Below are 57671 nucleotides of genomic sequence, written 5' to 3' on the forward strand. Positions count from 1 at the left end.
GACTGCACGCCGAACTCCGATACCTCATGGACCATCCAAGCCGGCGGAGGACGCCGCAATCGTGGCGGAGCGCCTCACTACATTGCGTTCGGCCCCGGCGTGCTGCCCGCAGTCAAGGTCAGCGGAGACACGATCTCCATGCAGGGGACGCTGCCCGCCGGATACAAGCCCGGCGATCAGATCTTCCTCTCTGCCGCGGTGCAATCTCCCGGAATGCCTCCGGTCATCGCCGACCGCGTGTCGCCGCATCCGATCAAGCTCGCCGGTATCGCCAGCCCGGAGGTAGATCTTTCTACGTTGAAGAAGAAGGACGGCCCGTTCGCCGTCGCCTTCGAATCGTTCCACTACATGAAGCCGCCGCGCGCAGTCGATCTCACCTGCTCCATCATCAAGGCGCTGGGCGATAACTTCGACATGCTCGCGTACTACTCGGACTTCCGCATAGACAATCCCGAGGCGGGCACTTCCAGCAATGGGCCGCTCGGCGGTGGTCCCAACGGCGGCGCCGTCACAGGTATCGGCGCCGAGCAGCGCAATCTTGCCGCTTACTGCACGCAGGGACGTTTTCAGTGGCAGTTTATTCAGCCGGTCTACGTCGGCGCGAACCAGATGCAGGAGTATCCGCCCGACGGTCTCAACGAGACGAGCATCCACAACGTCGCGGCGTACACGCATCAACTCGCCGAGCGCACGGCGAACGGCAAGATCCCGCCTTACGACTACGCGATGTCGCAGATCGGGCATGAGATGGGACACCGCTGGGCTGCCTTCGTTTCTGCGAAGGTTGGCGGCGAGACCATCGACCTCGGCCCCACGCACTGGGCCCGCGGTCTGCAGGCTCCTGTTGCCTTTCCCTACCAGCGTCCCACTGAAGCCTCCGCCATGGGCGGCGGTGTGTGGCAGGATAACTTCGACGGCACCTTCACCCAGCTCGATGACGACTACTACGTGCCCGCCACCGGCTGGTCGTACCTCGACCTCTACCTCATGGGCATGATCTCACCCGCCGAAGTGCCGGACTTCTTCATCCTGCGCAACATGGTGCCTGCAGGGCACGATGCCAACGGTCACGCGATCTTCAAGGCCGATCGCACCAAGGTCACCATTCAGGACGTCATCACCGCGGAGGGTCCTCGCCTGCCCGCAGTCGATCAGGCGCAGAAGAAGTTCAACACGGGCATGGTGATGGTCGTCGAACACGGCAAGCAGCCCAGCCCGAAGCTCATCGAAAGCGTCACAGGAATACGCGAACGGTGGATGGACTACTGGACTACGACCACCGGCCATCGCTCTACCATGACGGCGGACCCGAAGTAATCATTCAGGAGCAAACAAAGCCCCTGGAGCACAGCCTGCTCCAGGGGCTTGATGCGTGGCGGCGAGATAGTCGATCTCTTGCAGCTCCTCGTACCATAGGGCGTGCTATCAAACTGCTCCTCGAGCACCTTCTACAGGGTGGGCCTGAACCCTCTTCATCTCTGTGCTGAAGTACCGGCGTCTCATCCAGAACGCGACGTTCACCAATCCAATAAGCGCGGGGACCTCTATGAGTGGACCCACCACTCCAACAAAGGCCTCGCCCGAGTTCAGGCCGAAGACAGCTACTGCGACCGCAATCGCCAGCTCAAAGTTGTTCCCGGCAGCGGTAAAGGACAGCGTTGCGGACTGCGCGTAGTCCGCCCCCAGCTTCCTGCCCATCCAGAAGCTCACCAGGAACATGATGACGAAGTAGATGACGAGTGGGATAGCGATCTTGACCACATCGAACGGCAGCCGCACGATCAGGTCGCCTTTGAGTGAGAACATGACAAGGATCGTGAACAGCAACGCCACAAGCGTGAGAGGGCTGATGCGAGGAATAAAACGCGTTCGATACCACACCTCACCCTTCGCTTGAATCAGGACGTAGCGAGTAAGGAAACCAGCAACGAATGGAACACCAAGGTAAAGACCGACGCTCTTTGCAATCTGACCGATACCGATAGGAACGATACTTCCCTCCAAGCCAAACCACTTCGGAAGAACAGCCAGAAACACCCAGGCATAGAGGCTGTAAAAGAGCACCTGAAACACGCTGTTGATCGCTACGAGGCCAGCAACATAATCCGTATCTCCTTCGGCAAGTTCATTCCAGACCAGGACCATGGCAATGCAACGGGCGATGCCGATCAGGATCAGACCACGCATATAGGCAGGCTCGCCTTTGAGAAAGACAATGGCCAGAAGGAACATCAGTATCGGCCCAACGATCCAGTTCTGCACAAGAGACAGGCCAAGAATGCGCTTATTGCGGAAGACCTCGCCCAACTTTTCATAACGGACTTTCGCCAGCGGCGGAAACATCATAACGATGAGGCCGATGGCGATAGGAATATTCGTCGTGCCGGACTGGAAGCGGTTGACGAACCCCGCGGAGGACGGGATCAAGTGGCCGAGGGCAACTCCCATCGCCATCGCCAGGAAGATCCAGAGCGTGAGAAACCGATCCAAAAACGAGAGCTTCTTGCGAGCAGCCGGAGCACAGACACGGCCTTGAGTGATCGAAGCTGACACTAGCAGACCTCACAGGATGGAGCTTCGAGCCTGGTGGGAAGCGGAGCGCCTTCCAGCAGGACATATTTCGATGGGGAGCAGCAGGCTTTTGTAAGCCGCGCCCTGTCCGCCTGCATTGGCTTTTCTTCTTTCAGCCAACCGAGCGTCTGCTTCAGGATCTGCGCGGCTCCCACGTGCTGCGGCATGACGATGCGATAGTGCATCCACTTACTTTCCCGCCGCGCTGAGACGATCCCGGCGCTACGCAGGTAGGCCAGATGCCGCGAGATCTTCGATTGAGGCCCGCCGAGGATTTCTACAAAGTAGCAAACGCAAATCTCCTGGTCGCCCATGAGGTTCAGCAGCCGGAGCCGCGTGTTATCGCCGAGAGCCTGAAAGAACCGTTCCACGTTATACGTCTGTTTCGCAGCCATAGACTTATATATATGCATTGGCGTATATGAATGCAAGTCATATAGTCGCCTAAGCAGATATTTACCGGTCAAGCCTACGACGGCCAGGAACGCTCACGTATCAGGAGACATCATGCAGACCGTCATCTTTGCCTGCGTTCACAATGCCGGTCGCTCCCAGATGGCGGCGGCCTTCTTCAATCTGCTTGCCGCTCCCTCCAAGGCACGAGCAGTCTCAGCAGGAACCTCGCCCGCGTTGCGTGTTCATCCCGAGGTCCTTGAGGTCATGAAGGAAGTCGGGATCGATCTAAGCGAAGCCAAGCCCCAGAAGCTCACCGATGAACTGGCGCGGCAAGGCCAGTTGCTCATCACCATGGGCTGTGGGGATCAATGCCCCTACGTTCCCGGACTTCGCCGGGATGACTGGCCTTTGCCCGATCCTAAAGGCCGGCCGATGGAAGAGGTGCGCAACGTGCGGGATGAAATTCGTACCCGCGTGTATGACTTGCTAAAAGCTGAAGGACTATCACTAGCCGAATAGCTGCATTACGAGTCGGGCCTCCACCAGATCATTCAGGGTCTTGATGCGTGGCGGAGAATGTAATTGCCTAAAATCGGACTTTCGAGAAACTACTGGGTCCCTCGTGAGCCGACATGTAATATCGGAATCGAACCTGAGCACAGACATGCTACTCCACGTCCGGAGAATGAAAGCGCCATGACTATCCTTGCTCGCCTGGAGCTCTGGAAGGAGCAAGGGGCAATATCGAGTGAGCAGCAGGCTCATTTAGCGAGCCTCTCTCGACAAGAACCCTTTTCGCTCTCGCTCGAGCTTAACCTTCTCCTCTATGCAGGTGTGTTGGCGTTCATCGCCGGACTTGGCTGGACTGTCTCGACCTGGTCGCAGCAACTCGGTGATGTACTCGTCCTGACCGTTCTCTCCATCCTCCTCACCGCCTCCTTTTGGTATTGCTTTTCCCGCGCGCCGGCCTGGTTGGCTGCGGAGACGGCTGCACCGACTCCGATCTTCGACTATGTCCTCTACCTCGGCAGCCTCGTCTGGTGCGTAGAACTCGGTTACCTGGAGAACCGTTTCCACGTCCTTTCCGGGCAATGGGACCTCTATCTCCTGGCCACGGCCCTCCTCTTCTTCTTCCTTGCCTATCGTTTCGACAATCGCTTCGTGCTGTCTCTCGCTTTGTCCTCACTCGCAGGATGGTTCGGGCTCACGATCTCGCATTGGCCGTCCCATCAGGACGCGGCCTACCGGCAATACGCGTTGCTCTACAGCCTGCTGGTCGGTATAGCGGGCGCGATTCTCCAGCGCCTCAAAGTGAAGCCGCATTTCTTTGGCACGTATCTGAACATCGCCACCAATGTTCTCTTCTGGGCAATCCTCTCCGGGGTCTTCGAACGGGAAGGCAATGGACTGTGGCTTGTCTTTCTGCTGATCGCTTGTGGTTCGTCTCTTGCCTGGGGCTTGAAGCGCCGCGAGTTTGCCTTCGTTGCCTATGCCGCCGTCTACGGCTACGTGGGAGTCAGCTCGCTGCTCATCCGCGACGCCTCGGACTTCACCTTTATCCTGGCCTACTTCACGATCACCGCAATCGCAATGATCGTGATGCTTGTCCAGATCGCGCGTCACTTTGGGAGGGCGGAGTGAGAATCTACACGGACGCGAACGAAGAGTCTCTGCGCGCTCAAAAACTCCTGACGCAGTGGGCCGGCGACGGTTCCCTGAGCAAGGAGCAGTACCAGCGTCTTGAACAAGACACGGTCTCCGACCTGCGCACCACGAATATCTTTTTGAGGCTGGTACTTTTCTTCTTCACCATCCTCGGCGTAGCCGCCGCAGTCGCGCTCTTCTTCGTGATCTTTCTTTCGCGGCCATCGGAACAGACCACAGGCTTATGGTTATTGATCTTCGCTGCTGTCTCCTACACGGCCGCCGAGGTCGCCGTAGCCCAGGCCCGTCTGTATCGCTACGGAATCGAGGAAGCACTCGCCGTCTGTTCGGTTGCTTTTCTGTGTGCAGGACTAGCTCTCTTTTCTTTCAGTGGCGCTCCTAATTCCTCGCGCGAAATTCAGCTTGTGGTTTCCGCCGCTGGGGCCATGGCTTCGCTTTGGATCTGGTATCGCTTCAATCTGTGGTACACCTTTCCCGCCGCGATGATCTTCGCCATCTTCCTGCCCGCCTCCTGGACCGCCTCTCCCTCGGCGCAGCATATCTTCATCTCAGCGTTGTACGCAGCCGGACTAGTCTTTATAGTCCCCATCCGCTCCCGCCACCGCTTCGATTACCTTGAAGATGCGTATTCGATCTCTGAGGCGTTTCTGTGGCTCGGTATATACCTGATCCTGAACCTCAAGATTTCAGCTTTGGGCTTGCCCTCACAGTGGTGGAGCGACATGTGGCTCACCTCGGAATCCGCTGGCCCGTTCTACTGGGCGACGTGGGTGCTCACATGGTGCCTGCCGCCCCTCATACTCACACGCGGCATTCGCCAGAAGGATCGCTTCATCATCGCGGTGGGCGCACTTACTGCCGTCCTCACCCTTGCCACCAACAAACCATACCTCGGCTGGCAGCGGCATACCTGGGACCCGATGCTTCTCGGGATAGCACTGACTGGCGTTGCCTTGTTCCTTCGACGCTGGCTCGCTCAGGGGCCGAGCGGAGTTCGCCACGGCTTTACGGCTGCACGTCTGTCGGGGAAGGACAAACACGCGATGAGCGTCGGCTCTGCCGTACTCGGACTGATAACCCCTCAATCCATAACGCCAACCCCGCAAACGCCAACCCCGCAACCAACCGGTCCGGACTCTCGGTTTGGAGGAGGATCGGGAGGCGGAGGCGCCAGCGGCGATTTTTAAAGCGCTTGCCAACCGATACAATCGGTTATTCCACTTCCCACCAGATCACTCAGAAGTAGGAGAGGTGGGGTTAGGCTGCGCGAGTGCCATAGCGCGCGGCCGTATCAGTAGCATCCCGACGACAAACCCGGTGACTAAACCACCGAAGTGGGCGGAAAGGTCTGTCGTTCTGGTGATGGAACCGTAGACGACGTTGTAGAGAACGAAGATTCCTGCTGACTTGGCGATGCTCTTCGTTACCGCTGGGTCGAGCGACCGTCGATTTCTGAGGAGAAAACCGAACACTGCTCCGTACAGGCCAAAGATGGCTCCGGAGGCGCCTGCGCCGACCACCATCGGATGCACCCAAACACTTACAAGACTGCCGCCGAGGCCTGCGAAGAAGTAAATCAGCAGATAGCGTATGCGCCCGAAGGCCATTTCAATAAACGGCCCTATCTGGAAGAGCACATACATATTGAAGCCAATATGGATGATGCCGAAGTGAAGAAAGCAGGAGGTGAGCAGACGCCACCATTGATGTGCGCCTACGGTGAGCGGGCCGAAGTCCCCACCCCAGTTCGCGACGTCGAGGGCTGTGGGCTCGGTGAAGGAGACGCCACTTGCCACCATGGCGGCAAAGACCAGGACATTGATCGCGATCAGAGCGTAGGTAATGGTGTAGGGACTGGGGGCGCGGGAGGCCGAGGATTGTCGGGGGAGGGTTTTGGCGGTGTGATCCATGTGTCTACAGTTCACTCCCTTTGAGTTTGCATAATCATAGCGCGGACGATACCGAGGCGTACCGGTGCCATGTAATGCAGACCTCGTCAGGGATGCTTCTGGATTGTTGCCAAATCGCCGAGTCAATCATTGAGCCTCTGTTGGCAGTAGAAGTCGGCTCGCCACGCTCCCGCTGAAAAAGTCGATGCCCATCTTTGGAAGGATGACCTTAAGTATTTTGTGCAAGTTGTTTCGTCATCCCAGCACAAAGGCCCGGGCCAAAGCCCGGGCCCTCTCAATCCTGCAAGCAGGATCTAAGCCCCCAGCATGCCATGAGGATCAAGCACGAACTTCTTTGCTGCACCCTTGTCAAAGTCCGCATAGCCCTGAGCAGCTTCACTCAGAGGAATAACGGTTGCGTTTACAATCTTGCCGATAGGCAGCCGGTCATGAAGAATGGCCTGCATCAACTGGCGGTTGTACTTCAGTACAGGAGTCTGCCCCGTATAGAACCGGTGCGACTTCGCCCAGCCCAGGCCGAACCGCATCTTCAGATTTCCGGTCTTGCTCGCTTCATCATGCGCACCCGGATCCTCGGTGACATACAGTCCGGGGATGCCAATTGACCCAGCAGCCCTCGTGATCGTCATCAGCGAGTTCAGCACAGTTGCCGGAGCCTCTTCACCATCCTTACCCTGCGCCTTTGCTTCAAAGCCAACCGCATCAATCGAAGCATCAACCTCCCGCTGTCCGATCGCCTTCTCAATCAAGTCGGTCAGGTTATCGCTCGTCGTCAGATCAAGCGGTACATAGCCCATACTCTCGGCATGTGCCAACCGCTCCTTGTTCATGTCTCCAATCATCACGACTGCCGCGCCCAGCACATGTGCGGAAGCCGCCGTCGCCAAACCTACGGGGCCAGCTCCGGCCACATACACGATCGATCCGACACCGACACCTGCATTCACCGCACCGTGAAAGCCGGTCGGCAGAATGTCCGAAAGCATCGTCAGGTCCTTGATCTTCGACATCGCTTGTTCTTTGTCGGGGAAAGGGATCAGGTTGAAGTCGGCGTAGGGCACCATCACATACTCCGCCTGCCCACCAACCCAGCCGCCCATATCGACATACCCAAACGCGCCGCCTGCGCGGCCGGGATTGACGTTCAGACACACGCCTGTCTCCTGCATTCTGCAAGTCCGGCAACGTCCGCAAGCAACGTTGAACGGTACCGTCACCAGGTCACCCTTCTTGATGTACTCGACGTCCGATCCAAGCTCGATCACCTCTCCGGTAATCTCATGGCCAAGCACCATCCCAGTCGGAGCAGTCGTACGCCCTCGCACCATATGCTGGTCAGATCCGCAGATGTTGGTCGAAACCACCTTCAGGATCACGGCATGCTCAATCTTCTTGCCTGCTGGATTCTGCATCTTTGGGAAGTCAATCGACTGCACTTCCACCTTGTTCTGTCCTAGATAAACAACGCCGCGATTTTCAGCCATTGCACTTTCCTTATCTTGTTCAAATACGTTAGGGGATCTAACTCCAGATTAAGAGTTGGCACGGTCACCCAAACACTCTCAAGACCCATTCAGTGAGATGCCGTTCCACACACATAAGCACCCCCCAATCATTTTGCAATCCTTGGTTTCCTGCGCTGACCTATCCAGGGTGAAACAACGGCAGGCGTTGCGAATGTGGTATTCCGGACGAGTCCAATGTGGTCGTATTCTCTCAGTTCTGCTAAATCGCCGAGTCATTCATTGTGCCATTATTGGCGAGCAGAAGTCGGCCCTCCACCGGATCATTCAGGAGCAAACAGAGACCCTGGAGCATAGCGTGCTCCGGGGTCTTGATGCATGGCGGAAATGCGGTCTATCTCCTCCAACTCCTCGAGCGTCCACTCGACCTGCATAGCCGCAACATTCTCTTCGAGATGTCTCTGCCGGCGAGTTCCCGGAATCGCGAAGATACTGTTGCCCTTCGCGAGGATCCATGACAATGCAAGCTGTGACAGTGTGATCTGTTTCCGAGAGGCCAGTTCCGCGAGGCTCTGAAGAAACTTTTCGTTTCGCGCAAGGCTCTCTGCCTGGAATCTAGGCAACGAGCGGCGAAAGTCCTGTTGAGCCAGTTCGTTCGTTGCGAGTGCACCGGAGAAGAACCCACGGCCCAAAGGCGCGAAGGCGACAAAAGACACTCCAAGCTCACGGCAGGCTGGCAGAATCTCCCGCTCGGGCTCACGGCACCAGAGAGAGTATTCGGACTGCACCGCAGCGATGGGATGAAGCGCGTGGGCACGACGGAGTTGTTCGACAGAGACCTCCGAGAGGCCAACGCCGCGGATCTTTCCCTCAGCTACCAGTTCCGCCATGGCTCCAACCGTGTCCTCGATGGGAACCTGAGGGTCGACCCGATGCAGCGTATAGAGATCGATCCTCTCGATGCCCAGGCGCTTCAGGCTACCTTCGACGGCCTCGCGCACGTACGCCGGAGACGCGTCGCGGCGAACCACCTTCCCGGTGGCATCACAGACAAAGCCGAACTTGGTGGCGGCCACCGCCTCCGCGCGGCGTCCGCGAAGAGCTTGGCCGACCAGTATCTCATTCTGGCCCGCGCCGTAGATGTCCGCCGTATCGAGCAAGCTGCAGCCAAGATCGAGCGCTCGATGCAGCGTCGCGACGGCCTCCGCCGGGTCGGCGGGACCATAGGCGTTCGACAGTCCGAAGCAGCCGAAACCCAGGCCTGCCGCTTCAAGACCGGTCGAACCGAGTTTGCGTTGAGTGGAAATAGCAGGCAGTCGCATAAAGTTAGCTTATTCGATGCATTTAATGTATACGATTATGGATTCTCTATGTACATTAAACAGCATGCGATCGTATAGCGTTTCACGGTTTTGCCTCGCCCTTTTGCTGATATTTTCCACAGGCTGTGTCACCGCCCAGGTCACTCCCGCCGTGAGCGCGACCGCTCCGCCTGCACTTTCGGGCGGCGACACGCTGCTCGGGAGCTACGGTCCCTACCGCGCAAACAACGACCTGCTGTACTACCACCTGGATGTGCGCGTAGATCCGGTCAAGCAGTACTTGAGCGGATCGAATGCGATCCGGTTTCGCATGCTGGAAGATGGAACGCGCATCCAGCTAGACCTGGTGCCAACGTTTCAGATCGACGGCATCTCGCTCGAGAATCCGAAGGGCAAGCCCACACCGCTGGTGTACAAGCGCATCGAGGGCCGCTCGATCTACATCGACTTCCCCCACACCCTGCGCAAGGGCCAGGTGTACACCGTCGACTTCCGCTACTCAGGACATCCCGCGGAGATGGGACGCTTCGGCGGTTTCGTATTTCGCAAAGACCCCATGGGCAGGCCGCTCGTCAACACCGCGTGCGAAGAAGAGGGAGCGAGCGTATGGTGGCCGAACAAAGACCAGTGGCGCGATGAAGTCGAGTCCATGGACATCAGCGTGGAAGCTCCCAATGAGTTCACTGAAGTGTCGGGCGGACGCTTTCAGGGCAAGACCGATCTGCACGATGGCTATACGCGCTGGGATTGGAAGGTGCAATATCCGATCAACAACTATGACGTCTCGCTCAACATCGGAACCTACACGCACTTCAGCGACACCTATAACAACCTGAGTCTCGACTACTACGTCTTTCCCGAAGACCTCGATAAGGCGAAGCGCCAGTTCGTGCAGGTGAAGAACATGCTGAAGGCCTACGAGCATTACTTCGGCGAATATCCCTTTCCGAAAGATGGCTACAAGCTCGTGGAAGCCTTGTATTCAGGCGTTGAGAACCAGACGGCGATCACCTACGGCAACCACTTTGAAAACGGCTACCTTGGCCGTCCTAAGACGGGCATCGGCACATGGTTCGACTTCATCATCATTCACGAGAGCGCGCATGAGTGGTTCGGCAACAGCATCACGGCGCGCGATCGTTCGGATATGTGGATTCACGAGGGCTGGGCAAACTACTGCGAAAGCCTCTTTGTGGAATACATGTGGGGAAAGAAGAACGGATTGATCTATCTCAACACCGGAAAAGACGGCGTGAAGAATGCGATGCCCGTGATCGCGGCAGAAAATATCTACGCGACGCCTCCTGTGGATCAGTACAAGAAGGGTGCGCTGTTTCTCAATACTCTGCGGAGTGTTGTGAACAATGATGACGAGTGGTTCAAGCTGCTTCACGACTACTATCAGCACTTCAAGTATCAGACGATCATGACGACAGACATGATCGCATTCTTCAATCAGCAGACCGGCCTGGAACTGACACCGATCTTCAATGAATATCTGCGGCACGCTGCGATTCCGACCCTGGAACTCAAGTTCGATGAATCGGCTCACACGGTGTCGTACAAATGGGATGCGGAAGAGCCGGGTTTTGCTATGCCGATACGCGTCGGCAAGAGCAGTGACTGGCAGATGGTGCAGCCCTCAACAACGAAGTGGAAGACACTTTCAACTTCGTTGACGAAGGACGAGTTCGAAGTCGCAACCGACCTCTACTATGTCAATGTTCGCAAGCAGTAGCCTTTGTGTTTGCTCACATACAGAATCGTCATCCTGAGCGTAGCGCCTCGCGCTTTTGCGAGGTGCGCAGTCGAAGGACCCCGAGGGACTTGACCTTACCCAGACTCTCCGGACCTTCTCCACCACGAAAGCCAGGCTCGAACGCTCGAGGTAGAAAAGGTGCGAAGAGTTTGGGCGAGACTGCAACCCTCGGGGTCCTTCGACTCCGCGTCCCCAAAAGCTGGGACGCTACGCTCAGGATGACGATTCTGTGATGAGTTGATTGAGCTAACTATTTACCTACTTACCTACCAACTACCGCGCTCACCAAAGATCTCGATTACATGGCCAAGACGTTCCGAGCCCTTGAGCCAATTCACCTGCAGGCCATTCTCAACACGATCGGGGTCGCCGGCAAGGATCGCACGAACGATCTCGTCATGCTCTGCTACCGAGAGATGCAGGTCCTTGATGATCGAGCTTGCATACAGTCGCCAGTAGCGCTCCGTCTGCGGCTCGATCGCCTTGTGCAGCGTGGTCATGCGAGCGCCCGCACCGTACTTGATGATGAGGCGATGGAACGAACGATCGTTCTCGAAGATCTCTCCCGGATGGCCGTCACGGTCTTTCGAGATCACTTCGAGACGCTCGTTAAGCTCCTGCAATTGCGCGGCAATATCTTTACGCTCCGCCGCCGGCAGTGCAGCGATTCCCCGCCCCGCAATCCCTTCGAGTCTTCCGATAATCAGGTAAAGCTCATTCGCGTCCTCTTTTGTAAGAGGAGCGACGATCATGCGTGACTTCTTCACGTTGCGGTGTTCGAGAATATAGCCTTCGCGCTGCAGCCAGTGGATGGCTCCGCGGACAGGGGTCCTGCTCATATTCAAGCGCTCGGCGAGTTCAGCTTCGAGGATCCAGGTGCCTGGAGAGAGTCGGCCGTGAACGATCAGTTCGCGAATCTCTCGAAACGCAGTTAGCAAACTCGTGCCGTGCTCGGCTTTTTCTCGGGGAAGGGCCACGCCTGCGCTCTCTTTTTTCTTTTTCATGGGTGTTCCGGGTGCTGTCGACAATTGATTTTGTGCTCCAGTGACACTGTACCTTTTTTTCACATTTGAGAGGTACGAATTTTAGCTTGAGAATGTATCCAAAATCGTCGACAACGCGGTATTATTTCTTATGGAAATCAGGCAATCCGTCCATGTAATCGACTCCCATACTGAAGGTGAGCCGACCCGAGTTGTAATCTCCGGGGGACCCGATCTCGGAGATGGGCCTCTCCCCGAGCGTTTGCAGCGGTTTTCGAGCCAATTTGACCATTTTCGGTCCGGGATCGTGTGTGAACCGCGCGGTTCCGAGGTGGTTGTAGGGGCACTTTTGCTTAAACCCGTGCAACCGGATTCCTCAGCCGCCGTCATCTTCTTTAACGATGTTGGCTATTTAGGCATGTGCGGCCATGGAACCATCGGAGTGTTGACCACCCTCGCCCATCTTGGCCGGATTGGGGTGGGCCTGCACAATATCGAGACCCCTGTGGGCACCGTGCAGGCTACGCTCCACCAGGACGGAAGTGTCACCGTCGAAAATGTGCCGAGCTATCGCTATCGTTCCAAGGTAGAGATCGATGTACCGGGATATGGCAGCTTTACCGGGGATATCGCGTGGGGAGGAAACTGGTTCTTCCTCGTGGAAGAAGCCCCCTGCCCGCTGACGACTGCGAACCGAGGGAAACTCATCGAAGTTTCTACAGCTATTCGTGAAGCCCTGCATGCAAACGGCGTGACCGGGGCCGACCGAGCCTATATCGACCACATTGAGTTTTTCTCGGAACCGGAAGACGAGCTCAACTCCTCGCGCAACTTTGTGCTTTGCCCCGGCGCCTCGTTCGATCGCTCTCCCTGCGGCACCGGAACCAGCGCCAAGATGGCTTGCCTGTACGATGACGGCAAACTCGCGCCCGGAACCATATGGAAGCAGGAGAGCCTTCTGGGCACCGTCTTTCAGGGCTCCGTCCGCGAAGGTAGCGATGGACAGGTGAACCCCAGTATTCGCGGACATGCGTGGGTAACGGGTGAATCGAGATTACTGTTTGCTGAGGATGATCCCTTTTCACAAGGAATCAAGTTCTGAGATGAAATGCTTTGATGTCCTGATTATCGGCGCCGGAATTGTCGGTAGTGCCGTAGCCCGCGAGTGTGCATTGCTGGGTTGGCGCGTCGGTGTAGTTGAAGGCGGTACACCGGCCGGAGGAGCCACCGCCGCGGGCATGGGACACGTAGTCGTAATGGACGATTCGGCGGCACAGCTTGCGCTGACGGCGTTCTCTCGTTCGTTGTGGCACGCGGAGTCAACGAAGTTTCCCAAATCGGTGGAGTACGAGGGCCGCGGAACGATATGGGTGGCCGCCGATGAAGAAGAGATGGCCGAAGTCGGCACCCGGCAAAAGGTGTATGAAGAAGCCGGTATCGAAGCGAGTCTTCTAACAGCAACCGAACTTGCAAAGCAGGAACCAAACCTCCGCCCTGGTCTGGCGGGTGGTTTGCTCGTGCCTGAGGATGGCGTGGTGTATCCGCCAGCAGCAGCAGCTTTCTATTTGTCTGAAGCCAAGCGCCTGGGAGCAGAGGTGTTCTATGCGAGGGCCTTATCGGCTTCGCACAAACAGGTGCGTCTCAGCGATGGCACAGAACTCACGGCTGACCGTATCGTGTTGGCCGTGGGAACGGAGTGCGATCTGCTCCCTGCTCTGCCCATTCAGAAGCGCAAAGGGCATCTCGTCATCACGGACCGCTATCCGGATTTTCTTCACCATCAACTGGTGGAGCTTGGTTATCTCAAAAGCGCGCACAAGGTAACGGACGATTCGGTGGCGTTCAATATTCAGCCGCGACAGACCGGGCAGTTGCTGCTGGGCTCTTCACGGCAGTATGGCAATGAGCAGCCGGAAGCAGAAGCAGAGATGCTGCGACGCATGATCGACCGCGCGAAGCAGTACATGCCAAAGCTCGAAAACCTCTCTGTGCTGCGAGTATGGACAGGATTTCGCGCCGCGACAGCCGACAAGCTCCCGCTCATCGGACCGGCGGCGGGACTTTCCGACGACAGCTCATTATGGCTTGCCGCAGGCTTTGAAGGGCTCGGCATTACGAACGCGCCAGGAGCAGCCCGGCTCCTGGTCGATGGAATGCTTGGGCGCGAATCGGCCATTGATGCCACTCCTTATCTGCCTATACGACTCACGGAACCGGCAAGGCTTGCCCATGCCTAAGCTTCTTTCCATCCTCATCAACAACGTGACCTACCAGGTAGCACCAGGCACCACGGTTGCCGCCGCCATGTTGCTGGCGCAGCAGCCGAGCCGGATCTCCGTCGACGGAGATCCCCGCGTAGCTCTTTGCGGCATGGGCATCTGCTTTGAGTGCCGTGCCGTGGTGAATGGCACATCGCATCGGCGCACCTGCCAGATTCTGTGCGAAGACAACATGACCGTGGAGACAAATTCATGAGGCACGCGGAGGTTCTGGTCATTGGGGCTGGCCCCGCCGGTATCGCTGCGGCCACAGCGGCGGCTGAGAACGGATGCAAGGTCATCGTGCTCGACGATAACGTCACAGCCGGCGGTCAGATCTGGCGCGGTGCGACCGTCAGCTCTGCGAACACACAGGATGCCGCGAAGCATAGAGCGATGGAGAGGCTGCAGCGATCCGGAGCCCAGGTGCTCAACGGCCGCAGTGTATTTAGCGCAGAGGCCTCGGGGACAGTACAGACCTTGCAGGAGACGACTTCCGGCAGCGTGGTCGAGCAGTTTCACTTCGAGAAGCTGGTCCTCGCAACCGGAGCCCGCGAACGGTTTCTCCCCTTTCCAGGATGGACGCTTCCCGGCGTCTTCGGCGCTGGTGGTTTGCAGGCCCTGGTCAAGGGAGGCTACTCCGTCGCAGGGAAAAAGATAGTCGTAGCGGGGACAGGCCCCCTGCTCCTTGCGGTTGCGGCACATCTCGCAGAAGACGGTGCTGTCATTTCGAGTGTTCTGGAGCAGGCTACGTTTGCGAAGCTTGCTCCCTTTGCCGCATCGCTTTGGACACATCCCGCGAAGCTGGTGCAGGGCGCCCGCTTTCGCGGCAAGCTCTGGAAGACCCCGTACCGGGCCGGCTGCTGGGTGATCGAAGCGATAGCTGGAAGCGGACAAACGTTGGAGGCTGTACGCGTCACTGACGGCACGCGTACCTGGACGGAGCCTTGCGACCTGCTGGCTTGCGGATACCACCTCGTGCCCAACACAGAGATTGCAGCGCTTCTCGGCTGCACATTCCGCGAGAGCTTTGTGCAGATCGATAGCGCGCAGCGCACCTCGCTGCCGAATGTATTCTGCGCGGGAGAACCTGCGGGCATTGCAGGGCTCGAAGCAGCGCTGGTGCAGGGTGAGATCGCCGGATTAGCCTGCGCTGGCTGCAGCCACGCGTCCCTGCAAAGACGTGCAGCCGCTGAACGGGCCTTCGGCGACAGGATGGAGAAAGCCTTCGCCTTGCGCGCGGAGCTGCGGTCGCTGCCGCGTCCCGACACGATCGTGTGCCGATGCGAGGACGTTCCGTTTGCACGTCTGCAGGGCCATCAAGGATGGACTGATGCAAAGTTGCAGACGCGGTGCGGCATGGGTCCGTGCCAGGGCCGCATCTGCGGTCCAGCGATCGAACAGCTTCTGGGATGGAGGCCTGTCTCCATACGACAGCCACTCTTTCCCGTTCCTCTTCAGGCGTTCTGCTTTCCGGACGCTAGCGAAAACAACACAACCGAAATTGATTAAGGAGAAAGCATGAACTGGTCTGGCGTACTACCTGCAATGACAACCCCCTTCGACACGAACCTGAAGGTGGACCACAAATTTTTGGCGCAACATGCAGCCTGGCAACTGGGCAATGGCTGCGAGGGACTCGTCATGCTGGGCTCGCTCGGCGAAGGCGCGACCCTCGAGCATGACGAGAAGATCGCCATTCTGAAGACAGCCGTGCGTGTAGCTGGAAAGAAGCCTGTGGTTGCGGCTATCTCTTCCCTCTCCACCCACGGCGCTGTGCGCCTGGCGAAAGAAGCAGAAGAGGCTGGATGTTCCGGCCTGATGGTATTGCCGCCGTATGTTTACACCTCCGACTGGCATGAGATGAAACAGCATGTCTCGACGGTGATCGGTTCGACGAAGCTGGAGTGCATGCTCTACAACAATCCGGTGGCGTATAAGACTGACTTTTTGCCGGCTGAGATTGCTGAGCTCGCCGCCGAACACGCGAACCTCAAGGCCGTCAAAGAGTCGAGCGCGGATGTGCGGCGCGTCTCCGCTATTCGCGAAGTGCTCGGCGACCGTTTGCGCATCTGCGTGGGTGTGGATGACGTCCTGGTAGAAGGCGTCGGCGCCGGTGCTGTTGGCTGGGTCGCGGGTCTCGTCAACGCGTATCCCGCCGAGTCAGTTCAACTCTTCAACCTCGCAACAGAGGGCAAGCACAAGGAAGCCTTCGAGCTCTATCGCTGGTTCCTGCCGCTGCTGCGGTTGGATACGGTGCCGAAGTTTGTGCAGCTCATCAAGTGGGTGCAGGAGAAGGCAGGTGTAGGTTCGGCGCGTGTTCGTGCTCCTCGCCTGGAGTTACATGGTGCAGAGCTGAAGGCTACGATTGCGATCTTCGAGAAGGCCCTGGCGGAGCGTCCGTCCGTCAACGAAAAGCCGTTCGCGGAGTTCGCTGGAGCATAACTCGTTCGCTTTACTAACAAAGGCCGCACAGATTTCTGTGCGGCCTTTGTTGCAATAGATGTACCGCTGCATTCTTGCCCAGCCCCCACAGAGACATAAAACAAAAAAATGGGCTTGTGTCATTGAATCGGCACAAGCCCCAGGTACGGCATCGAGAAGTTAGAAGGTAACGTTGGCCCGGAGCTCGATACGACGCGCTGCCTGCGCGGTCGTACTGGTCGTTCCGAAGGTTGTACTCTGGGTGCTCAAAACGGTGGTGCCAGTGCTCATAATCCACTCGGGATGGTTGAAGGCATTGAGGAAGATGCCCTGAAGGTTAATATGCACAGCCCTGAAGATGGGTAGGTCCTTCGTTGCCGCAAGATCGAAGTTGTTCCACTTCGGTCCATAGATGAAGGGCAGATTCCCTTCGACGCCAGGGGTCGTATTGGGTACGACGTAGTTGGGATTGGCGGTGCTAGTGCCTTGGAACTTTGATCCGATGAAGTTTACATAGGTGTTGCCGGGCTTAGAGCGAGTGATGCCTACCGACTTCTGAATGTCGTGCGCTGAAGTGCCGCCGACGAAGGTGACGCCGCCATCCGAAGCCGAATTGATGGTGGAGGAGAGACCGCCGGTAAGAGGATACGGGGCTCCACTCTGGTAGAGGAAGATCATGCCAGCCGTCCAACCGCCAACAGCATAGTTCGTGAGCTTGCCGTGGCTCAGGAAAGCCTTGTTCTTGCCAAAGGGAAGAGCATAGGTCCCGCTCGCTTTGAGCGCGTGACGGGTGTCGTACGAGATCGGCTGATAGTTGTAGTGCAGGTTGTGCAGGGTGATGATCGACGCTGCGTTTCCAATAGATCCAGCAGCCTCGTTCGAGGAGAAGCCGAGCGTCTTGCCATAGGTATAGTTGACGTTCAGATCGAGACCGTGCGAAACCTTCTGACGGAACTCCATCTGAAGCGAGTTGTAATTGGACGAACCCTTGCTGCTCGTGAGGCTGGCACCGGATCCCTCAAGGTAGGGATTGACCTGAAACAGGTTGCTGGGGAAGTTAGATCCCGTCGGAGAAGAAGCTACAGCCTTGCACGGCGCGAAGGCCTGGCTCACGACGTTGCAGAAGTAGGTTTCGTTGTTCGCAATGGCTGCGGCCAATCCTCCAAGAGAGCCGTTTTTGAGCAGAGTTACATAGCTGCCGTTCGTGAATCCGCTCGCGGAGCCACCGGCAAAGGCAGCACTGAGAATCGGCATGGCAGGCCCGCCGCCACGGTTGCTGAAGTCGTTGGGGTGCCCTGCTGCCGTATTGATGGCGAGATTGCGCTGTGCGGCGATGAAGTCCTGGTAGAAGCCATTGTTGAGCGAGTTAATTTCGTTGTAGTTGATCGCAATCCAATCGTGGATGCTGCGATTTCCGACGTACCGGATCTCAAACGCGCTGGAGTGCCCGATCTGCCGCTGAATACCAAGGGTGTAAGACTCAACATACGGCTGTTTGATGTTGGGATCGATGGCAGCCGGTGCTCCTGAGCCCTTGAAGAAGAGCGATGCCTGAGGGATGGTGGTCTGGTAGGTAGCGGGCGACGCGAAGAATGTTCCCATCGTCGGGATAGTCGCTGTATTGACGCAATTGGCAATGTACCCGGTGCAGGAAGAAGGCGGAGTCACCAGCTTGATAGACCCCGGGGTGTAATACTGCGGCCCAATGCTATTGCTGGCCGTCAGACTATTGTTATTGAAGAAGTTATAGCCCGAGTTGGAAGCAGCCTGCCAAAAGCTCTGTCCGCCCTCAGTGTAGTTCTTAAGGGTGTAACTGCCGCGGATCACCGTCTTGCCGGCTCCAAAAAGCTTGCCTAAGAAGCTTTCGTCTCCGCTGGGATTCCAGGCGAAGCCGATCTGTGGCTGTGGCAGAACAAGGCTGGAGTTGTACTTATGTTGTGACGTCGTATAAAGCGGATTCGGGCTTCCTGAGTTAGCCCCCGGTTGGAAGATATTCATGTACCCCGAGGAACCGAACAGGTCGGCGGCCGAAGGTCCCGTGTATCCGAGATGGGCGTCGTGGATGTCGCTGATGAAATCCCAGCGCAGACCATAGTTCAACGTCAGGCCGGGTTGCGCACGCCATGAATCCTGGACATAGAGGCCGCCACCCATGGATTTTTCATCGAGGAAGTAGGAACCCGGAGTGGTATAGGTGCCGGTCGCCGGATTGACCGGTAATCCATAACTGGCGCTCGTAACGCGGCCGTCAAGCCAGCCATACATGGCCGTGACGTCACCCTGTGCACCGCTGAGGTTGCCGGGAAGATTTCCGCTCGCTCCGCTGGTAGGCACGAGACTGTTGATGGCGTTGAAGGCAGGGTCCTGGCTGATCAGCCCGAGATTGATGGTAGTGGGCCCATCCGCTGGATTGTAAAAGTGGTCCTGCTGATGCCAGAAGTTACCGCCGAACTTAATCGTGTGACTTCCCTTTTGCCAACTCACATCATCGTTGCCCTGGAAGTAGGGGTAGTAGTTTCCCTGCGGGACAATTGGGAAGTTGCCGCTTGAAATGCCCTGGAAGTTATAGATTGTGAGACCTTGCGAAGCTACATCAAAGCCCGACGCCGAAGGACTATTGAGACTATGCGTATAGAGGAAGCCCGCCTTGAACTGATTGACCAGGGTCGGCGTGACCGTATAGTCAACTCCAACCGCGGCTACATAGTTTTGGGAGAAAGAACCCGTAGTCTTGACCTGAAAACCGCCGGGAAGCGGGTCCTGATAAATTCCGTCGTTCGTGTTTCGAGTGAGGTTAGCGGAGACACTGATCTGGAGTCTCGGGGTAACGGTATAGTCGAGCCGCCCACTGGGATAGAAGATCGTGTTCTTCGCCGGTACCGCAAAGTTCAGAGTCCTGGTATTGAGTTGGGTGGTTCCCTGCGTGAAGGTGCCGTCCTGGTACACCCCTTGATTGAGATTCTGCTGGAATAAAACTCCACCATTGACGTTTGGATCGAGACCGGCAGCGCCGGCTCCCTGCAGAACGTTGATCGTTGAAACGCCCCCGCCTGCGTTGAAGTAGTTATAGTTTCCCGCCAGCGCGGACATCGTCGGAAGAACGGTACCGATCGTATTGGAGTTAGGTGAGATGCGCGCGGAGAAGTTCGCAAAGAAGAAGAGCTTATCCCTGAAGATCGGACCACCGATCGAACCGCCAAAGTCGTTGATGAGGAGATGCGGCTTCGCCAGGCGAGGAGTCTGAAAACCGTACGACCAGGGGAAGGCGTTCAACGACTCGTCCTGGTGGTTCTCAAAGATGCTCCCGTGGAACTTGTTGGTGCCACGCTTGGTCACAAAGAGCGTCTGCGCGGCGCTTTGGCCACCGCCCTGGCTGGGTGGCAGTTCGCCGCTCTGCACCGTAAACTCCTGAATATTTTCAACGCGGAATGTAATAGCGGAGCCCGAACCATTGCCCGCCTTTCCTCGCGACGAGGTTGAATTGATGCCGTCCAGATTTGCCTGATACCCGGCCTGCGGGGTGCCATTGAAGGTGCCAGTGCCGTTGCCGGTAGCGGACGCATACCCAGGCGAAAGCGCCTGCAGCGCGATCAGGCTCCGGTTGGCGACAGGCAGGTTGTTCACTTCCTCGAGATTGATGGAGGTGGAAAGCGTATTCGAGGAGGTCTCGAGGACCGGCACGGACAGGGCGGATACATCAATCTTCTCGGTGTCGCTGCCGACCTTGAGGGTGATATTCAAGGGTGTCGCAACGCCGGCCTGCACGAGAATCTTGTCGTAGGAGAGGCTGCCGAAGCCCGGATGATCTACGGTCAGGCTATAGGTCGAGGGGGGCAGCGCGTCAAAGGTGTACGTGCCGGACTTTAGCGTTGTGCCCTCGTGGGTGACGTTCGTCTCATTGTCCCGTAGCACCAGGTGTGTGCCGGCCAGGAGCGCTTTCGTGGAGTCCGTAGTTTGGACGGTAATGGATCCGTCTGTCGTCTGAGCCGAAGCGACGAAGGCTGTGAGAGAAAAGATGGCTCCTGCCGCCCAGATACAGAACAGCGCGCCGTTTAAAAGTCTCTTAATCATGAAAGTCACCTTGGCTAATGTATTCAAAATAGTATTTGTTGAAGCACGTAAACATTCATCTACAGAGGTGCACTCTGTCAATAGCTTTTCAGCTCGGCGCAAGATTTCTTATCCGTCATCCCTGTACGATCAGAGCCTGATGCAGTCCTGGCGGGTTGAGCCGGCCGCGTTGGCTTTCCGTAAACGACACAATCAGCTGTCGTTACCTTGGACAGCCCGCAAATCCATGAATCTACTCCGGGACAAGAACGCCGCATTTCACGTCTATTTCTTTTCTCCTACATCCGCCATATAAAAGTTCATAATTGGATTCTTTAGCATAAAAAATCCATAAATATAACTTCTCCTTTTCAGGTATTGCTCACCCTAAAGGGTGTCTGATCGCTCTTGAAATGCGAAGGTCTGGCGGGCACTTTATTCACAATCGTCAGTAACTGGGGAAGTTTCTTATGCATCATTGATTCCGAACTTCAACGGGCATCCTGCCCCTTTTCCGGGATGGCTGCCCCACGAGACAAGTGGTAACGATTGATGACAAGCAGCTATAGAAAAGGCCTTCTCCATGCTTGAGATGGAGAAGGCCCGTTTGGATCAATCTATTTATCTAGAACCGGAAGTTGCCGCGGAGCTCTATGTTTCTCGGGCTGTTGGCAGTTGTACTTGTGGTTCCGAAGGTAGTGTCCTGCACGCCTGTATCCATGCCGTTCCATGCCGTATGGTTGAAGACGTTCAGGAATTCGGCCTGCAGAGTCAGGTTCATGCTCTTATAAACGGGAACGACCTTCGTGAGCGCCGCATCTGTGTTGATCCACTTCGGATCATGCAGCCACATCAGATAACCGAAGGTTCCAGCATTGAAGTTCGGACTGATATAGGCATTGTTCGCCTGTCCCTCGCCCGTATAGTACTTCGAGTCGAATAGATTCACCCACGGATGACCGTTTGAGGGCCGGATGTGGATCTGCTTTTGCAACTGCGCGGGCGTGACACCGATCAAAGAGATACCGGAGTCGCTGGTGTTTGTCGTTTCGGTGCCGCCGTTGAACAGATGCGGATCGCCACTCTGATAAGTAATGATCGTACCCAGGGTCCATCCGCCAATCACAGAATCTACAACACGGTTTGCATGGCTGAAGAACTGCCGATTGCGTCCGAAGGGCAGATCGTAGGTGCCGCTGACGTGCAGCACATTCCGTATATCGAAGGCACTCGGGAAATAGTTCAGTCGCTTGTTTCTTAGCGTGTAAAAGCCGGGAGCACTGTTCCCCTGGCCACCATAGATGCCGGGAGCTGTACTTCCCTGCACGCTGGTACCCAGCGACTTGGCGTAGGTGTAATTCGCATTGAACTGCATGCCGTGATACGAGTGCTGACGGAAGTCGATCTGCAACGCGTTGTAGTTCGAGTATCCAGCGTTCGTCAGTTCCACGACCTCTCCATTGGCAACAAAGGGATTGGCCTGGAAGAAGTTGATGGGATAGCCTCCAGCGCCGGTCGCTCCCGCAGCGCCACATGGTGCAAAATGGGTAGCGCCCACCAGGGAGCAGAGGTAGCTGGGATTGCTTGCAAGGTAGTTTGCAAACGCTCCGGCCTGTCCTTGATTCAGCCAGGTAATGAACTGGCTGTTCGTGAAGTTGCTCTGGAGACCGGTGGTAGCAAATGCCTGGTTGAGGATCGGGGTTGGATTGTGTCCCTGGAACGTTGTTCCGCCGGACGCAGCCAGGTTAGCCTGCGCGCCCTTGAACTCACTCAGGAAGCCATTCTCGAAGACGTTAATCTCATTGATATTCTGGCCGAGCCACTGATCTTTACCAACATTGCCGACATATCGCACTTCAATGACATTCTTGTCATTGATCGCATACTGGATGCCAAACTGCCACGACTCAACATAAGGCTGCTTAATGTGCGGATCGATCGTCGTAACCCAGTTACCAGAAAACGTTCCGAGCGACAGCGGGACCGTGTTGGAGAACGGAACCGGGAATTGAGCTGCTGTCGCCGGAGCGGCAGATTGTCCCAGTACGAACGAACCTGCGTTATAGAACCCGGCACCGGGTGCTGTGCCGGATGGAATGACGGGCACAGCCGTGTAGTTGTTCTGGAAGTTAGCTCCTCCGTTCGAGCCGAAGGTCCAGAAGTTCTGCGTGCCTTCGACGTAGTTTTTAAAGGTATAACTGCCGCGGATCACAGTCTTACCATTTCCGAACAGACGTCCCGTCCAGCTATTTGGATCTCCATGGGGACTCCAGGCGAAGCCGAAGTTCGGCTGCGGATGGACATAGGTAGGCGCGTACGCCTGCGATGAAGTGCTCTCGGTTGGGTTCTGAACGCCCGACAACGTGCCCGGCATGAAGAGGTTGTTCACACCGGAAGGGCCCCAGAGATTCGCCACATCAGGGTGCGTGTAGAAACCCGTGAGATCCGTCGAAGCGCCGGTGAAGTCCCAACGAAGGCCGTAGTTCAGCGTAAGAGTTGGCGTCGCTCTCCAGCTATCCATCGCGAACAACGCTGCCTGCGTCAACCGCTCGTGCAGGTCGAAGTCAGTATGAGGGTCGTACTGTTTCGTTTGAGTATTTACAAATTCGCTCGTGCTGTAATAGTTGACGCGTCCGGTCAGAGATGCGTACAAGCTCTGCACATCTCCCTGAGCTGAGGTCGGAGCGTTTGCGGAAAGAGCATTGATCAGCGCATTTTGGACGGGGTCGCCGGTAGCGATGCCATTTGCCGTAAAGCTGGGAACAAACAGATTGTTGTAGTAGTGGTCAGGTTCGCTACCTGCTTCTACACCGAAACCAATCGTATGATTTCCCTTTTGCCAGGTTGAATCGTCCTTCACCGCAATGGTGTCATACAACGATCCGCCTGAAAGAGAATTGAAGGGATTGATACCACTGGTCAGGCCAAAACCAAGGACGATATTGCCGGTATCGAACATGGAATCTGTAGGAATGCTTACACCCTGTGTGTTGTATTCAAAGTGCGTGTAGAGAAAAGCGGCACGGAACGCATTGACAAAAGAAGGGGTGATCGACCAGTCGAAGCCCGCGGTCGCCTGCCAGTTCTTGGTGAAGCTGCTCCCGGACTGATTGGCATAAGCCGCGCCAGGATAGGGCGGAGCCCCGGTGTTGGTGTAGTAGGAAGCTGTCTCATTCGCCGTACCCGTCAGCCGGAAGTTGTGGCTCACGTCGTAATCGATCCGGGCGGTCGGATACTTGATGACGGTTGCGCCCTCGACGGGAAAGTTCAGGTTGTTGTGGTTCAGATCAAGCGGAGTGATCGTCGCTCCGCCAACACCATACGATGCCTGAGCAGTCGCGAATGCCGCCGCGATGGTGGGATTAAGCTGCCCCGTACAAGTCGCGCACCCGGCGCTCGCTCCGGCCTGGAGCACATTGACGGTCTGCACCGTGGAGGAGTTCGTCGGAATATAACTGTAGTTTCCAGCCAGAGCCGCGGCTGTCGGGATCTCCGTGCTGTGCGTGAAGCTGGAGGGTTGGCGGAAGTTCGACAAGCTGACAAAGAAGAACAGTTTGTCCTTCCACAGCGGTCCTCCGACGCTTGCACCGAAGTCATGAATAATCAGATCGGGCCTCGGCAGGCCGACATAGTTGTTGTACCAGGTGTTGGCGTTCAAGCCGCGGCTGCGATAGTCCTCAAATAGCTGACCATGAAACTTGTTCGTGCCGCGTTTGGTCGTAAAACCTATGTCCATCGTGGAGCTGCCGCCATGGCTAGCATCCAGTTCGCTCGTTTGAACCGTCATCTCCTGCGTATCTTCCAGGAGTTGCGTGGTTGCTGAACCATTGTCTGCAAATCCGCTGCTCTTATTGCGAGCGGTCATCGTGGAAAAACCGTTCGAGCTGACGTTAACCGCTCCGCCGGGAAGATTGTTGAAGTTGTTGTTGACGGCTCCCGGTACGAGAAATGCGAGCGGGCCCGCATCGCGACCGCCCAGAGGAAGCGAGTCTACTTGTTTCAAATCGAGCGTTGTCGTCAGAGCATTCGAAGTCGAATCCAGAATGGGGGAAACGTCACTCGAAACCGAGACGCTGGTTGTCGCAGCTCCGATTTTCATCGAGACCTTCAGGTTCGATACCTGGTTCGTCTGGATCGTCACCGAAGGGTAAACCTCTGTCTCAAAGCCATCCTTCGAGACAGTGAGGATGTATTGAGCAGGAGGAAGGTAAGGAATGACCGCTGTACCTACGCCCTTGGTGACGCTGGTATGCACGTCGTTAGTTCCCAGATCCTTCAGTACGATCGTCGCGCCTGCGATGGCAGCCCCCGACGGATCCAGAACGGCGACGTTCAGGGAGCCGGTGGACAGATCCTGGGCCCACGCCGACGGCCAGATCGCGGTGATGGACATGAAAAGGAGGATGGAGAAACAGGCAAAGATTGCTCCTGCCGTGCGTGTGGCGAATCTGCTCAGAGACATAGGTCGAAGCCCCTCTTATGGTGTCTCCGCCATCTCGTGGCGGAGGGTTCGAGTTGGCGTTTCCGGCCAGTAAAGGTTTACTGACCAACCGCAAAGAGTTTTGCTATCGCAGAAGCCCCGAAACAATCCACGAAAGCTAGTGCGGTCTAACGAAAATACTTTTTTGTTTCTTAGCGGATGCCAAAATGACGTCAAGTCTCTAGATAATGAGAGTCTCTTGGCTTATGTATCCAAAATAGTATTTGTTCTGATACGTAAACATTCTGCTAAGGAGGTGCATTCTGTCAACAAGTTTTAATCCTGCAGCAAGATTTCTTGCACGTTATGCCTGTACCATCAGGGCCTAATGCAGTCCTGGCGAGCCCGGCGGCCGCACAATTTTTCCAGCAAACTGCACAATCAATGGTGTTTACCGGAAAATTCCGCAGATACTGGGGCCTGCTCCAAGGGCAAGGGGCCCGTATTCCGCGTTCCTCTCTTTTTCCCACATCGCTATAAAAAGTTCATAATTGGATTCTTAAACAAGAGAAGATCATGAAAATGATTTCGCTTTCTCAAGTACCGCTCACCATGAAAGGGCACTTGAGCTTCTCTTGAACACGAAAAGTTTGGCGAGCACTTTATTCACAATCATCAGCAACCAGGGAGAGTTTCTTATGCGTCATTTCTTTCGAGCTTCAACGGGCACTCTGGCCCTTTTACTGGGCTACTTTCTCGCGGGAACTCAACCTTCTTTCGCGCAGACAAATCTAAGCGGGTACTGGGACGCGCGCACGCCAAACCCCGGTAATGACGGCACCTTTCGCGATACCTACTTTGAGATTCAGCAGAGCGGCGAGACCCTCAGCGGCACGCTGATCCGGAGGCCGAACGGCATTCCCATCACCGGAACATTCAAAGACGGAGCGATCCATTTTGTGACCGTTCCTCCAACTCCGCCGCCCCCGCCCGCAGGCGCAACCGCTCGTCCCGCGCAGCGGCCGATGACCTTTGACGGTACCTATGAGGACGGCAAGCTGCTGCTTCAAACCCAGGGACGCAACGGCATCGTGAAATCCGTCGCCGAAAAAGTGACCAAGGAAGCGACCCTGCCCCCGCCGCCGCTACCATTGCCGGAGCTCAAAGACCTTCCCGACAACGGCCTGGCCCGGACGCCGCCGATGGGCTGGAATAGCTGGAACAAATTTGCAGGCAGGGTTGACGATGCCGCCGTGCGCGGGATGGCCGATGCCATGGTCTCCAGCGGTATGAGCAAGGCAGGCTACGTCTACATCAACATCGACGACACCTGGGAGCTAGGCCGCGACGCCAACGGCAACGTCACCACGAACAAGAAGTTCCCGGACATGAAGGCGCTTGCGGACTACGTGCATTCGAAGGGCCTGAAGATCGGCATCTACTCGAGCCCCGGACCGAAGACGTGCGCGGGATATGAAGGAAGCTTCGGGCACGAGGTGCAGGATGCGAAGACGTATGCCTCTTGGGGTATTGACTACCTGAAGTACGACCTCTGCAGCGGACTCGACATCTACAAGGACGATGCGCCGACGCTGCAAGCGATCTACCAGAAGATGGGCCAGGCACTCCAGGAGACGAACCGGCCGATCATCTACAGCCTCTGCGAGTACGGGCGGGCCTCCGTCTGGACGGGCTGGGGAACGAAGAGCGGCGGAAACCTCTGGCGCACGACCGGAGACATCTCCGACCGCTGGGATTCGATGGACAAGATCGGCTTCAGCCAGATCAAGATCGCAGAGTATGCCAAGCCCGGACACTGGAACGATCCCGACATGCTGGAGATCGGCAATGGCGGCATGACAGCCGACGAGTACAGAACGCACATGAGCCTGTGGTCGCTTCTGGCGGCGCCTCTCATCGCCGGCAACGACCTGCGCACCATGACGGATGAGACCAAGAGCATCCTCATGAACTCGGAGGTTATTGCGATCGATCAGGACCCCGAGTACAAGCCGGTTGTCTCCGTGTCGAGCGAGAACAAGGTCGAAGTGCTGATGCGCCCCCTGCACGACGGCTCGGTCATCGTCGGCCTCTTCAATCGCAACGACGCTCTCACAGACGCACAGTTCGCTCGCAGCATCTTGCCGGCAAACCTCACGGGTAAAAAGACGAAGGTACGCGACCTCTGGAAGCACGAGGACGTCAAGATGGAAGGCGACACCTTCAAAGCAACTATCCCGAGTCATGGCGTGGTGCTGTTGAAGATCAGCTCCCGCTAAACCTCACGCACGCAGAAATGGCCGGCAGGCTTCCCTGCCGGCCATTTCTGTTTCTCTCACATCGTCTTCTCTTGCAAGACAACGGTCGTCTCCCCTGTGCCCAGTGGGATGACATTGGCTCCCGCATCGAGGCTGGTCTTCGTACTAAGTTCCCAGCCAAGCTTTGCGGCGGTCTGCTTCACGCGCAGGCGCGCCGTTGGGACTGCGGCGCTCGCAGCAGCCAGATGCAGCGCTACCGTCTTTTTCGCAGGGTCGAAGTCTACCGAGGCGAGATGACCGGCATCGAGCGTAATCCAAAGCCCCAGCGGCGCGATGAAGAGATGGTTGCGCGAGGAGTCGAGGATCGTCGCGTGAACCAGACCGTGATGCTCCTCGACGTTGCCGCCAAAACAGATCCAGCCCATCGCAGCATCATGTGTGAGGAAGGTTCCCGTATTGATGGCGTGGCCGAAGAAGTTCGGGCCATAGTCTCCGGTGTAGGGGTCGAACATCATCCGGTCAGGAAACGAGTGGAACGCAGCCGAAGCAAAGCCCTTCTCATCGATGTTAGAGAGCGGTCCCATCACGCCACCATACCCCGCGCGCAGCAGATAGAGATCGTCCGGATGTGCGCGATACTCCTCGAGTAGCGGAATCGCATTCAATCCTGAACCATAGTGATGAAGCTGCCGTTCGATGCGCGAGTACTTACTGTCCCCGCCGTAGATGAAGTCCCAATAGCGCCGCGCGCTGCCGTTGTAGCCCCAGCTGGGAATGACAGGATCGTAGGCCAGAATTGCGTTGAGCGTCACGTCCGCCTTATCGTCATTGTGGAAGTAACGTGACCAGCCATAGACCTCTTCCTGGCCGGTGGAATCCCACGGCATCTCGCTGCCAAAGGGATAAGGTTCTCCCTTCCAGCGGTCTGCTCGCCTGCGCATCACGGCCTCCAGTTTGTCGGCTTTCTCGTTCCAGCCTTCGGCCCTCATATCTTCCAAAAGACGCATGAACACGGTGCCTTCCATCTGTCCGTATCGCGTATAGTAAGACGCCTGCGAGACCATAGCCAGCGAGGTCTCATACGCCTGGTTGAGATACCAGTCCCAGGGATGCTTCACGACAAGCCCCTTGGTGTTGCGCGCAGTGCGGTAGAGCGCCCAGTAGGCGGAGACCACGTGCGGATAGTTGTAAGAACGGCCTACGTCATCGGCACCCTTTTTATCCCAGCTTGTCCAGCTCTTCCAGTTCAGACTGGGATCGTAGGTGAAGCCGGGCACGAGTGCGGGCTGATAGAAGAAGAGGCTCTTGTGGACGCCGTACTTGTGATCTCCCTCACTGTTCTGCAGATGGCCCCACAGCACGCCGTCGACATAGCTCTCCAGTTTGGCGACCTCTTCCGCATCGGGTTCGAGATACTCCTTCATGGCCGCAGCGAGCCATGATCCGGCGCCTGCTTCATCGCTGAGACCGGCAATCCAGACGCGAGAGTCCTGGGTGACCTGTCTCCCGGCTTCATTGTCGTAACTGATGATGGAGGGCGAGCGATGAAACGGATCGTCGGGCTGATCGAACCACTGCTGATGAAAGAGGAAGCGGCCCATATCCGCAATAGCTTCCCTCTCCGGCTTGATGGTGCGATAGCCGATGCTCTGCACCGTGCCGTCGGCATAGGTGACGACCAGGCGGAAACGTCCCCACTGCTTGCCGCGCAGCGTATACGCATGCAGACCCGCAGCGTTGCGTCCATCATCGTGGATGGCTACGGCGTCTGCAGGTTCGCTCGCGATAGAACGTACCGCCGAACCGTAGCGCAGGAAGAGCCGTGCGTCGACGTCCTGCGGCAGGATGTAGCCGGGCACACCGATGGCGACCGGACGCTTGTGCTCCGCGAGAGTGGCGTCGATATGACGGACATCCGGAGCGACGAGAAAGCGGACGCCAAACGTTGCGCTCTTTCCGGGAGCAAGCGTCTCGGAGGTTGCAGGATTCCATTCGCTGACGTCCTTCCACTCCGTCTGCGCAAAGCCGGCGGAGTGCACCATCCAGTCGTACGAGCCTTCGAAGGTCGTACCACGCGGAGTGGGATCGTTGCCGAGGATGCCTTTTCCGGTTGCGCGGTCGCGGCGATCGAAGATGGGCTTCCACTCCTCGAACGGCGTGTGGCCGTCAGGCACGACGAGCAGCACCGGCCCAACGCCGCTCAGCCGTAGGACCTGAACGTAGCCCGCGTCTTCGCCCATGTAGGGATCGTAAAAACTGCACGTGCGGTAGGACTGATCGAGCGTGCGCCCGTTCATGATGTTGTTGAACACCATCGGAATCCCGACGCCACCAAGCTCGACAGGAACGCCTGCGGTATTCGTAACCGTGAAGCGCAACACGAGGTCACCATGCTCGACAGCCCAGGTGCGGACGACCTTCAAAGGCGTTCCCTCAGGCAGGCTCGATGTAACGTCGCTGACTAAGTGCGTGTCATCGGAGGCCGCGACCGTGACGGGCGCGCGGTGGAAGGCAGTGGAGACATCTGTCCATCCGGTGGCACCCGCGGTGCGAATCCGTAGATCGAGATCACCTAAGTGGTAGAAGGTATCGGCAGATCGTTCTTTGAGGCGGTCGCCTGGAGTGTAGTCCAGCGTCGCGTCGGCCTTGGGCGTCAGTTGCGCGACGATGCCCGAATACTTGAGCAGCTTCACGCTAAGAGCGGGAGAGGTTAACATCACCTCTCCTCCATCGATCATCGGCCCGGGCGGAAGCACGCGAGGGCCGCGTGGCGGTGTTTGTGCTGACGCTGTAAGACACGCAATGAGGGACAGCCCTGCGACAAGTTGAGTGGAGCCTGTTCGCCAGAAGTTTTGAACGCGCATTGGAATACCTCGACTGAATGTGGGAGCTGCGGATTACTTCTCTGAGCGGACGAGTTCGACCGCAACCTGGGTGCCTGCGATTGGAGCCTGAAGCGTCAGAGCACCATCCACTGGCATCTGCGCCGGTTGACGTTTACCCCCGACGATCAGGCTGTATCTCCCCGCCGGAAGACCCGTGAACGCGAGCGCGACAGGATGCGCAGACGTTGCGTGATTTTCGAGCGTGAAGCGCAGATGCGCGAGATTGTCGTCGTAAGAGATCGTCTTGTCCACAGCAAAGGCATCGCGGTCGAGAAGCAGATGCACGCGCTGCCCCTTCGTGAGGATGTGAAGGCGCTCGCGCAGACCATCGTGCGGAACGACCTCCGTCAAGCCTCCGTGCTGCGCGATGGTGCCGCCGTACGCATAGCGTCCAAAGATCGGATCATCGACGACGACCGTCGCGGCATCACGCAGAGCGCCGCTGAACCCGAGTTCGATCTCGCCCGAATACCACCACGGCCCGCGCCCCATCTCCTTATTGCCCAGCCAGGCGCGTCCCCACGGACGAGGTTCGAAGCCGCCACTGGCGCCGCCGTCGTTGTCCTTGCCGGGATACCAGTAGCCGTAGTTCGATTCCGCGGTTCCCGAATTGATGAGCGCAAACGAACTGAGATAGGCGGGATAGCCGAGGCGCAGATATCTCTCCGGATCGGGCGACTGGTAGTAGGCGTAGTCGAGAATGCCCCATCCGCCCATCTGCGACATGTAGCTCAACGTATAGGAGATATTTCCGTTTCCACGATAGTCGCTGCCCATGTCGTAATACGCCGTCTCCAACCATCCACGGCTTGCAACGTTAAGCGCAAACTGGCCGTCAAGAAACTGCTTGGCGTCGTCATACTTCACCTCCCTGGCGAAGGCTGCCTGTCCCGGAAGGGTGGCAGCTTGTGGAGCGGCATTCGGCGGCTGGACGCGGGCCATCGCATACTTCGCCATCGCGGCCGTGGACTCAAAGCCGGTGGTGTCATAGGGGTACTCGGAGCCGTAGAGATACGGATGGTCATTGATAAAGAACTTGACCTTCTTCTCCCACTCGCCGCGAAGGTAAGCGGCCTCTTCATGCTGGCCTTCCTGGTCGAGGGCGTCGATGAGATCGGGGATCACGATTTCGTTGTAGGTGCCGGTATCGTAGGGCGACCACTTGATGACCTCCATCGGCACGGTAAAGAAAGCCTTGGCGGTTCCGAACGCGCGTTCGAGATAGCCCTTGGAGTCGAGGTACTTCGTCGTCTCGGGATACAGCTTCGCGACGCGATACATGTTGTAGTACATGAGAACGACGTGGGGGTAATCGTAGATGCGCCACACATGTTGCTGGCCCTTCGTGCCGGGGTCGGGGCTGTCGCGCAACACCTTCCAGTTGGGGATTCCATAGATGGCGTAAGGGTATTTCTCCGTCGTGGTCTCCTGCAGGCCACCCCAGACATACTTGCTGATGTAGTCCTCCACCGCGGAGATCTCTTTCTGCGACGGATACACAATGTTCTTCTGCGCGATGAAGGCAGACTTCCCCAAAGCTGTGTCGTCCGAAGCGACAGCATACGATTGCAGGCCATCGAGATCATCAGGGCTGCGCAGCTTGTGGTCCTTCATGTCCCACTGAGAGAAGAGCCCGTAGTACCACTTGCTCGTATCGGTGTGCTGCTCATGCGATACAACAAACGCGGCGCGCTTCTTGAAGAGCGTCTCGATGGGCTCAGTCGCGAAAAACTCCAGCGCCATGTATTGACCGTTGCCGTAGTTCACGCGCAGCATGTTTTCGCCGAGCTTGCCGAAGTGGACCTTGTAGACGCGAATGTCCTTGCCACGTTCGCCCAGCGCCGTAATCTGCGTCTTCTCCGGATGCTCCGCTTCAATCTTCAGACCTGTGTTGCGAGTATGCAGAGAGAACTCCGCATCGAGGTCCGTCGGAACCGTCATCCCCGGAACGACGGCGACATCGAACAGCTTCTCCTGGTACAGCACCTCGCGGACGCCGTCGTAGTCCGGCGCCCAGCGAAAGCGGAAGCTGTACGTCTTGCTGTCTCCTGCCTTGCCCTTCGCGGCGAGGACGAGATGTGTCGCAGGCAATCGCCAGTTGCCGCCCTTCGCCTTCAGGTCAGTCATGCTCGCGGCAGCGTGGATATAGGCGTTGTAGATCCGTGTTGTGGGGACTTCCTCAAAGTACTCAAGCGAGGTGCCGGACGCCGGCGTCATCACGAGATACGGACCCTCTGCATTGGTGCGCATCCAGTAGATGTACGAACCATCGCCAGCAATCGACCCATGCTGAATCACTCGCTTCGTATAAGTCTCCGTCTTGTCTCCGACATAATGACGGTTCATCGGAAGCCCGATCGAGAGATCGCCAATCTCAACAGCCCGGTCCGTCGGATTCCGCACGGTAATGCTCCACACCAGCGCATCCCCCACCGGCTCAAAGGTCTCCGAGGCCTGAAGATCATCCACCGGCACAACCATCCGCGCAGGCTCGCCATTCAGCCGCCACTGCAGGATGCCTGCCGTAGCATCCACTGCAAGCTGCACCTCGAGACGAATACCCGTCGTGCTCACCGGCTGAAACGTGGTCTGGTTGAACGTGTCGACAGCGATTGGCGATTGCTTCGCCTGCGAGACTTCTTTCCAGTCGTCACCAACCTTGTAGAGCACCTTCCACGACACGGGAAGCTTCGTATTCATACGCCGCCCCGCATCGGCTGCCCAGAAGACCTCTGCGGAGTGCACCGGCTCCGGCTGATCGAAGTCGTACTCGACCCACTCCGTGGTTCCCTTCTTCTCCGCCCACGTAAAGCGTGCCGCACCGATATCGTGCGAGGTCGAAGGCTCAAACGCGGCACTGAGCACACGCGCACCCGGGCCACGCACCGAAGCGGAAACATGCGCTCCACCGGCCAGCGTCGGCTGCAACCGGCTGATGGTGTAAGGTCCGGTATTTCCGTGGCGGCTCGCCGCGGAGACCTCGCTCCATGCGTCCGTGCCCTCCGCACGATAGCGAATGGAGACATCACCCAACGCATGGCCCGACTGGATATAGTCGGTGGCATATTTGTCCTGCACCTTCTGCAGGCTAGAGATCCCGTTCGCCGTGTACTTCAGCTGGAACGGAGAGGCCGAAGGCGACTGTCCGAGGGCACAAAGGGGAACCGCCAAGAACGCGCACAGCCGAAAGAAACAAGACCTGCTCATCTGCCATCTCCTGGATATCTGGATGTGGATATTGGGGTGCTACATCGACCTTAATGTATACAATAAAGTATAAATATTTGTGAACAGTCGAAGGCTCTGGCTCGATTGTGAGGACCTTTTGAAGAGCGTGACTCCCTTTATCCGTCGTGTTGCCGCCGCTGCTTTTCTCGCAACCTCCGCCGCAGCCCTGGCCCAAGCTCCGCAGCCGACGGTCATCCACAGCGCGGGAAACCCGATCCTCTCCGATGGCTCTTACTACTCCGCCGATCCCGCGCCAATCGTGGTCAGAGACACGCTGTATATCCTCGCGGGACGCGACGAAGCAGCGCCCAACGTGAACAACTTCGTCATGAACGAATGGCAGCTCTTCGCGGCCAAAAACGTCGCCTCCAAGACCTGGCGGCACTATCCCGCGATCCTTCGGCCGGAGACCGTCTTCGCCTGGTCCAAGCCTGGCCATGCCTACGCCGGACAGATCATCCAGGGGCCCGACAAGCGCTTCTACCTCTACGCCCCGGTTCAGGAAGGAAAGCGCGAACACACCGACCCCTTCGTCATCGGCGTTGCCGTCTCCGACAGCGTGCTCGGCCCCTGGAAGGACGCGCATCCGAGCGGCCCCATCGTCTCGCAGTCCGTGCCCGAGCCCAACAAGATACAGAACATCGATCCAACAGTGTGGGTCGATGCCGATGGCCGCGTCTATCTCTACTGGGGCACATTCGGCCGTCTCCGCGGCATGGAGCTCGAGAAAGATATGGTGACGCCAAAAGGCAAGGAGATCACCGTCGATACGCTCACCGGGTTCTTCGAAGCCGCCTGGCTCTTCCGTCGCAAGGACACGTACTACATGGTCTATGCCGACAACAAAGCCGGCCCGGATTCGCCCTGCACGCCCGCGAATTATCATGCCTGCATCGCCTACGGCACCGCGCCAACCCCGCTCGGGCCGTGGACGTATCAGGGCGTCATCCTCGATCCCGTCTCTTCCACGACCTCGCATCCGGGTGTCATCGAGTTCAAGAAGAAGTGGTACCTCATCTATCACACGGCCGACGCCAAGGGAGGCGGCCACTTCCGGCGCAGCGTGGCGATCGACACGGTGAAGTGGGACGACAGCGTCTCACCGGCCCGCATGTTGAAGGTGCAGCAGACGCACGAACCGCAGCCGCCAGCAGAGCCCAGCCGCAATCTTGCCTCGGCCGCACTGGCCTCCGCCTCCAACGAACCCATCCCGGTGCAGTACTGGATCAAGGCGCTCAACGACGGCATCGTTCGCCCAAACCCCTTGCCTCCGGATATGTGGGGCAGCTGGACCCCACACAATCCTTCCAGCCAGTGGATTCAATATGAGTGGAGCAAACCCGTCACCCTCGACGGCTCGCGGATTCAGTTCTGGAGCGACCACCGTGCAGGTGCCCACGAGGGTGTTGCACCGCCGGCCGCGTGGCACCTCGAGTATCGCGGCGGAGACGGCTGGCATCCCGTAGCCAATGCGAGCGGCTATCCAACGACCGTCGGCGAGTTCGTCGACGTGAAGTTCGATCCCATCACCACGCGCTGCCTTCGCGCCGTGTTCGATGCCTCGGGCGACGGCCAGCAGTACGCCGCAGTCGCCGTCCAGGAGTGGGAGACACTCGGACCGAAGGTGGTTTCCCTCACCTCGCTGCCGAAACCTCCGTCCGCCAGCGACCCCAATTCGGGCTGTTCGGCAGCTCCAGCAACCCACCCATAAGCTTTTTGGTTGACAACAATGGCCCAATCGCGCGATGTTCTATGTACTCGAAATTGTATCCGTTAATTGCACGACTACCGAAACCACCGCTAACAGAAGGAGGAACCTTGGACATGAAACTCGCACACAGGCTCTTTCTTGGGGGCGCAGGCGCAATGAACACCACAACCCTCCTGCGCGCGAACGCGGAAACGTTTTCTTACGACGCTTCCGCATCGTTTAGCCTCGTAGCGAACAGCACACTCACGCTTCGGCGGGTCCCTGGCATAGGGCCGCTCCCGGCATCTCTCACTCAGAAGGCATAAGCGCATGCAGCAGATCGATACAGACTTGCAGCTCATTCATGACGGGGAGACCGGCGTATCCCCTACCGAGTTTCGCAAGGCGCTGGGTCTCTTCGACTCCGTGATGATCGTTGCCGGCATCATGGTCGGCTCCGGCATCTTCATCGTCAGCGCGGAGATCTCCCGGCAGGTCGGCTCGGCCGGCTGGCTTCTCGTCGCCTGGGTCATCACCGGCATCCTCACCGTCTTCGGCGCGCTCAGTTACGGAGAGCTCGCCGCGATGATGCCCACCGCCGGCGGCATGTATGTCTATCTTCGCGAGGCCTTCTCGCCGCTGCTCGGCTTCCTCTATGGCTGGACGCTCCTGACCGTCATCCAGACCGGCTCTATCGCCGCCGTCGCCATCGCCTTCGCCCGCTTCAGCGGCGTGATGTTCCCCTCGATCAGCGAGACCCACTACTTCATCCCGCCCGTCCGCGTCCTTCCCGGCTATGCGTTCTCGCTCTCCTCCGCACAGGCGGTCGCACTCGCCGTCATCCTGCTCACCTGCTTCATCAACACGCGCGGCGTCACCTGGGGCAAGCTGGTCCAGAACATCTTCACCGTTGCAAAGCTCGCGGGCATGGTCGTGCTCCTCGGCCTGGGCGCGTATGCCTTCGTGCGCAACCCGTCTGTCTTCCACCTGAACTTCGCCGACGCCTGGCATCCCAAGCACATCTCGCTCATCCACACGATCGACGCCACCACCGGCTTCGGTCTTCTCGTCGCGCTCTGCGTCTCACAGACCGGCTCACTCTTCTCCGCGGACTCCTGGCACGACATCACGTTTGTCGCCGGTGAGGTCCGCAACCCCAAGCGCAATCTGCCGTTGGCGCTCGGCCTCGGCACCTCGATGGTGATCGCGCTCTACCTGCTCTGCAATCTTTGCTACCTCGCCGTGCTGCCCATCAGTGCCATCCAAACGGCCCCCGGCGATCGCGTTGCAACCCTGGTCGTCGATACCGTGCTGCCCGGCATCGGCAAGCTGGCTATGGGCTGCCTCATCATGGTCTCCACCTTCGGCACGGTGAACGCGCTCACCCTCGCGGGAGGGCGCGCCTGTTACGCGATGGCGCAGGATGGGCTCTTCTTCCGCCGCGCGGGCAAGCTCAATGAAGCCCGTGTCCCCGGCTGGGCACTCGCGATCCAATGTTTCTGGGCGCTGCTGCTGGTTCTTCCGCGCACCTACGATGCCGCCACCCAGACCTACGGCAATCTCTACAGCAATCTTCTCGACTACGTGATCTCTGCCGCCCTCATCTTCTACATCCTCACGGTGATCGGCCTGTTTCGCCTTCGCTCCACGCGGCCCGATGCGCCCAGACCCTATCGTTGCTGGGGTTATCCCTGGCTGCCGGCGCTCTACATCACCGGCTCCTCCGTCGTCCTGGTCATACTCTTCATTTATCGGACATCGACTACCTGGCCCGGCCTGCTCATCGTCCTGAGCGGAGTTCCGGTGTATCTGTTCTTACGCAAAGGCAAATTGCAGGCAGACCTGGTGGCAGCCCAGAACACTTCTGGGTAACGCTTCAAGCCACCCTCATACCCAAGCCCTAAGAAAACAAGGGAAACGCTTTCTCAAAGTCGCGACTCTCGCGGAATACCACTCTCAACGAGCCCGCTGGCTCCCAAATGTTTGTTCTGAAGCAAAGGAAACCGGATTCATGGCCATCGTCGCCGGAGTAGATTTTGGAACGCTCAGCGTGCGAGTCACCTTGCTCGACAGCGAGCGGGGACGGCTCGGAACATCCTCCGCAAACTACCCTCTGCATCGCCGCAGAGAAGATCCGGACTTCGCCACCCAGTCTCACCACGATCAGATGCAGGCCCTGGCCGCAGCCACACGACAGGTGCTGGCCGAAACGGGAGTCGCCGGCGCGAACGTCGTGGGTCTGGCCCTCGACACGACCGGATCGAGCGTCATCCCCGTCGATGCCCAGCTCCAGCCGCTCGATGAGTACATGCTCTGGTGCGACCATCGCGCCCACAAGGAAGCCCAGCTCATCACCGAGATGGCGCACGCCCAGAACCTCGAAGCCATTGCATGGTGCGGCGGCGTCTACTCGTACGAGTGGGGCTTTGCCAAGCTGCTCTACTGGCTTCGCAACAATCCCGGCAAGCGCGCGTACTTCGCCACCGCCCTGGAGCACTGCGACATGGTCGCCGCCACGCTGATCGGCATCACCGATCCGGCCGAGGTGCCGCGCAGCATCTGCGCCATGGGGCACAAGTGGATGTGGAATCCGCGCTGGGGTGGTCTGCCCTCGCAGGCATTCCTCTCCAGCCTCGATCCTCTCTTCGACGGCATTCGCGAAAAGCTTCAGGGCAAGTACGCAACGTCCGATGCCATCGCCGGCACGCTCAGCAAACACTGGGCCGAGCAGATGGGGCTTCGCGCCGGCATTCCTATTCCCGTCGGTGCCTTCGACGCGCACTGGGACGCGATCGGTGCCGGCTGCAAAGAAGGCGATGTCGTCAACGTCGTCGGCACGTCGACGTGCATCATCGCGATGGCCTCGCATACGAACCTGATTCCCGGCGTGTGCGGTGTGGTACCGGGCAGCGTGCATCCGGCCTTCACGGGAATAGAAGCCGGTCTCTCTGCTACCGGGGACATCTTCGAAGCCATCGCGCGCCGCGCAGGCACCGATGTCCGCACGCTTTCGCAGGGCCTTGAAGAATATGCCCCCGCGCAGACAGGGCTGCTGCGCCTGAGTTGGGATAACGGGGATCGCACCGTGCTGGTCAACTCGGAACTGGGTGGGATGACCCTCGGCTGGAACCTGCTGCACTCGGCTCAGGACGAACTCTTCGCCGCCATCGAAGGCACCGCCTTCCACACGCGCATCATCCTCGAGCGTATGGCCGAGCACGGCGTTGCCGTCGAGCGCGTGATCAATGCGGGCGGCATTCCGCAGAACAACAGCGTCCTGAACCAGGTATATGCCAACGTGCTCGGCAAGCCTGTGCTGGTGCCGGATGGAATCCCCACCAGCCTGGGCTCGGGAATCGTCGCCATGGTGGCATCGGGAATCTATCCGTCCATCGAGGCCGCGCAAGAAGCGTTATGCCTTCCCTTCAAAACCTACCGGCCGCAGCCCGAAGCCGTTGCGCGTTACGACGAACTCTTTACTCACTATCGCAATCTGTACTTCGCCTTCGGGGAAAAGAAAGCCACTCCCGCATCGTTCGGGGAGGTTCTTCCAACCCTTCGCAGGATCGCCACCGAGGCACGCACGTCCTCCGCCACCTAAAACTTGTTCGATTGAAAGGAAGTTCAAGATGAATCTGAAATCTCTCGAAGTCTGGTTCGTTACAGGAAGCCAGCATCTTTACGGAGCCGAAGCGCTCGCGAAGGTTGCGGAAAACTCGCAGAAGATCGCCGCTTCTCTCAATGCCGAAAGTGCCATCCCGGTCACCATCGTCTTCAAGCCGGTGATGACCACGAGCGACCAGATTCGCGAGCTCTGCCGAGAAGCCAACAACGCCAAAAACTGCATCGGCCTCGTGCTCTGGATGCACACGTTCTCGCCGGCAAAGATGTGGATCGCCGGTCTCAAGTCGCTGGCCAAGCCGTTCCTGCATCTGCATACGCAGTTCAATCGCGAGCTTCCCTGGGCCTCCATCGACATGGACTTCATGAACCTGAACCAAGCCGCGCACGGCGACCGCGAGTTCGGCTTCATCACCGCCCGCCTGCGCCTGCCGCGCAAAGTCGTGGTCGGCTTCTGGCAGGACGCGGGTACCGTGTCGGAGATCGCCGCGTGGACCCGCGCCGCGGCAGGCTGGAACGAATCGCAGACCCTCAAGGTCGCACGCTTCGGCGACAACATGCGTGACGTCGCGGTCACCGACGGCAATAAGGTCTCCGCGGAGATGCAGCTCGGTTACAGCGTGAACGGGTATGGCGTCGGCGATCTCGTCGAGCGCATGAATCAGTTCAGCGACGCCGAGGTCGATAAGCTCGTCGCCGAATATCGCAAGGCCTACACCATCACCAAGGCCCACGACCGCCCCGCCTCCCTCCGCAACGCCGCGAAGATCGAGCTCGGCCTGCGGGCGTTCCTCGAAGAAGGCGGCTTCGGCGCCTTTACCGACACCTTCCAGGACCTCCACGGCATGGATCAGCTTCCCGGTATCGCAGCCCAGCGCCTTATGGCAGACGGCTATGGCTTTGCGGGTGAAGGCGACTGGAAGACAGCCGCCCTGGTACGCACGATGAAGGTGATGGCACTCGGCATGCAGGGAGGCACCTCCTTCATGGAGGACTACACCTACGACTTCAGCGGAACGCCGAAGGTCCTCGGCTCGCACATGCTGGAGATCTGCCCCTCAATCGCTGCCGGCAAGCCGTCGCTCGAGGTCCATCCACTCGGCATCGGCGGCAAGGCCGATCCGGCACGTCTTGTCTTCACCGCACCCAGCGGGCCGGCCGTCGTAGCGACTCTCGTCGAGATGAGCGAAGGCTTCCGGTTAATCGTTAATGAGGTCGATGTCGTCCCACCAGAAGAGGAGTTGCCGAAGCTCCCTGTTGCACGCGCAGTATGGCTCCCGAAGCCAAGTCTCAAGGTAGCCGCCGCTGCCTGGATCTATGCTGGAGGGGCGCATCACACCGGCTTCAGCCAGGCGCTCACCACGGAGCACCTGGAAGACTTTGCGGAGATCGCCGGCATTGAGTTGATCGTCATTGACGCGGATACGCGCCTGCGCGAACTGCGCCGGCAGCTTCGCTAACAGATATTCATAGAAGTTCAGGAGTTACAGATGCAGTTGACTGGTGAGATGTTGATCGGCGCACGCGCCGTTCCCGGAATGGTAGGCAAGCTTCGTGCAATAAACCCCTCGACGGGTGCAGAGATGGAGCCCGCCTTCAGTGGCGGCTCCGTCAGCGACGTCGACGCAGCCTGCGCCCTGGCTGCCGCGGCCTTCAATACGTACCGGGCCACAAGCCTGGAGCAGCGCGCGCAGTTCCTGGAAGCCATCGCACAAGGCATCGTCGATCTCGGCGATGTGCTCGTCGAGCGCGTGATGGCAGAGTCGGGTCTTCCGCGTCCTCGTGTCGAAGGAGAACGCGCCCGCACCGCTGGGCAGCTTCGTCTCTTTGCCTCACTCGCGCGCGAAGGCCGCTTTCTGAGCGCGACTCTCGACACGCCTCTTCCCGAACGCAAGCCGCTTCCCCGCGCCGACCTGCGCGCCCAGAAGATTCCACTGGGCCCGGTCGCTGTCTTTGGTGCCAGCAACTTCCCGCTCGCCTTCTCGGTCGCCGGAGGAGATACGGCTTCCGCACTGGCCGCAGGTTGTCCCGTCGTCGCCAAGGCTCATCCTTCGCACCTTGGAACCTCCGAGCTGGTCGGTCGCGTCATTCAAAAGGCCGTTGCCGACAGCGGACTTCCCGAAGGCGTCTTCTCTCTCCTCATTGACAGTGGCAACAACGAAGTAGGGACAGCTCTCGTTCAACATCCGGCGATCCAGGCTGTTGGCTTCACCGGCTCGCGGCGCGTCGGGCGTATTCTCGTCGCGCTTGGGGCAGGCCGCGAAGTCCCGATTCCCGTCTATGCGGAGATGAGCAGCATCAATCCGGTCTTTCTTCTGCCTGGCGCTCTCAAGCAGCGCGCGGAGGCCATCGCGCAGGGCTTCATCGACTCCCTCACGATGGGCACCGGTCAGTTCTGCACCAAGCCGGGTATCGTCATCGGCCTCGCGAGCCCGGACTTCGACCGCTTCCGCACTGCCGCGCAATCCGCCATCGAAGCCAAGGCCGCGACCACCATGCTCAACACGGGCATTCATCGTGCCTACTGTCACGGCACCGATGAGTGGTCGAAAGACAGCGGCCTCCAGGCCCTTTCCAGCGGCGCAGCGCCCGCGCCAGAGGCAACCGCGGGCCAGCCAAAGTTCTTCAGCACGAAGGCGAGCTACTTCCTTCAGTCTCCGCACCTTCTCGAAGAAGTCTTCGGGCCTGCGGGTCTGCTGATCGAATGCAGCAGCACGGATGAGTTGGTCGCCGTCGCCAACCATCTGAACGGGCAGCTCACGGCGACACTTCATCTCGAAGCAGCCGATACGGCTCTCGCACGGACACTGGTGCCGATCCTCGAGCGCAAAGCCGGTCGCATTCTCGTCAACGGCTTCCCGACCGGAGTCGAGGTCAGTTATGCGATGGTGCATGGAGGACCTTCGCCCGCGACCTCCGACAGCCGCGTTACCTCGGTCGGTGCGATGGCGATCGAACGGTTCCTGCGTCCAGTCTGCTATCAGGACTTCCCGGCGTCCCTGCTGCCCGAGTCGCTTCAGGATGCCAATCCACTGCAGGTCTGGCGTCTTGTGGACGGAAAGCTACAGCAACCGTAAGGAAATCTGGACACTTTCAGTTCAGCCGATGTAGGCTGTTCACAGTTTCGTATACGTTGTCGCATACAAAGAAAACGTATACTCAAAACCCTGCGGCAGATTCGAAGGAGTACCTCTCAATATGTCTAGCAAACTCTCCAACAGCTTGATGAATCGCCCGACGGCCCAAGATGCCGTTGCCCTCCCCGAAACCGCAGGGTCCGACAGTCTTCTGAACAGACGAAACTTCCTCGCTGGCGTGGCAGGAACCGCACTGCTGACTGCGGTGCATCCATCTAAAGCCCTGGCGCAGGACAGCACCTCTCTCAATCTCGCAAAGGTCGCCACGCCTTCGAGCCTCTATATCTCCGGCGACACCAACCTCACCGCATTGAACGACGGCAACACCCCCGCCAATTCGCGCGATCAGGTTCATGGCTCCTACGGCAACTGGCCCAAAACGGATACCCAATGGGTGCAGTACGACTGGAGCAAGCCGGTCACCACGAACAAGGTCGACGTTTACTGGTGGATGGATCGCGGCGGCGTAGGCGCACCGAAGTCCTACCGGATTCTCTACTGGAACGGAAGCGACTTCGTTCCGGTTGCAAACGCCCAGGGATTGGGAGTTGCCGCAGACACCTTCAACACCACCACCTTCGATGAAGTAAAGACAGACAAGCTGCGTCTTGAGATCGCCTCGGACGGCACGCACTCCACCGGCATCCTCGAGTGGCAGGTGCTTAGTTCGGGTCCTGTTCCCGACTTTCCTCCGACCGTCAACGCCGGCATCGACCGGACGGTCGTACTCGGCGGAGAGACGTACCTCATGGGCAAAGCGGACTGGCTCAAGCCGGCGCGGGGCAACACGGCTCGCTGGACCAAGGAAGCCGGCCCCGGCCATGTGCTCTTCGCGGACGCTGCCGCGCCCAACACCAGCGCGGCCTTTTCCGCACCGGGCGACTACGTACTCAAGCTGACCGCCAACGGCAGCCAGGAGCAGGTCACTTCCACGCTCAAAGTACGCGCGGAGGTTGCCCCACCGAAGGATCGGCTCGACGTCGTTTATACCAAGAAGTATGCGATCGATAGCCCGCTGTGGAATGCGCGTGCCAAGACACTGATCGTCAGCTGGATTCCCCATTGCATCGAGTACTGCGAGCGCACCGACCTCACGCAGGGACAAGGTGGCATCGACAACTTCATCGAAGCCGGCAAGGCTGTTCGCGGTGAACCGCACGCTCGTCATAAGGGCTACGTCTTCGCCAATGCGTGGGTCCACCAGACGGTGGAATCCATGTGCATCGCGCAGATGGTCGATCCGCAGGGAGATCCCGAGATCATTGCGGCCCAGGCCAAGATGAAGGAGACGTTGGAGCGCTGGATTCCCATCATCCTCGCCGCGCGCGAGCCCGACGGCTATCTGCAGACGGCTTACACGCTGGCGGACCGCAGCCACTGGCCGGAACGCTGGTCGCCCGCGCAACGCGGCAACCACGAGGGCTACGTCTCCGGTTACTTCATCGAATCCGCGATCAACCACTACACGCTGACCGATGGCCAGGATCTGCGCCTCTATGACGCTGCCAAGAAGCTCGCCGACTGCTGGGTGGCGAACCTCGGTCCCGGGAAGAAAGCGTGGTTCGACGGACACCAGGAGATGGAGCAGGCACTCGTCCGCTTCGGGCGCTTCGTCAACGACATGGAAGGCAATGGACGCGGAGACTCGTACATCAAGCTCGCCAAGTTCCTTCTCGACTCCCGCCGCGGCGGTCAGGAGTACGACCAGAGCCATCTGCCTCCGGGCCAGCAGTACGAAGCCGTAGGCCACGCCGTGCGCGCGACCTACTTCTACTCCGGCATGGCCGACATCGCCGCGGAGACTGGCGACAAGGACTACCAGAGCGCGGTGATCTCACTCTGGGACAACATGGTCAACCGGAAGTACTATCTGACCGGCGGCATCGGCAGCGGTGAAACCTCCGAAGGGTTTGGCCCGAACTATTCGCTTCGCAATGAGGCCTACTGCGAATCCTGCTCCAGTTGTGGGCTCATCTTCTTCCAGTACAAGCTCAACCTCGCCTATCACGACGCCCGCTTTGCCGACCTCTACGAGCAGACGATGTACAACGCTCTGCTGGGCGGCGTGGATCTGGCGGGCAAGAACTTTGCCTACACCAACCCGCTCACCAATACGCTGCGTACCCCCTGGCACGTCTGCCCGTGCTGTGTCGGCAACATTCCCCGCACGCTGCTCATGATGCCGACGTGGAGCTACGTGAAGGGCAACAAGGGACTCTACGTCAACATGTTCGTCGGCAGCCGCATCCACGTCGGCAAGGTAGCGGGCACGAACGTGGAGATGGTGCAGAAGACCAACTATCCCTGGAGCGGCAAGGTAAGCATCACGGTCAATCCAGAAGAAGCCAGGACCTTCTCGGTGTACGTGCGCATTCCTGACCGCAACACCAGCGAACTGTACACAGAGACGCCGGTGGTCAGCGGGATGAAGAGCTTTGCCGTCAACGGTCACGAGGTAAAGCCTCGTATCGAGAAGGGCTATGCCGTCGTCACGCGCGAGTGGAAGACCGGCGACCGCATCGATCTGGAGCTGCCGATGGAACCGCAGCGCGTCAAAGCAGACAGCCGCATCAAGGCCGACGTCGATCTGGTCGCGCTGAAGTACGGCCCACTCGTCTACAACGTGGAGACTGCGGACCAGCACAATCTCGAACAGGCATTGAGCGATGCTCCGCTCAAGATGGAGTGGCGGCCCGACCTGCTTGGCGGTGTGATGGCGATGAGCGGCAAGTGGCAGGACGGCACGCCCATGCTGGCCGTTCCAAACTATGCGCGCATGAATCGCGTCGAAGTCCCCAGGGAGCAGACTGCAGGAGATCCCTCCGTCAACTACGCACCGGGTTCAACGACGAATGCTGGGGCCAATCCCGCAGCCGCTGCGAATCAGCGCCGTATTCGCATGAGGACGGTTCAATCCAAGGTCTGGATGAAGAACCAGGTCTAGCGATGCCCTACCAGGCAGCCTGCAGGGTCTCTACGCCTCGCACCGTGCTTAGATGTAGCCAGCGAAGATCGTCGAGATTGGTCAGTCGCATATCGGGGATGCGGCGAAACAAAGTGCGGAGCGCAATTTCAAGCTCTGCCGTAGCGAGCATGGCTCCGATGCAGTAATGGGCGCCTGCCCCGAAGGCAAGGTTTCGTGAGCCTGGGTCGGATCGGGTGATGACTAGACGGTCGGGGTCGATGAACCGTTGCGGATCGCGGTTGACGGCTCCCAGGCAGATGACGATCGTCTCTCCTTCGGAGAAGGAGATGCCTTCGAACTCCATGTCTTCCAGGGCATGACGACTGGTGATCTGCAAAGAGGTCTCATACCGGAGGCATTCGTTAATGCACGGTGGGATCAGTGAATGATTCTGCCGGACGAGTTCAAGCTGGTCCGGGTTGCGATAGAGGCTGATCAGAATGTTTGCGACCATGTTGATGGTCGTCTCGTGTCCTGCGACGAAGGTGATAAAGATGCTCGCAACAATCTCTTCATCCGTCAGACGCTGGCCGTTCTCCTCTGCAGTGAGCAGCGTCGAGATAAGATCGTCGCCAGGCGACTGACGAAGCTTGCGCAACTTCCTGGTGAAGAACTCGTCTAGGCTTTTCGTGGCTGCATTGGCAGCTTCGATCTGGTCCATGCTTATCTCTGCGATATCGAGGACGCGGAGAAATGGCCGAACCATGGCAGCTCCTTCCGTGAGCAGAAAGAGTGTCTCCTCTTCGTCCAGCCCCAGAAGGATGCAGATGGCAGTAATAGGCAGGGGATAGGCGAAGTGTTTGACTAGATCGACTGAACCTTTGTCGATGAAACTATCGACGAGATGCTCCGTAGTAGCTTGCAGATTACTTCTGAATTCGGCGATCCGTTCCGCATTGAAGGTTTTCATGAGGAGGCCCTTCATATACGTATGCTCCGGTGGGTTCAACATCAGGACGGAGCGATGCACGGTCTGAAAGGCAGCATCCTTCGTGCGTTCTTCACCGTGACGCATGTGAACATACGCAAGATATTCTTTACCCCACCGTTTATCTCTTAAGAGCATCTCTGTGGTCGCGTAAGATCCTGTTGCCCAGATGCCGGGCATGAGAGGAACGAATGCACCTTCTTTACGAAGCCGTTCATAGACCGGGTAGGGATCTGCATAGAACGAGGGACTGGAGAAATCTGCCATCTTCATGCTGTGTTCCTCTTGTGAAAGCTACGTTCGCAACAATAGGAGAGCGTCAGAACTGAAATGAAAACGAGGCGAAGGACATACCAGCGCTTCCTACCCATCCGGCAAGCGTCTCGCCCCTCTGAATCGTTCCCTCTTCTTGCGCCATGGCGATTGCCGCAGGGACAGAGGCTGAGACAAGATTTCCGTAATCGGGATAGATGAACCTGATCTTGTCCTCCACGCCGACCGCGGCCCCCATATCCATCCACAACCGCTTGGATGCAGCGTGCGGAAAGATCTCCTTGATCTCGTCATGAGGGATGGAGAGGCGCGTGAAGATTTCTATGCCATGTTCCTTTCCAAGACGGAACATATCGTTACCGAAAGCTGTGAACTGGTTGGGACCGTTGCGTCCGAGGCGTGGTTGTGGCTGGCAATACCGGTCGAAACCCTCCAGAGGCACGGAGCAGAGATCGCTGAGATCGGCCTGGCTACTGAAGTGGAACTCCCATGGCCTCGAGTCGTCGCGAACCAGAAAAGTTGCGGAGGCTGCCTCTCCTACTGTGTATGCAGGAAAGTTCCATTCGACCTCATCGACGTTGTCGAGGTGGAAACACCCTGGATTAACGCGGCCTCCGGGATGCATACTGAATTCGCAGTTGACGATCAGAGCATTTTTATACAGACCAGTGCCGAACATGCTGTAGGCCACAAAGATGGCTCGCACCCAGCTCATGCAGGCATCAACAATGTCGAAGCAATGGGCCTGCGGCATACCAAAAGCAGCGCCTACCATGTAGGCCATTGCGGGTTCGAGGAAGCCGCGATCGACGCCGGTGTAGATGATGAGATCGACATCCGATCTTCTGACCCCTGCCTGATCGAGCGCCCCAGAGATGGCTTGTTGTAGAAGATCGAACGGCTTTTCGCCGTCCCCTAACCAATGTCTTTTATTCGAGCCCGAATAGATCAGGTAGTACCCTATGCGTTTGAGGGCATCGCGCAGTTGCTCACTGGTCAGATCGACGCTTTGTTCCGTCACCATGGCTTTGATTCTGCGGTTGTCTATTACCTGTGACGGCATGACCGCCTTGACTCCTGCAATTCTCATTGTCTTCTCCTCGTGAAAGGCCAGAAGAGGCCACTAGCCTTCATGGAAGGCTGGTGACTTGCAAATTCCATCGCCTGACACTCTGCAAAAAAGCGATTCTCCACTGCACGAACGCATGTAAGCCTTCGTTCGACAGGTAGATAGAAATTACTTAAGAACGATGTGAGGTATCGACACGACGTCGATATTTAAGTAAATAGAATTTATGGGAGAGTAATGGGGACCGTATGCCTAATCAAGGTCTATTCAGTAAAGCTCAGCAAAAGGGTCTGATAGAAAGCCCTGTACAAAAGGTAACGTTGCACGAATAGTAGCACGGCAGCCTGCAGGATCAAACGAAATATTGAAGGCAAAAAATGAACACTGAATTAAATCAGTAGAGATCTGATAACAGCGTTATTGCGGAGGAGCATCGGTGTTGCTGATGTCTTCCACTGCCTTCCAGTGTCCATCGATCTGTTTCTTATACAAAGTAAGATACTTATAGCGGCTTGTCACTGGAGACTTTGTCTTTGGATCGGTCACCGTCATCGTCGCTACCCCTTTTATGTACGCAAGGTCACCGCTCTTCGAAACGACGGTTGAGGTTGCAGTCCAGTCCATCGCTATATTGGGATCGGCAAAAAGAACATCGGCGATCGCGCGAATTGCAACCTTTCCATGGGCTGCCGGCATGCCTTGCAGCATGAGTGTTGCGTCGTCGGCATAGTAGCTAACGATCTTATCGATATCTTTAGCGGCAACATCCCGGCGCCATGATGCTTCGATACTGTGAAGAGCTTCTAAATCTGCAGTCTGGGTATCACTCTTTGCCGCATAAGCCAGCGATAGACAGATCGTTGAGAGGATGCAAAGTCCAACCGCGTATCCAGAGAGTGTTTTATAAGTCATCGTAGCTTTCTCGATTTGATGGGAATAAAGCGCTCGGAAGGGAACTGAGCCACACAAACGAATATCTGGCCCAGGTGGGCATGTTGGACGCAATCATCACATATTGCGTATGACCTGGCAACTTCATTCTGATGGTGGATAGTGAATAGCAGATGAACCTGACAAGTTGGCCTCGATCATTACACCTCGGCTTCGCCACGCTTCAATTTCTCAACTGGTGGAATCTCGCAGAGCAGCTCAGCGGGGAGTTTGGCGCTTTCGACGACGGCAAGATGGACTCGATACCAGGAAACTGTATGGAACGGCTGGCAGGTTCGAATCCTCTTCATCGTCATACCGAGGTCAGTTCCACTGTGCGTCTCCTGGGGGCACGTGTCGCCACTGCGGCCTCTGATAAAGTTTCTTACGAATCAAAATTTTTGAAGACTCCTCCGCGAATCTTGAGTTATAGTTGCTGCTCTGAGCGTTTAGGTTAGCGTTCAGGTATCTAAATCAAACATACAAAATAGAGAAAGAGGGAAATATGTCGAGCACCCCCACCACCAAGCAAGTTCAGAGTCCCCTCAATTTGAAGTTGACCATCACCAAGGGGAAAAACGAAGCGATTCTGAAATATTTGGGTGACCCAGAAAATTCCAAGGCAATCGAGGCGGGATTGAAGAAAGTAGGAACGGTACATTTTGCGCGTTTTCTTCCAGAGCCAGGGTTCCTCCTGGGACTCTCACAGACTCTGTGGGTGATAACCGAATTCGACGGCACTTTCGATGACTACATTACAGACTTCGTTAACGCGATGGGCCCGGTCTTCGATGCCCTGCTCTCCTTCGTGGATGCCCCCCCACCCTTGCCTGTGGAAGATCCTAAGAATAGCGCTGCCTTCGGAAAGTGGGTCAAAGCTAACGATCACGCCAGCAACCTATACTCGGCCTACCCCAATTTGACGGTGCAAATGATCCTGAATAGCTAATCGCTAGCTTAAATAATCGCCGAAACAATCTGCACAGGGCCCATGTACATCGGGGCCCTGTGCGCGTTAAGGAGTCGATTTGTCACGGTGCGGGAGGGCGAAGAGATTCGGCCTCCCGCACCGTGCAAGATCTGTTTCTGTCTTAAAAACAGGAGACCAAGTATGAAATATCTTTTCGTCATTGCGCTGATCATGACCGGGACCTTGCTTCCGGCACAAACTATTCCTTCGGACGCGGCTCCCAACTGCCCGGTTTCTTCGACGACGTTCGATCAATGGTTCCAGTCGGGGAAACCTGCCGTGGACGGGGTCGTTAATCCCGCGAATAGCGTTGGCTTTGCTAAAGGGAGCACATGCAACTTCTACGCATGGGCAAAACAGATGTTCCTCTGGGTGACGTCGGAGTCGGGCGGCGGCCGCGTCTTCGACTCAGCGGCTTTCTATGATGTTTCTCCTCCCGACAGCGGCAAAAGAACGTTCCTCCGGCACGATAACAGTAATGGTTCGTTTATTCATTCGATGATGCTGCGGGCCGCAAAAGGAGGTCCCCATGATTTGCCGATCATCGAGGACAAATCGGGCCAGCTGTTCGAGGTGATGGAGCCACCTATCGATCATTCAGGAAAGCAGATTGTCGTTAATAGCGCAGGCAATCTCGTGGAAGTGAGCAAGGCGTCGATCACATCGAATCACAGGTTGGCGTTTCAGGATAAAACTGGCAATAAGATCGAGCTACCGTCTGCTGGGATTCGCAGAAGTGAGTCCTTGCCGACGGACACGATCCAGACGGCAGAGGAGTTCATGGTTAACGGAGAACCGGTGTTCATCGACTCCAGCGGCAATATCATCAACGTGGAACAGGGGCAGGCAGGAGGCTCCGGAGTTTTGGAAACGCAACAAGACGGCCTGGTCTATTACTTGACGATGACAAACGATGTCTACGCCTACTTCCTGACAAAAGTTAAAAATGAGGCCATCGCTAACGCGGAATTTCCGACAACGCAGGCAGAGCTTAACGACATCAAGAAATATGCTGCCGCCAATGGGAAGCCAGGCTTTACCGACGAACAGGCGCTCACCGTGGAATTAAAGAGTTCCTGGATTGAAGTAACCGACGCCACGAAAAGCAACTACATCACGACGACGGCCATGATTCCCGTTTACGACACGTCTAACCCACAGAAGTGGGTTCAGACAAGCCAGAGGAAAGCCACGCTGGGGTTGGTCGGCTTGCACATTGTGGGCAGCGTCAAAGACCATCCGGAGATGATCTGGGCTACGTTCGAACGCTTCGGGAACACTCCAAATGGTGCATACACATATACCAAGGCGGACGGGACGACTGGAACTGTCCTTCAGAGCACAGACGGCAATTGGCTGTTCTCAAAAACGGGTTCGACCGCCCCGTTTAATATCGCGCATATGACGGCAAAAGAAGCGAGCATTATCGCTGCAGCCAAGCAGACGATCAGTCCCAGCGACTCCTTGCGAGTCTACGCATGGGGTGCGGGCCCCAACAACGCGGAGTCTAACAGCTATCTCATTTCAATTCATAACAGTGTAAATACACTCATGCCTAAAGGCGATATCCGCTCCAATTACTTCCTCGTTGGGGCTACCTGGACGACGAATGGTACTGCACCTCCAGTCGGAATCACAGGATCAACCAACGTCGCCAACTCGACGATGGAGACGTACACACAGAGCACAAAGAGCACAGACAATGTTAGAGGGTGCTTCCTGTGCCATACAGGATCATTGGCTCCAGGCACAATAAGCCACATCTTCGGGGGCGACACGAACGGACTGCAGCCGCTGTTCCCAGCGAGCAGTGGTAACTCCAGGTAGGGGTACTTTGCGTCGGAGCAGCCGCTGCTTGCGGCCGTTCCGACGCTGGCCTACATGCTTGGCCAGGACCAAACCAGAAATGATCGAAGGATCGTCTTCGACGCTCTATGCGAGCGCATAGGGAGGCGATGTTAGCCCTCCCGCTCCTCCAACTCAAAGGCTCTTTCCAAAATATCTGCGGCAATCGAAAGACCGTCGGTGCTGCGGATGGCTTCCTGCATTCTCTGAGCGTTATCGCGAAACGTGGGATCTCCCAGCACCCGTTTGATCGCTGTTACAAAATCCGCCGGGGACGCCTGCTGCGGAGAGAGAACAACGCCCACATTCTTGTTCGCTATTCTTGCTGCCACACCCGGTTGATCATTCGTTACAGGTAGCGCAATCATGGGCACATCGCTGGAGAGGGATTCAAGGACGGTGTTCAATCCGCCGTGAGTGATGCACAGGGAACTGCGTTTGAGAATTTCGATTTGGGGCGCGTGACTCACCACAATCACATTCGCAGGGACGTCTCCGAGCTGTTTCTGATCGAGCTGGCCACCAACAGCAAGGACAAACTGTAGTTCCTTCAATCCAAGCGCAGCCTGCGTGATCGAACGAAAAACTTCTACCAATCCATTCTGTAGCGTGCCCATCGAAGCATAGACGAGCGGCGCACCTGTGAGCTGCTGCCATGGAAAATCGAAGTCCATCCGACCGTGCCCATCGTGGAATGGTCCGGCATAGTGGAATTGGGGAAAGTCGGGAGCGCTATCAAAGTCGAATTCCTTAGGGCACTGAGTAATCCAGGCAAGAGGCGAAAGTGTTGAATGCGGATTATTCCAGTCAACGGAGAGCCCAACTTCGCTTGCGTAAGACTGGGCCATGGCCGTGCAAGGCTCCAGGATTTTTCTGGAGAGTCGGACTCCCTCGATATTTCTGGCAAGAGCATCAGCTCCAGTCTCGTTTTGCCAATCCATGAAACAGACAGGAGTGCGTCCCGTGTAATCAACGTGAAGCGCATTGGACACATGGACGAAGGGCATTCGAAGGTGCATCGGTATCAATTCAACATAAGGCTGATACTGATCAAGGACAAGCACATCCACCCCAGCTTTCGAGAGTGTATCCGGAAGGGTCTTATACAACGCTGCGGTATATCCCTTCATCATCGTATTGACGGTAAAGTGCAGAGCATCCTCACCGGACAACTTACAGAGGTGGCGTATGAATGTTTCCATCGTGCCGGCTGGATATATCGTCTCCGTACAGGGTACAAATGGCAGTCCCGCCGCCTCAGCAAAAGGCACCATATCAATTAGGGAAATAAATACCACGTCATGACCGCGTGACTGGAACTTACGGGCCAGGCTTGTCATGGGATTAGCATGTCCAGGTACAGGCAGGCTAAGAAAACCGATTCGCATAATTTCATCCTCAAATAGTCCGCATGAACAAGCAGCGCAGACGTTGATATCAGGAACACGTCAAAGCAGTGTTCAGCTGATTCGAAATTACGGCAGTAGATGTGGCGAGGCTTGCCGGAAAGTAGCCTATTGTCACAATTGGACCCTTTTCCGGGGATATCGGCTTCGTCGGGCACGGCCACACTCATTGAGGGCAGCGAGTAGATAAGTAACATCGCTCTTCGCGAAGGGCTTGCCCAGCAGTGAATTCAAGGCCGCAAGCTGCGGCGGTAGGCACTCGGAGTGACCCCAACACTCTTATGAAATAAGCGGCTCATGTGGGAATGGCTCGAAAAACCGCAATCGAGAGCGATGTCAATAAGCGATAGTGACGGGTTTCTCAGCAATTCCCGAGCTCGTTCGAGCCTCAGATTGAGCAAGTAATTGTGTGGACTGTACCCAGTCGCTGCTCTAAACATCCTGATGAAATGAACACGGCTATAGCCGCTCTCGTTCGCCAGAGCCTGGAGGCTCAGATCACAACTAAAACACCGCATGCGCTCGATGATCCGTCGCAATATGTGTCTAGGCAGACCGGATGTGTCCCTATTGTTGGTTTGCGGCTTAGCCGACGTGCCCAGGTAGAGCATCCTCACGACCAGAGCCTGTGTAAGGTACTCCGTGTATAACCTTTCAGTTGTATAGCCCTCGTTCGCATCGGCAATGAGAAGCGTTATGAGTTGCCGAGTGGCATGATCCTGGAGGTTCACCTGCAAACGCAACTCGTCCTTTGGGCGATGCTCCAATTCGGAATCTAAAGCACGTACCAGCGAGGAATCCAAGGCGCATACTACAAGATCAAACTCCGTCTCAGCACGAATCAAGGGGCACATGCCAGCGGGCACTAAAGAAATTGATCCCGGCGCCTTCGTGTAAGAAACCATGTTATTCGCCCGATGACCTATTTCAAAACGGGACGAATGCTTTGAACACATCGTGAAGATGTGATTGTCCAACATAGTTTCCGGCCCGTCACCTCGTGATCCACAATAAGGTTCGATAGCGACACCTCTAGCGAACGCATCCCTTGAGGTCGCCTGCGAGGACAAGTGGTTCAGGAACAAACTAAACGACTTATTCACACTAACGCCCAAGACCAATTTCCTTCGATGGAGAAATCACAGAGACAGAGCATTGTGCTTCGCCTGATTGTTTTTGATGGCGAAAATCCACCTAAGCCGCTGAGGATACTCTACGCAAGTCGGCACAATGGAGCTGGCGCCACAGGTGGTTGACGCAGTAAGTGTATCAGTTACCGCCGCCGGGGGAACGCCGATGCGTGTTGCACACTAGCGCTTTTGCTCCTGGTGCAGTAGCGGTGTTCCAGTGTGCCTCTTATGTCACTGGTGCAAAGCAAACCGGGCGGACCACCGGCAATATCTAGATTGACTTCCCTTCAAGCGAAAGTCGCGCAATCTTTCGTACCAGAGGGTGGCTATCTTCGACTGCTCGTTGCCAGGTGGACTCTCCTGCCCCGCTCAGTTTTGCTATTGCTCACCGTCAAATTTAATCGATGTATTAGGGAATATTTTTCCGAAAACTTTGTTTAAACAGATGTGTTGGGGAATATTTCCGAAAACTTTGTTCAACCAGGAGATAGGAGACTTGATGAGAATTGCATTTTTGGGAGTCCGTGTGCCCGGGCACCTCTACCCAATGACCACACTCGCCCGCAAGTTGAAAGCTCGTGGCCATGACGTAGTATTCATATCTGTTCTCGATACTGAGCCCTTCGTAATCGCGGCGAACCTTCCCTATGTCCCGTTCTGCGAACAAGATTTTCCATTAGGCTCCGTGCGGAAAACTATCGATCAACTGAGTAAGCTGCAGGGACATGCTGCCCTGGAGTTCGCCCTTAGGTCGGTCGCCAAGAGCCTGAGCTCATCGTTCAAGAACTTGCCACAGACTCTGCGGGAGGCTGAAGTGGATGCATTAGTTCTCGATCAGGCGGACTACGGACTCGGTCTTGTTCCGATGCATCTCGGCATGCCCTATGCCCATGTCTCAAACGCTCTTCACATTGACTTCTCCGCGGTTACTCCGGTCTGTACCGTTGATTGGCAACATGAGACTACCTCGGAAGCACTGGCCAGAAATCAGGCCGGTCTCAAGGCATTCATGCAGATTTATGAACCAGCTACGTCGATAGCGCACAATTATGCAAAGCAGGTTGGATTGGATGTCGACTGGAGCGATCCTTTCGTTTCGCTCTCGAAACTGGCCTGGATTACACAGGCTCCTAAGGAATTCGACTTTAAAAGTTCTCATTGGCCTGCACAGTTTCACTACGCAGGCCCGCTTCACGACGGGCTTGGCCGGATTGAATCTAACTTTCCGTGGGACCGTTTGACGGGTGAGCCCCTCATTTACGCTTCGATGGGAACACTACAGAACGGTCTAGAATCTGTCTTCAGTGCGATCGCGGAGGCGGTCGGGACAAAGCCCGGAATGCAGCTTGTCCTCTCCATTGGAGAGTCTCTCGATCCCGGAAAGATCAACTCGTTACCTGTCAATTGCATCGTCGTGAAGAATGCGCCGCAGATAGAACTTCTCAAGCGTGCGGCACTATGCATCACGCACGCGGGACTCAACACCGCGCTTGAATCTCTGGCACAAGGCGTTCCTATGGTCGCGATTCCGGTTTCGACCGACCAGCCTGGCGTGGCGGCGCGGATTGCTTATACGAAGACGGGTTCCTATGTGCCGTTACAAGAGTTGACGGCTCCCAAGCTTTCGACTCTCATCGACGAAGTTTTAACTAACCCAGAGTATCGACAGAACGCCAACAAGATGCGGGAAGCAATCGCCAAGACAAACGGACTCGAAGTGGCGGCAGATATCCTGGAACAGGCATTTAACCTCCCCCGATGAGGGAATTGGCGTTTGCGAGCGTCGTGAGCCTGATCTCGGAGAGATTGTCGAGGACCGTGTAGCAATGAATAAATATGGTTCACACTGCGCTCGATGTGCCAGCCATCATGGCTGGACCACCAGACCTACATAGAAGATCCTACGGTTCCTCGACTTCGCGAAGTTCATAGCTGAAATAGATAGGAGTACTTGTTGAAAGATATGTTGAAAAAAATGGCGTGGCTTTTCTTCGCTATTACTTCGTACTTAATACTGGCAGATGCCGTTCAGCCATGGATGCGCCTTCCAAAGCTAGGCCACGCTGGGTTTACGATGGTATTCGTACTTTTTTCTCTGCTTCACTGTGCCGTCCTGAAAGGTAAAAAAACAACAGCTTATTTCTTTGCAGTATCTGCTTTCATTTCCTTTGCGCTGGAGGAGATCGGCGTCCGCACAGGTTTGATTTATGGGCACTATCACTACAGCAACCTGTTGGGACCGAAACTAGGCTCTGTGCCCATCATCATCCCGCTGGCCTGGTTCATGATGATCTATCCGTCCTGGAGATTGGCGGGCGTGCTGACCCGTGCAATCAATAGCAACTCCCTTTTCGGGCGTTCGACGCAAGCGCTCATCGCGGCAATGGTGATGACGGCATGGGACATGGTGATGGATCCGGCAAATACGGCAGCTGGCCTATGGATATGGGAGCGGGGCGGAATCTATTTTGGCGTTCCTCGTCAGAACTATCTCGGCTGGATATTTACTACCTTCCTTATCTACTGGACGATGAGCCTTCTCTCGAATGGAAAGCAGCAAACAACTGTAGACAGAGGATTTTCAGTGTTACCTGTTATGGTGTATGCGTTATATGCCGTTCGCTATATTGTTGCTGATCGTGTCCCGGCACTTCAGCTAGTTGCGCTCTTTGCCATGGGAATGCCGGCATTCTTAGCGCTGGCGTCGATTTATCTGAACCGACAATCCAATATCGCTGTCATTCCAGAGTAGCTGGGCTGCGAACTGCGATTTATTCGACAAGTTATAAGAGGTATTTATTTCGTATCTATCCAGAACCATCAACAAATAGGAGAGCTCATGTCTCGCTTCAAATCGCGTTTCTGCATCGTCGCATTGCCCCTGGCAGTCTTGTTCGTGAGCATTAACCAATCTGCGTCAGCGCAGGAGGCTACGGGGGCCATCACCGGCATTGGAGATCCAGGAGCCCAAATCATCGTCACCCAAGTGGGCAACGGAGAAGTAATCGGAGTCGTTGTGAAGTGTGACGGAAGCTATCGGGTTAAAGGTCTGAAGCCCGCGGACTATGAGATTGTCGAAAAAGGACCGCATCATGCCGTCAGGAAGCTCTCGGTTTCGGCTGGCCATGACTCTCACGTCGATCTCGCCCCGGCTCAAACGGTGAAAGATACCTGCCGGCACAACAACTAGAGCGTATCCCAGATACTTACAGTAAAAATACACCGTGAAGCAACATCAGATCTCTGTCATTCGGTAGGGATGAATTCGAACAGGCCTCTCTCTGGCTCTTCAGCTACTCCACCGTTACGCTCTTCGCAAGATTTCTCGGCTGATCCACATCGCATCCTCGCCGCACAGCGATGTGGTACGCGAGCAGTTGTAGAGGCACGACTTCGAGGATGGGCAATAGCAGCTCATGGCTCTGCGGAATGTGGATGACATGTTCCACCAGTTGGCCGATGTGCTCGTCGCCTTCAATGGCAATGGCGATCACGCGGCCGGAGCGGGCTGTGACCTCCTGGATGTTCGAGAGCGTCTTTTCGTACTTCAGGACGCTGCTGGGGTCGCTGGGATCTTTGGTTGCGATGCAGACCACCGGCAGCGTCTCGTCGATCAGCGCGTTGGGGCCGTGCTTCATCTCGCCGGCGGGGTAGCCCTCGGCATGGATGTAGCTGATCTCCTTCAGCTTCAGCGCACCTTCGAGAGCGATCGGGTAGTGGATGCCGCGACCGAGGAAGAGGAAATCGCGGGCCGTGGAGAAGTGCTTCGCCAGCTCATGGCATTGGTCGTCCACGGAGCGCAGGATCTCTTCTATCTTGCCCGGAACGCGTGACAACTCCGTCACCAGATGCAGCGAGGTGGTGTCATCCACCGTGCCGCGCACCTGCGCGAGATAGAGCGCGAAGGTGAAGAGCGCCGTGAGTTGGGCCGTGAAGGCCTTGGTGCTGGCGACGCCGATCTCCGGACCGGCGTTGGTGGTGATCGTGCCCTGCGCAAGACGCGTGACCGCCGCGCCCACTACGTTGCAGATGGCCAGCGTCTTCGAGCCCTTAGCGATAAGTTCGTGCTGCGCCGCGATGGTGTCGGCCGTCTCGCCCGACTGCGTGATGAGCAG

The 57671-nt window shown here is 57.1% G+C and carries 38 protein-coding genes (2 of these 38 running past the window's edge); 22 read left to right on the forward strand and 16 right to left on the reverse strand.

Annotation, left to right across the window (positions count from 1 at the left end; translation table 11 throughout):
• A protein-coding gene (locus ACIX8_RS23485; protein WP_014267895.1) for a hypothetical protein crosses the window boundary here: on the forward strand, positions 1-1317 show its 3' portion. Its footprint begins 951 nt before the window's first position; only the last 1317 of its 2268 coding nucleotides appear in the window; its start codon lies beyond the left edge, outside the window; the stop codon is at positions 1315-1317.
• A 108-nt stretch (positions 1318-1425) separates the two neighbouring features.
• On the opposite strand, the gene arsB is transcribed toward ACIX8_RS23485, so the two are convergent.
• Positions 1426-2553, reverse strand: a complete 1128-nt coding sequence (arsB, locus tag ACIX8_RS23490; RefSeq protein ID WP_014267896.1) for an ACR3 family arsenite efflux transporter — start codon at positions 2551-2553, stop codon at positions 1426-1428.
• Positions 2553-2966, reverse strand: a complete 414-nt coding sequence (locus ACIX8_RS23495) for an ArsR/SmtB family transcription factor (RefSeq protein WP_052310686.1) — start codon at positions 2964-2966, stop codon at positions 2553-2555. The genes arsB and ACIX8_RS23495 overlap by 1 nt, the downstream gene beginning before the upstream one ends.
• A gap of 112 nt (positions 2967-3078) precedes the next feature.
• Here ACIX8_RS23495 and ACIX8_RS23500 point away from each other — a divergent pair, with 112 nt between their 5' ends.
• The 3 genes from ACIX8_RS23500 to ACIX8_RS23510 all read left to right on the forward strand — a co-directional run bounded on the left by ACIX8_RS23500 (position 3079) and on the right by ACIX8_RS23510 (position 5819).
• On the forward strand, positions 3079-3486 hold the full coding sequence (locus ACIX8_RS23500) for an arsenate reductase/protein-tyrosine-phosphatase family protein (RefSeq protein ID WP_014267898.1): 408 nt from the start codon (positions 3079-3081) through the stop codon (positions 3484-3486).
• A gap of 177 nt (positions 3487-3663) precedes the next feature.
• Positions 3664-4608, forward strand: coding sequence for a DUF2157 domain-containing protein (locus tag ACIX8_RS23505; RefSeq protein ID WP_014267899.1), 945 nt, complete (start codon positions 3664-3666; stop codon positions 4606-4608).
• A complete protein-coding gene (locus tag ACIX8_RS23510; protein ID WP_014267900.1) occupies positions 4605-5819 on the forward strand; it encodes a hypothetical protein in 1215 nt (404 codons plus the stop codon). Before ACIX8_RS23505 ends, ACIX8_RS23510 begins: the two co-directional genes overlap by 4 nt.
• Positions 5820-5864: 45 nt before the next feature.
• Here the strand turns inward: ACIX8_RS23510 and ACIX8_RS23515 are convergent, their stop codons facing one another.
• The 3 genes from ACIX8_RS23515 to ACIX8_RS23525 form a co-directional block, all read right to left on the reverse strand.
• Positions 5865-6542 (reverse strand): rhomboid family intramembrane serine protease, encoded by a 678-nt coding sequence (locus ACIX8_RS23515; RefSeq protein WP_014267901.1) that lies wholly within the window; start codon positions 6540-6542, stop codon positions 5865-5867.
• Positions 6543-6835: 293 nt separating this feature from the next.
• Positions 6836-8026: a formaldehyde dehydrogenase, glutathione-independent gene (gene fdhA / locus ACIX8_RS23520; protein WP_014267902.1), complete on the reverse strand. Its 1191-nt coding sequence runs from the start codon at positions 8024-8026 to the stop codon at positions 6836-6838.
• Between the two features lie 302 nt (positions 8027-8328).
• Positions 8329-9327 (reverse strand): aldo/keto reductase, encoded by a 999-nt coding sequence (locus tag ACIX8_RS23525; protein ID WP_014267904.1) that lies wholly within the window; start codon positions 9325-9327, stop codon positions 8329-8331.
• A 151-nt stretch (positions 9328-9478) separates the two neighbouring features.
• Between ACIX8_RS23525 and ACIX8_RS23530 the strand changes: the two genes are divergently transcribed.
• Entirely contained in the window at positions 9479-11065 is a 1587-nt protein-coding gene (locus ACIX8_RS23530; RefSeq protein WP_223295425.1) for a M1 family metallopeptidase, read from the forward strand.
• Between the two features lie 287 nt (positions 11066-11352).
• Here the strand turns inward: ACIX8_RS23530 and ACIX8_RS23535 are convergent, their stop codons facing one another.
• Positions 11353-12090 (reverse strand): GntR family transcriptional regulator, encoded by a 738-nt coding sequence (locus ACIX8_RS23535; RefSeq protein WP_014267906.1) that lies wholly within the window; start codon positions 12088-12090, stop codon positions 11353-11355.
• Between the two features lie 130 nt (positions 12091-12220).
• Between ACIX8_RS23535 and ACIX8_RS23540 the strand changes: the two genes are divergently transcribed.
• From ACIX8_RS23540 to ACIX8_RS23560, 5 genes are read left to right on the forward strand one after another with little or no spacing between them, the layout of a single operon-like run.
• Positions 12221-13171, forward strand: coding sequence for a proline racemase family protein (locus ACIX8_RS23540; RefSeq protein ID WP_014267907.1), 951 nt, complete (start codon positions 12221-12223; stop codon positions 13169-13171).
• Position 13172: 1 nt separating this feature from the next.
• Positions 13173-14306: an NAD(P)/FAD-dependent oxidoreductase gene (locus tag ACIX8_RS23545; RefSeq protein WP_014267908.1), complete on the forward strand. Its 1134-nt coding sequence runs from the start codon at positions 13173-13175 to the stop codon at positions 14304-14306.
• Positions 14299-14544 (forward strand): (2Fe-2S)-binding protein, encoded by a 246-nt coding sequence (locus ACIX8_RS23550; RefSeq protein ID WP_014267909.1) that lies wholly within the window; start codon positions 14299-14301, stop codon positions 14542-14544. The genes ACIX8_RS23545 and ACIX8_RS23550 overlap by 8 nt, the downstream gene beginning before the upstream one ends.
• On the forward strand, positions 14541-15839 hold the full coding sequence (locus tag ACIX8_RS23555) for an NAD(P)/FAD-dependent oxidoreductase (protein WP_014267910.1): 1299 nt from the start codon (positions 14541-14543) through the stop codon (positions 15837-15839). The genes ACIX8_RS23550 and ACIX8_RS23555 overlap by 4 nt, the downstream gene beginning before the upstream one ends.
• 9 nt (positions 15840-15848) lie before the next feature.
• A complete protein-coding gene (locus ACIX8_RS23560; RefSeq protein WP_014267911.1) occupies positions 15849-16772 on the forward strand; it encodes a dihydrodipicolinate synthase family protein in 924 nt (307 codons plus the stop codon).
• Positions 16773-16931: 159 nt separating this feature from the next.
• On the opposite strand, the gene ACIX8_RS23565 is transcribed toward ACIX8_RS23560, so the two are convergent.
• Positions 16932-20822, reverse strand: coding sequence for a carboxypeptidase-like regulatory domain-containing protein (locus tag ACIX8_RS23565; protein WP_014267912.1), 3891 nt, complete (start codon positions 20820-20822; stop codon positions 16932-16934).
• 604 nt (positions 20823-21426) lie between these two features.
• Positions 21427-25263, reverse strand: a complete 3837-nt coding sequence (locus ACIX8_RS23570) for a carboxypeptidase regulatory-like domain-containing protein (protein WP_014267913.1) — start codon at positions 25261-25263, stop codon at positions 21427-21429.
• A gap of 656 nt (positions 25264-25919) precedes the next feature.
• Here ACIX8_RS23570 and ACIX8_RS23575 point away from each other — a divergent pair.
• The gene (locus tag ACIX8_RS23575; RefSeq protein WP_014267914.1) at positions 25920-27500 is read left to right on the forward strand and encodes a glycoside hydrolase family 27 protein; all 1581 of its coding nucleotides are present in this window, start codon (positions 25920-25922) and stop codon (positions 27498-27500) included.
• A 56-nt stretch (positions 27501-27556) separates the two neighbouring features.
• On the opposite strand, the gene ACIX8_RS23580 is transcribed toward ACIX8_RS23575, so the two are convergent.
• Entirely contained in the window at positions 27557-30196 is a 2640-nt protein-coding gene (locus tag ACIX8_RS23580) for a DUF5695 domain-containing protein (protein ID WP_150110723.1), read from the reverse strand.
• A 180-nt stretch (positions 30197-30376) separates the two neighbouring features.
• Positions 30377-33571, reverse strand: a complete 3195-nt coding sequence (locus ACIX8_RS23585; RefSeq protein WP_014267916.1) for a DUF5695 domain-containing protein — start codon at positions 33569-33571, stop codon at positions 30377-30379.
• Positions 33572-33698: 127 nt separating this feature from the next.
• On the opposite strand from ACIX8_RS23585, the gene ACIX8_RS23590 reads away from it, so the two are divergent.
• The 6 genes from ACIX8_RS23590 to ACIX8_RS23620 all read left to right on the forward strand — a co-directional run bounded on the left by ACIX8_RS23590 (position 33699) and on the right by ACIX8_RS23620 (position 44984).
• Positions 33699-35303, forward strand: a complete 1605-nt coding sequence (locus ACIX8_RS23590) for a family 43 glycosylhydrolase (RefSeq protein WP_223295585.1) — start codon at positions 33699-33701, stop codon at positions 35301-35303.
• Positions 35304-35612: 309 nt separating this feature from the next.
• Complete coding sequence (locus ACIX8_RS23600; protein ID WP_014267919.1) at positions 35613-37154, forward strand: APC family permease; 1542 nt, start codon at positions 35613-35615, stop codon at positions 37152-37154.
• 139 nt (positions 37155-37293) lie between these two features.
• Positions 37294-38883: a ribulokinase gene (locus ACIX8_RS23605; RefSeq protein ID WP_014267920.1), complete on the forward strand. Its 1590-nt coding sequence runs from the start codon at positions 37294-37296 to the stop codon at positions 38881-38883.
• A 28-nt stretch (positions 38884-38911) separates the two neighbouring features.
• Positions 38912-40363, forward strand: coding sequence for an L-arabinose isomerase (gene araA / locus ACIX8_RS23610; RefSeq protein ID WP_014267921.1), 1452 nt, complete (start codon positions 38912-38914; stop codon positions 40361-40363).
• 30 nt (positions 40364-40393) lie between these two features.
• Complete coding sequence (locus tag ACIX8_RS23615) at positions 40394-41980, forward strand: aldehyde dehydrogenase (NADP(+)) (RefSeq protein WP_014267922.1); 1587 nt, start codon at positions 40394-40396, stop codon at positions 41978-41980.
• A gap of 121 nt (positions 41981-42101) precedes the next feature.
• Entirely contained in the window at positions 42102-44984 is a 2883-nt protein-coding gene (locus tag ACIX8_RS23620; RefSeq protein ID WP_014267923.1) for a beta-L-arabinofuranosidase domain-containing protein, read from the forward strand.
• A gap of 7 nt (positions 44985-44991) precedes the next feature.
• Here ACIX8_RS23620 and ACIX8_RS23625 read toward each other — a convergent pair whose 3' ends face one another.
• The 3 genes from ACIX8_RS23625 to ACIX8_RS23635 form a co-directional block, all read right to left on the reverse strand.
• A complete protein-coding gene (locus ACIX8_RS23625; protein ID WP_014267924.1) occupies positions 44992-46206 on the reverse strand; it encodes a cytochrome P450 in 1215 nt (404 codons plus the stop codon).
• Between the two features lie 46 nt (positions 46207-46252).
• Entirely contained in the window at positions 46253-47296 is a 1044-nt protein-coding gene (locus ACIX8_RS23630) for a 3-oxoacyl-[acyl-carrier-protein] synthase III C-terminal domain-containing protein (RefSeq protein ID WP_014267925.1), read from the reverse strand.
• Between the two features lie 396 nt (positions 47297-47692).
• Positions 47693-48187 carry a YybH family protein gene (locus ACIX8_RS23635; protein WP_014267926.1) on the reverse strand — a complete coding sequence of 165 codons (495 nt, stop codon included), beginning with the start codon at positions 48185-48187 and terminating at the stop codon, positions 47693-47695.
• A gap of 523 nt (positions 48188-48710) precedes the next feature.
• On the opposite strand from ACIX8_RS23635, the gene ACIX8_RS23640 reads away from it, so the two are divergent.
• Complete coding sequence (locus ACIX8_RS23640) at positions 48711-49154, forward strand: hypothetical protein (protein WP_014267927.1); 444 nt, start codon at positions 48711-48713, stop codon at positions 49152-49154.
• 162 nt (positions 49155-49316) lie between these two features.
• The gene (locus ACIX8_RS23645) at positions 49317-51002 is read left to right on the forward strand and encodes a hypothetical protein (protein WP_014267928.1); all 1686 of its coding nucleotides are present in this window, start codon (positions 49317-49319) and stop codon (positions 51000-51002) included.
• 131 nt (positions 51003-51133) lie between these two features.
• Here the strand turns inward: ACIX8_RS23645 and ACIX8_RS23650 are convergent, their stop codons facing one another.
• Both ACIX8_RS23650 and ACIX8_RS26670 read right to left on the reverse strand, forming a co-directional pair.
• Positions 51134-52408: a glycosyltransferase gene (locus tag ACIX8_RS23650; protein ID WP_014267929.1), complete on the reverse strand. Its 1275-nt coding sequence runs from the start codon at positions 52406-52408 to the stop codon at positions 51134-51136.
• A gap of 248 nt (positions 52409-52656) precedes the next feature.
• Positions 52657-53406 carry a helix-turn-helix domain-containing protein gene (locus tag ACIX8_RS26670; protein ID WP_052310687.1) on the reverse strand — a complete coding sequence of 250 codons (750 nt, stop codon included), beginning with the start codon at positions 53404-53406 and terminating at the stop codon, positions 52657-52659.
• Positions 53407-54055: 649 nt separating this feature from the next.
• Between ACIX8_RS26670 and ACIX8_RS23660 the strand changes: the two genes are divergently transcribed.
• The 3 genes from ACIX8_RS23660 to ACIX8_RS23670 all read left to right on the forward strand — a co-directional run bounded on the left by ACIX8_RS23660 (position 54056) and on the right by ACIX8_RS23670 (position 56746).
• A complete protein-coding gene (locus tag ACIX8_RS23660) occupies positions 54056-55318 on the forward strand; it encodes a glycosyltransferase (RefSeq protein WP_014267932.1) in 1263 nt (420 codons plus the stop codon).
• Between the two features lie 201 nt (positions 55319-55519).
• Positions 55520-56308 (forward strand): carotenoid biosynthesis protein, encoded by a 789-nt coding sequence (locus tag ACIX8_RS24955; protein WP_052310688.1) that lies wholly within the window; start codon positions 55520-55522, stop codon positions 56306-56308.
• An 87-nt stretch (positions 56309-56395) separates the two neighbouring features.
• On the forward strand, positions 56396-56746 hold the full coding sequence (locus ACIX8_RS23670; protein WP_014267934.1) for a carboxypeptidase-like regulatory domain-containing protein: 351 nt from the start codon (positions 56396-56398) through the stop codon (positions 56744-56746).
• A gap of 103 nt (positions 56747-56849) precedes the next feature.
• On the opposite strand, the gene glmS is transcribed toward ACIX8_RS23670, so the two are convergent.
• Positions 56850-57671 carry the 3' portion of a glutamine--fructose-6-phosphate transaminase (isomerizing) gene (gene glmS / locus ACIX8_RS23675; RefSeq protein ID WP_014267935.1) on the reverse strand. The gene runs 1185 nt beyond the window's last position, so only the last 822 of its 2007 coding nucleotides appear in the window; its start codon lies beyond the right edge, outside the window — the gene reads right to left on this strand; its stop codon occupies positions 56850-56852.

It is taken from the genome of Granulicella mallensis MP5ACTX8 (genome assembly GCF_000178955.2).
Classification (GTDB): Bacteria; Acidobacteriota; Terriglobia; order Terriglobales; family Acidobacteriaceae; genus Granulicella; species Granulicella mallensis.

Coding starts and splice junctions, on each gene's coding strand:
- araA (WP_014267921.1), top strand. CDS start 38,912: ATGAATCTGAAATCTCTCGAAGTCTGGTTCGTTACAGGAAGCCAGCAT.
- ACIX8_RS24955 (WP_052310688.1), top strand. CDS start 55,520: ATGTTGAAAAAAATGGCGTGGCTTTTCTTCGCTATTACTTCGTACTTA.
- ACIX8_RS23555 (WP_014267910.1), top strand. CDS start 14,541: ATGAGGCACGCGGAGGTTCTGGTCATTGGGGCTGGCCCCGCCGGTATC.
- ACIX8_RS23575 (WP_014267914.1), top strand. CDS start 25,920: ATGCGTCATTTCTTTCGAGCTTCAACGGGCACTCTGGCCCTTTTACTG.
- ACIX8_RS23585 (WP_014267916.1), bottom strand. CDS start 33,571: ATGAGCAGGTCTTGTTTCTTTCGGCTGTGCGCGTTCTTGGCGGTTCCC.
- ACIX8_RS23650 (WP_014267929.1), bottom strand. CDS start 52,408: ATGCGAATCGGTTTTCTTAGCCTGCCTGTACCTGGACATGCTAATCCC.
- ACIX8_RS23500 (WP_014267898.1), top strand. CDS start 3,079: ATGCAGACCGTCATCTTTGCCTGCGTTCACAATGCCGGTCGCTCCCAG.
- ACIX8_RS23670 (WP_014267934.1), top strand. CDS start 56,396: ATGTCTCGCTTCAAATCGCGTTTCTGCATCGTCGCATTGCCCCTGGCA.
- ACIX8_RS23645 (WP_014267928.1), top strand. CDS start 49,317: ATGAAATATCTTTTCGTCATTGCGCTGATCATGACCGGGACCTTGCTT.
- ACIX8_RS23630 (WP_014267925.1), bottom strand. CDS start 47,296: ATGAGAATTGCAGGAGTCAAGGCGGTCATGCCGTCACAGGTAATAGAC.
- ACIX8_RS23545 (WP_014267908.1), top strand. CDS start 13,173: ATGAAATGCTTTGATGTCCTGATTATCGGCGCCGGAATTGTCGGTAGT.
- ACIX8_RS23620 (WP_014267923.1), top strand. CDS start 42,102: ATGTCTAGCAAACTCTCCAACAGCTTGATGAATCGCCCGACGGCCCAA.
- ACIX8_RS23625 (WP_014267924.1), bottom strand. CDS start 46,206: ATGAAGATGGCAGATTTCTCCAGTCCCTCGTTCTATGCAGATCCCTAC.
- ACIX8_RS23615 (WP_014267922.1), top strand. CDS start 40,394: ATGCAGTTGACTGGTGAGATGTTGATCGGCGCACGCGCCGTTCCCGGA.
- ACIX8_RS23525 (WP_014267904.1), bottom strand. CDS start 9,327: ATGCGACTGCCTGCTATTTCCACTCAACGCAAACTCGGTTCGACCGGT.
- ACIX8_RS23580 (WP_150110723.1), bottom strand. CDS start 30,196: ATGTTAACCTCTCCCGCTCTTAGCGTGAAGCTGCTCAAGTATTCGGGC.
- fdhA (WP_014267902.1), bottom strand. CDS start 8,026: ATGGCTGAAAATCGCGGCGTTGTTTATCTAGGACAGAACAAGGTGGAA.
- ACIX8_RS23635 (WP_014267926.1), bottom strand. CDS start 48,187: ATGACTTATAAAACACTCTCTGGATACGCGGTTGGACTTTGCATCCTC.
- ACIX8_RS23540 (WP_014267907.1), top strand. CDS start 12,221: ATGGAAATCAGGCAATCCGTCCATGTAATCGACTCCCATACTGAAGGT.
- ACIX8_RS23640 (WP_014267927.1), top strand. CDS start 48,711: ATGTCGAGCACCCCCACCACCAAGCAAGTTCAGAGTCCCCTCAATTTG.
- ACIX8_RS23550 (WP_014267909.1), top strand. CDS start 14,299: ATGCCTAAGCTTCTTTCCATCCTCATCAACAACGTGACCTACCAGGTA.
- ACIX8_RS23605 (WP_014267920.1), top strand. CDS start 37,294: ATGGCCATCGTCGCCGGAGTAGATTTTGGAACGCTCAGCGTGCGAGTC.
- ACIX8_RS23565 (WP_014267912.1), bottom strand. CDS start 20,822: ATGATTAAGAGACTTTTAAACGGCGCGCTGTTCTGTATCTGGGCGGCA.
- ACIX8_RS23560 (WP_014267911.1), top strand. CDS start 15,849: ATGAACTGGTCTGGCGTACTACCTGCAATGACAACCCCCTTCGACACG.
- ACIX8_RS23570 (WP_014267913.1), bottom strand. CDS start 25,263: ATGTCTCTGAGCAGATTCGCCACACGCACGGCAGGAGCAATCTTTGCC.
- ACIX8_RS23495 (WP_052310686.1), bottom strand. CDS start 2,966: ATGGCTGCGAAACAGACGTATAACGTGGAACGGTTCTTTCAGGCTCTC.
- ACIX8_RS23600 (WP_014267919.1), top strand. CDS start 35,613: ATGCAGCAGATCGATACAGACTTGCAGCTCATTCATGACGGGGAGACC.
- ACIX8_RS23515 (WP_014267901.1), bottom strand. CDS start 6,542: ATGGATCACACCGCCAAAACCCTCCCCCGACAATCCTCGGCCTCCCGC.
- ACIX8_RS26670 (WP_052310687.1), bottom strand. CDS start 53,406: ATGTTGGACAATCACATCTTCACGATGTGTTCAAAGCATTCGTCCCGT.
- ACIX8_RS23660 (WP_014267932.1), top strand. CDS start 54,056: ATGAGAATTGCATTTTTGGGAGTCCGTGTGCCCGGGCACCTCTACCCA.
- ACIX8_RS23505 (WP_014267899.1), top strand. CDS start 3,664: ATGACTATCCTTGCTCGCCTGGAGCTCTGGAAGGAGCAAGGGGCAATA.
- ACIX8_RS23535 (WP_014267906.1), bottom strand. CDS start 12,090: ATGAAAAAGAAAAAAGAGAGCGCAGGCGTGGCCCTTCCCCGAGAAAAA.